The sequence below is a fragment of the Snodgrassella sp. ESL0304 genome (assembly GCF_013344995.1).
GTDB classification, from domain to species: domain Bacteria; phylum Pseudomonadota; class Gammaproteobacteria; order Burkholderiales; family Neisseriaceae; genus Snodgrassella; species Snodgrassella alvi.
The window spans coordinates 1-57671 of the sequence record NZ_JAAEDR010000017.1; the positions used below are offsets into that span (position 1 = coordinate 1).

Below are 57671 nucleotides of genomic sequence, written 5' to 3' on the forward strand. Positions count from 1 at the left end.
TATCCACCTCTTCTGCTTCCGGTATCACTTCTTTATCTACCGCTGTGAGCCGTGTCAGTGATATGGCCAATGTGAATGGTAATATCAGTACACTGAGCAGCTCTGTTGCTGATTTAAAATCTGATGCGCTGCAATGGAAAAAGAATACCGATGGTTCCGGTGCCTATGATGCCAGCCATGGTACCAATCAGGCGCAGAAGATTACCAATGTGGCAGACGGTCAGCTGATAAATGGTTCTACTGATGCGGTTAATGCCGGTCAGCTTTATCAGGTATCTACTTCTTCTGCTTCCGGTATCACTTCTTTATCTACCGCTGCTCTTAGCACTACCGGTAAACTGAATACGGTAAGCAGCAATGTTTCTGCTTTACAGTCTGATGCGCTGCAATGGAAAAACAATGCCGATGGCTCTGGTGCCTATGATGCCAGCCATGGTACTAATCAGGCGCAGAAGATTACTAATGTGGCTGCCGGTCAGCTGGCAGACAGTTCTACTGATGCAGTTAATGCCAGCCAGCTTTATCAGGTATCCACCTCTTCTGCTTCCGGTATCACTTCTTTATCTACCGCTGCTCTAAACACCACCGGTAAACTGAATACGGTAAGCAACAATGTTTCTGCTTTACAGTCTGATGCGCTGCAATGGAAAAAGAACATAGATGGTTCCGGTGCCTATGATGCCAGCCATGGTACCAATCAGGCGCAGAAAATTACCAATGTGGCTGCTGGTCAGCTGGAAAACGGTTCTACTGATGCGGTTAATGCCGGTCAGCTTTATCAGTTATCCACCTCTTCTTCTACCAGCTTTAACTCATTGTCTACCATTGTGAGCCGTGTCAGTGATATGACCAATGTAAATGGTAATATCAGCACACTGAGCAGCTCTGTTGCTGATTTACAGTCTGATGCGCTGCAATGGAAAAATAATGTCAATGGCTCTGGTGCCTATGATGCCAGCCATGGTACTAATCAGGCGCAGAAGATTACTAATGTGGCTGCCGGTCAGCTGGCAGACAATTCTACTGATGCAGTCAATGCCAGCCAGCTTTATCAGGTATCTACTTCTTCTGCTAGTGGTATCACTTCTTTATCCACTGTTGCTCTAAGCACTACCGGTAAACTGAATACGGTAAGCAACGATGTCTCAGCTTTAAAATCTGATGCATTGCAGTGGAAAAGTAATGTAGACGGTAGCGGAGCTTATGATGCCAGTCACGGAACTAATCGTGCGCAGAAAATCACCAATATTGCTGCCGGTCATATAGATGAATACTCTACTGAGGCAGTCAATGCTGCTCAGTTTTATCAGCTATCTACTTCTTCATCTACCGGACTGAGTACATTATCATCCACTTTAAATCGTGCTGGTGATCTGACGAATGTTAACAGTAATATCAGTACATTAACTACTAAAGTGAATGATTTGGTTATTGATGCTCTGCAATGGCATGGAAATGCAGATGGTTCTGGTTTTTACGATGCCAGTCACGGAACCAACCGTGCGCAGAGAATCACCAATATTGCCGCCGGTCAGGTTAATGAACATTCTACTGATGCGGTCAATGCTGCCCAGCTCTACAGCTTATCCACAACGACTTCAACCAGTCTGAGTAATCTGAATGAGGCGGTAGCCACTACTGGTAATATTGCCAATATCTCTCATAATGTCAATGTCTTAAATGACCATGTAAGCACTCTGCTCAGTGGCGCGCTGCAATGGAAAAGTAATGCTGATGGCTCAGGCTTTTATGATGCCAGCCACGCAACAAATAATCCGCAGAAAATCAGCAATGTAGCAGCCGGTGTACTGGATGAGCATTCTACTGATGCAGTCAATGCCGCTCAGCTCTACAGCTTGTCTACAATCACTTCGACCAGTCTGAGTAATCTGAATGAAGCAGTAGCTACTACTGGTAATATTTCTACTGTTGCCAGCAATGTTTATATCCTGAATAATCAAGTTAGTTCTCTGCTTAGTAATGCGTTGCAATGGCATGAAAATGCTGATGGTTCTGGTTTTTACGATGCCAGCCATGGAACATCCAGTCCTCAGAAAATCAGTAATTTAGCGGCCGGTGTACTGGATGAGCATTCTACTGATGCGGTTAATGCCGCTCAGCTCTACAGCTTGTCTACAACCACTTCAACCAGTCTGAGTAATCTGAACGCAGCGGTGGCCAATACAGGTAATGTTACCAACATCACTAACAATGTTACTCAGCTAATGGCTGATGCCCTGCAATGGAAAAAAAATACCGATGGCTCAGGTGTTTATGATGCCAGCCATGGCACCACTCAGGCGCAGAAGATTACTAATGTGGCTGCCGGTCAGCTGGAAGACGGCTCTACTGATGCGGTTAATGCCAGTCAGCTTTATCAGTTATCCACCTCTTCTGCTACCAGCTTCAGCTCACTGTCTACTGTTGTAAGCCGTGCCGGTGATCTGACCAATATCAATGGTAGTATCAGTACACTAAGCAGCTCTGTTGCTGATTTACAGTCTGATGCGCTGCAATGGAAAAAGAACACCGATGGTACTGGTGCCTATGATGCCAGCCATGGTACCACTCAGGCGCAGAAGATTACTAATGTGGCTGCCGGTCTGGTGGAAGACGGTTCTACTGATGCAGTTAATGCCAGCCAGCTTTATCAGGTATCCACCTCTTCTGCTTCCGGTATCACTTCTTTATCTACCGCTGCTCTAAACACCACCGGTAAACTGAATACGGTAAGCAGCAATGTTTCTGATTTACAGTCTGATGCGCTGCAATGGAAAAACAATACCAATGGCTCTGGTGCTTATGATGCCAGCCATGGTACTAATCAGGCGCAGAAGATTACTAATGTGGCTGCCGGTCAGCTAGAAAACGGCTCTACTGATGCAGTTAATGCCGGTCAGCTCTATCAGTTATCCACCTCTTCTGCTACCAGCTTCAGCTCACTGTCTACTGTTGTAAGCCGTGCCGGTGATCTGACCAATATCAATGGTAATATCAGTACAGCAAACAGCAATATCGCTGCTTTACAGTCTGATGCGCTGCAATGGAAAAAGAATGTCAATGGTAACGGCGGCTTTTACGATGCCAGCCATGGCACCAGTCAGGCGCAGAAAATTACCAATGTGGCTGCCGGTCAGCTGGAAAACGGTTCTACTGATGCAGTCAATGCCGATCAGCTCTATCAGTTATCCACCTCTTCTGCTACCAGCTTCAGCTCACTGTCTACTGTTGTAAGCCGTGCCGGTGATCTGACCAATATCAATGGTAATATCAGTACAGCAAACAGCAATATCACTGACTTACAGTCTGATGCGCTGCAATGGAAAAACAATACCGATGGCTCTGGTGCCTATGATGCCAGCCATGGTACCAGTCAGGCTCAGAAGATTACCAATGTAGCTAACGGTGATCTGACGTATAACTCTACCGATGCTGTAAATGGCAGCCAGTTATCTACTACTAATTCTAATCTGAGTATCGTTTCCAGCTCAGTACACAAAGTGAACGATACAGTAAACAAACTGGAAAAAGACAGCTTGCAATGGGTACAGGAAGAGAATGGCAACAGTTATTATGATGCCAGCCATGGTGTTACCAATGCCCGGTATCGAATTACCAATGTTGCAAACGGTTCACTGGCACCTGATTCATCAGATGTAGTGAATGGCAGCCAGCTATATACTACAAATTCTAGTATTAATGCTGTATCCACTTCGGTAAATTCAGTAACTGCTGCTGTAACCAGACTGCAGGACAATACTCTGCAATGGAATGGATCTGCCTACGATGCCGGCCATGGTTCTACTATGGCGCAGAAAATCACCCGCGTAGCCGAAGCTGATTTAGCCCCGGATTCTACTGATGCAGTCAATGGCAGTCAGCTAAATCAGACTAATTCGAGGGTAGGCAGCTTAAGCTCTACAGTGGCGAATCTGAATGATAGCCTGAATAAGACCAATACGCGGATTAACAGTATTGCTGAATCCACTTCCAGAATTTCCGATAATTTGTCTTCTGCTACAGATAGAATCAATACTCTGGATCAGAATGCCCTGCAAATAAATGGTGAAAATTATGATGCAAACTACAAAAAAATCACCAATATTACAGGCGGAAAAATTGAACTGGGTTCAAATGAGGCAGTAACAGGCGGTCAGCTGTTTACCACCAATGATAAACTCAACACCGTTTCCTCCTCTGTAGGTAATCTGACTGGCAGACTGAATGGTGCTATTGATCGTCTGGATACAGTTTCCGGCGCAACAGCTACGCTGTCGACCAGCTTAGCAGAGGTTAACACCAGCATCAGTGACCTGCGACGCGATGCACTGGGTTGGAATGGTAATGCTTATGATGCCAGCCATAGTTCCGGCACTGCCCAGAAGATTACCAATGTAGCAAACGGTACAGTGAGCAATAGTTCTACCGATGCCGTCAATGGCAGCCAGCTGTATAATCTGTCCACCTCGCTGAGCAACAGTCTTTCCACTGTGACTGCCGGTAACAATACCGGACTCTCTACTACCAACAGTAATGTCTCTACTTTGTCTAGTAGTCTGAGTTCTGCGGTGAATAACATCAGTAATCTGCAACGCGATGCGCTGCAATGGAATGGTAATGCTTATGATGCCAGCCATGGCTCCGGCGCTGCCCAGAAGATTACTAACGTGGCCAACGGTACACTTAGCAGTGGCTCTACCGATGCTGTTAACGGTGACCAGCTGTATAATCTGTCCACTTCACTGAGCAGCAGTCTCTCCACTGTGACTGCCGGTAACAATACCGGACTCTCCACTACCAACAGTAATGTCTCTACTTTGTCTAGTAGTCTGAGTTCTGCGGTGAATAACATCAGTAATCTGCAACGCGATGCGCTGCAATGGAATGGTAATGCTTATGATGCCAGCCATGGCTCCGGCGCTGCCCAGAAGATTACTAACGTGGCCAACGGTACACTTAGCAGTGGCTCTACCGATGCTGTTAACGGTGACCAGCTGTATAATCTGTCCACCTCACTGAGCAGCAATCTTTCCACTGTGACTGCCGGTAACAATACCGGACTCTCCACTACCAACAGTAATGTCTCTACTTTGTCTAGTAGTCTGAGTTCTGCGGTGAATAACATCAGTAATCTGCAACGCGACGCACTGCAATGGAATGGTAATGCTTATGACGCCAGCCATGGCTCCGGCGCTGCCCAGAAGATTACTAACGTAGCCAACGGTACACTTAGCAGTGGCTCTACCGATGCCGTTAACGGTGACCAGCTGTATAATCTGTCCACTTCACTGAGCAGCAGTCTCTCCACTGTGACTGCCGGTAACAATACCGGACTCTCTACTACCAACAGTAATGTCTCTACTTTGTCTAGTAGTCTGAGTTCTGCGGTGAATAACATCAGTAATCTGCAACGCGATGCGCTGCAATGGAATGGTAATGCTTATGATGCCAGCCATGGTTCCGGCGCTGCCCAGAAGATTACTAACGTAGCCAACGGTACACTTAGCAGTGGCTCTACCGATGCCGTTAACGGTGACCAGCTGTATAATCTGTCCACCTCACTGAGCAGTAGTCTTTCCACTGCGACTGCCGGTAACAATACCGGGCTCTCTACTACCAACAGTAATATCTCTACTTTGTCTAGTAGTCTGAGCTCGGCGGTCAATAACATCAGTAATCTGCAACGCGATGCGCTGCAATGGAATGGTAATGCTTATGATGCCAGTCATGGTTCCGGCGCTGCCCAGAAGATTACCAACGTGGCTGCCGGTCAGCTGGCAGACGGTTCTACTGATGCAGTCAATGCCGGACAGTTATACAGTATTTCGTCTTCCATCATTAGCAGTGTATCAAGCTCAGTTGATCAGGTAGTTACTGAGAGCAGGACAACGATAGAAACGATGAACAAAGATATCAAAGCTGCTCAGGATGATATTAAAACTGCTCAGGATGATATTAAGACCTCAAAACGTTTGATTGACGAATTGCAGAAGAACTCAGTGCATTTTGACGATGGTACAACAGCCTTCTCAAATCAGCTGACTCGTGAAGCAAGCAACGAAAGAACCATTAGTGGAGTTGCAGACGGACGAGTAGACGCAACGTCTAATCAGGCAGTAAATGGTCGTCAGCTCTATTCGCTGTCCACTTCCACCTCAACCAGTCTGTCCAGCCTGCAGGATCAGCTTCACCTTGCTTCCGGCACCATACCGGCAGGAATATCCACAACATTGAGCTCATTACAGCTTAATGCCCTGCAATGGAACGGTTCAGCTTACGATGCCAGCCATGGCTCCGGCACTGCCCAGAAAATTACCAATGTTGCTTCTGGTGATACAGGCCAGAATTCAACAGAGGCAGTGAATGGCAGCCAGCTGTGGCAAATGAAAAATGAATGGAAACAGGATTTACAAAGTCTTTCCAGCTCAGTGGATAGCAAGCTGGCACAAAACGGTGGCGGCGGTAATGCTTCTGCGATCAATGAAGCAACTGAAAAAGCCAACCAGGCTATTTCTGATACCCAGAAACTGTCTGCTTCAACAGCTGATGCCCTGTCTGCAGTAGCAGCCAGCCTGGGCGGTAATGCCAGCTACAACCCGCTCACCAGAGCCGGCACAGGTGGTTTCACTGCACCAAGCTATACAACCAGCAATGCTGATGGTACTGCGGTAACAGCCAATAATGTAGGCGATGCCATTAACAATCTGTATAACGGCGGCAGCAAATATGCAAAAGTTAATTCCACTCAGGCTGTGGCTTCAGCAAGCGGAAGTGATGCTATTGCTGTAGGCGGTGCAGCAGCTGCCAGTGGTAAGGCTGCTGTAGCTATTGGTTCACAAGCAGCAGCCAGTGCAGAAAACGGCGTAGCTATTGGTAATCATGCCAGCGTTACTCAGAATGGCGGAATTGCGCTGGGTGCCAACTCTGTGGCCAATACGGCAGCAGGTATTAATGGCTACATTCCGGTTAGTGCCACAGCACAACAGGCAAGAGCCATTCAGGCAACCACCAGCACTCAGGCCGCTGTGTCTGTGGGTGACGCCGCCAATGGTGTTTACCGTCAGATTACAGGTGTCGCTGCAGGTACTGCCGACACTGATGCAGTCAATGTGGCACAGCTGAAAGGTGTTAATGCCCGCATGGAAAATATCAACCGCTACGTCAATGATGTTAACGACCGCGTACATCGTGTAGAACGGCGTGCCTATTCCGGTACTGCTCTGGCCATGGCACTGTCTGGTGCTTATCTGCCGCAGTTAAATGCCGGTGAACAGACAGTAGGTGTAGGCATGGGTTCATATCATGGTTATGCTGCAGTTGGTATTAACTACAAAGCCACAAACAATACCGGTAAGTTCTCATGGGGTGCAGGTGTCTCCACTACCGGACGTGAAACCGGCTTTAATGCAGGTATAGGCTATAAGTGGTAATCATCAGATAAATAGCTTCAAAATCGGGCATACACTGGTATGCCCGATTTTTTTGCTGAAAATAACAAATTAAAGCACTGAGAAATTACATTATCCTGATACTGAAGACTGAATGATGAAATACCAGTTTTTTTAGTTATATCAATTCGCTTCTAATACCAATAAAACAACACTTTAAAAATAAAACTGTTAACCATTAAACAAAAAATATTGCAAATACACTAAATCGAAGAATATGCAGCCGGTTCCTGTATATTACCCATTTATATTATTCAATAGTCATCACAGCCTGTTCAGCGAATATGGCTACAGCTCAAGATATTCTGTCCTGTAAACAATAAGTAATTACATAATCGTCTGCTTAATCTCGCATTTATCATAAAAATATGCAAAATATATAATAGCCGGCAATACATGCCAAAAAAATAAAAACTGGCTTTTCAGTCATAAAACAGACTTAATAATCCGGATAAACAAACCATTTTTACCCGGAATGAAAATGCATATCAGATAACTCATACATATATATGAGTCAATAATTGACAGTTCCCTGCTTTAGCGGCAAGATAAAGACGTTACGTTCAATAGCGTAACCAGCTTTGACAGGCTGAACAAAGAGGCAGACTTTTTGCTACTTACAAAAAAGTAGCGTTGGTCTGTAAAAACCCATTGCCACCGCTTTTTTTCATGGTGGACAGTGGCAGGGAGGCTTTACGCCTACCGGTATACTCTTTGTCGGTCTGTCAACCCTGCCATTTGTCTGCCGCCATCTGTGTTTAACAGCACACTTGCGGTCTCATGATTAAAGAGAAGGGCAATGATATGAACATCTACAAAGCAAATCTCCCCTTTCAGAAACCACAATCTAACCTGTTTGCCCAAAAACTACTGACAATCAGGTGTCGTCCTGATACACAGATATACTACATACTTCATACAATTACTCATTCAGCATAAAATACAAAGGGAGAATAAACAATGAAACTTCTTGCGCCTGACAAGAATGCGCTATCCACAGCATTGCACGACAACCTACAACTGCAATACCCCTTTGCACTTTATTATATACAACAAACTACATCACTCGGCAGCCAATGGCATAACGAACCAGAGGAAATTACCGAATATACAGCCTATATCCTGTCACCCTATATCATCAAAGCCGACTCAGACTGGCAGGATAGCGGGTTGCTGGTTTTCAAGCCCTGTAACAGCATCATCAGTGCCGAAACCCTGGTATTTTCATTCTGCAAACAGCATAACTGGGAACCCCTGCTCTGGCAAGGGATAGAACCCATAGCACAACAAATATGGCAGGCAGTACACAGAACCTAATCATTTTCTGCTTATAGTAATTTCACCATAGGCGACTATTTTCGATAACTGTTTATTCATACCACCAAACCAGCCCGAACAGTTTTCTACTTCAAACTAACACATACCAATTAAAGTACTATCCGGAATCTGTTCCGGCTGATCATTTCCATAACCAGCGCTATCACAACCACAAGCTTAATTTAACATTACTTAACTTATATATCAATAGTTTGCCTACACCACAACAGCAAATAATTTAGAAATTCTTCCATCAGTTTTCCGGTTGGTAACGACCAGATTAAGATTGATAACGGCTGAAACCATTTCCAGCCGGCGTTTTCAGCTTTTTTAATCTATATATTTATTAATAAAGGATATATTCAATTGTCAATTTAGATTTGTTATTTATAAGACACTTTTACGGACAACCTCAAAAAATTACTGTTATTTGCACCACAATAAATAACAATAAACACCAGTAAAAAACATAATTTAATTATTTTCTAACATTGGTAAAAGGAGTATATTGATAATCCTTATCAATTGATATGCAGTCATATCTGATTCAATTTGTCTCAATATGAATAAAATAGGGAAATTATAAAATGCTGTTACAAAAAATTGCTATCGCCAGTGCCGCTCTTGTATCAATGGCAGCCTTTGCTCAGGAATACCCCATGGGCAAACCTATTATTAAAAACGGAATGGAAATTTCCGGTGTATATCTGCCGCCTATTACTATGGACACTGATGGCATGGATCACAGTAATATGCATTTGCCGGCCAGCAAATCCGACGTGCACATGGAAGCCGATATTCATGCAACAGAAGGTAATCCTAACGGCTTTGCCGAAGGAGACTGGATTCCCAATCTGAATATAGAATACTCCATTACCAAACTGACTAAAGGCAAATTCGAACATTCAGGTAAATTCATGTCTATGGTTGCCAATGATGGTCCCCACTATGGTGACAACATCAAACTGAATGGTCTGGGCAAATATCGTGTTACCTACCGTATCTCCCCACCAACAGCCAACCAGATGGCTCGCCATATTGACAAAGAAACCGGCGTAGCTCCATGGTTCAAACCATTTGAAGTCAGCTGGGATTTTGATTATGCCGGTGTAGGCCGCAAAGGCAGCTATTAATCGCATTTAGCTGGCTGTGATCAGGGATTATTCTAGCTTCAACTGGCTGAATAATCCCTTATTACATTATTACTGCCACAACACCTTTCACTGTAAGAATATCTGTTATGAAAAAATTTCTTCTTATCTTATTGGGTTTATGCAGTCTTATGTTTTCATTTTCAGCCATTGCTGACGATAAAGTCACCCTGGAACTGAAAATGAAAGATGGTGATCTGATTCCCCTGACCCTCAATGCACCGGCCAACAAAATTATTCGCATTAAGGTTACCAATATTGGCAAAGGTCCCGTCGAGTTTGAAAGTACCCAGCTGGTCAAAGAAAAAGTACTCGCCCCGGGTGCTTCATCAGTGGTCGTCATCGCCCCGAAAAAACCCGGTACCTATATCTTTTTCGATGACTTTCATCTGAATAAGCCCAAAGGGCAGTTAATAGTAAAATAAAAGCAGGAAATACAATGGGACAAACAATTTTTGTCGTCTGGCGTGAATGTTTCGAAGCATTACTGGTTGTCGGCATTATTTATGCATGGATTAAACGTAATCCTGACAATAGCCATGGTATGCGTTATTTGTTTGGCGGTGTCGGGCTTGGTGTACTGATTTCTGTCATACTGGCATTAATCATCAACGGTGTATTCAAAGCACTTACCGATGACCATCAAACCATGTTTATGATGGGCATGTCTGCTGTTGCCTGCATACTGATTGTGCAGATGGTGTACTGGATGAACAAACACGCCCGAAATATGAAATCATCCCTGGAACAGGAAATGGCACAACAGGTAGCCCGCAATTCATGGTGGGGAGCTCTGTTTATTATAGCCATTGCCATTGCCCGTGAAGGCAGTGAAATTGTCGTATTTCTGTCCGGCCAGATTATGCAGCTGAACAGTCAAAATTACTCCGGCTTCTGTCTCGCCGTACTTATCGGCATAGCAGTATCTGCCCTGACATTTTATGCTTTTATTCTAACCAGCCGCTTCATCCAATGGAAAAAGTTTTTTACCATAACCGGTATTGTCCTGTTATTTCTGGCCATTTCGTTATTGCTGAGAGCTGTTGAAGACGGTACCAATATGCTGCTGGAGCATGATGTATCAATTCCAGATTTCCTCATTAGCCCGGCATGGGATACATCACACTTTATTGACGATAGTGGTCTGATCGGCAGTTTTGCTTCCTCACTGTTTGCCTACCGCTCCCAGCCAATGTGGATTAGCGTCATTACTTTTGGTGTATTCTGGTTATTAATGGCTATATTGTTTTTAAGGAAAAAATCCAAATAAGGCAAAACCTGCTACATATCTGATTTACTTACTTTGGGCATGTGCCGGTTATTTCTTCAGCATATGATTTACCGGTACCATTCAATCATGATTTGATTGTTTTTATACAGCCTTATGCTTCTCTAGCATTACTGATAATTAGCTCAGGCTGAAAATCATGCCCCAGACATTTAACGCCCTTATCAACCATATCTGTTACTTGTTGCAATATGGTGAATACGAACAAAAGATATGTCACGTTTGTCCCCTGCTGTCACAATAAAAAGTAATCGGCGCAATGCTTCATCAGTTGCTACAATTGCACTGAAAAACCCTGTAACTATAAATTTCATCGGAACAGGTCTTTAAATCAATTAATTTTAAAATAAAACGAGATTTAGAATGGAACAAACCTTTTTTATTGTCTGGCGTGAATGCTTTGTAACACTGATTGTTGTCGGCGTTATTTACTCATGGATTAAGCATAATCCGGACAGCAAAAGCGGGATGCGCCATCTGTTTAGCGGCTTGATACTCGGTGTACTGTTTCTGGCAGCAATTATCGGTGGTGTGTTCAGATATATTCCCGAAAAAAATCAAAAAATGCTTATGATGAGCATATTGATATTGATTACTTTATTGACATTTTTAGTTGTATTTTTGATGTTTGAGTATATCCTGAGCATGGGATCAGCACAGGAACAGAAAAAAGCTCAACAGATGGCACGTTCATGGACAGCAGCCATGTTCATAGCAGCACTTACCATTGCCTGTGCAGGCAATGAAGTTATCTTATGGTTGTCCGGTCAGATCAGACAGCTGAATAATCCTGATTATACTAATTTATGCCTTACCGTAATTTCCGGCATTGCAGTATCTGCCCTGACATTTTATCCATTTGTTGTAATCAGCCGCCGCATGCAGTTGAAAAAATACCTTATCATAACCAGTATTATAATGTTAGTTCTGATTTTCCCCTCATATGTCAAAGCAGGTGTATATCTGTCGACACACAATGAACCCCTTCCTGATATTATGATGTGGCCGGCAGTGAAAATCTCACATTTTATTGACAATAGCTTTCTGTCCGACAGCTTTCCTGACTTAATTTCTGCCTATAATTCGCCGCCTGTATGGTTTAGCATCATTTCATTTGTTAGTTTCCTGCTATTAATCGCCATACAGCTCTTCTTAAGGAAAATTTTAAATGACACAGAATAAGTTCTGTACACTATTTATTATTTGCTCTTTACTGGTGCCTGCCATTGCTGTAGCACATGGTTTAAGGGCACCAATTATCAATGATTCTAATGCTGTAGTCGCAAAAGGGGATATTCCCACTCCGGAAAAATACCAGTCAGCAATTCGTAATTATCAGCAGGAAGTTGTACTGCAACTAAAAACCACTCAGCAATATCTTAATGCGATTGAGAATGCCTGCAAAAACGGACAGCTGCAACAGGCGCAACAAAATTATATCCGTGCCCATCAGAGTTACGAACAAGTACGGGTTATCGTTAAACTGTTTGGTAATGCCGACCAGAATATTAATTCGCGCGCTGATTATTATCTGCAAGGTACCGATGATCCGAATTTCAGCGGTTTTCACCGTTTAGAATATGATTTATTTAAACTCAAAGACCTACAGCAAGCACAGGCAGAAAACAGCAATCTGCAATATGAAATTATTGATTTACAAAAACGTGTAGCTGCCGATGATCTGGATATTGCCAAAATAGTTCAGTCAGCATCCGACTTTCTGGAAATGATTCTGCAAACCAAACTTGCCGGCAAAGAAAATCAGTATAGCCACAGTGATCTGGCCGATATCCATGCCAATGTAACCGGTTCAGCACAAATCATCCAGCATCTGCAGAGCTTTATTCCAGCAGAGCAGCGTAAAACACTGAATCATGGTTACCAGCAGATTTTTGCCATTCTGCAGCATTATCAACTGCCCCAGAACCAATTCCAAAGTTTCAGCCGGCTCAGCCAGACAGATCACGATATCCTGTACTCCTTACTAAGTACGCAGACAGCACGGCTGGCCCAGCTCAGGGCGCAACTAAATATACGTGTTTATTATAAATATCCTCATTAAGGTTCAAGTTATGTCTAAAAACACTTTCAGACATCAGCCTGTCTCAACTGCTTCGCCTGAAGACAATCCGGCCAGCACTACGCGACGCAATAGCATGAAAATGCTGCTGGCCGGAGGGCTGGGTTTCGCCAGTCTTAGCGCCGTCAAAGCAGCCAATGCGGCCGGCAACTGTACTCATGATTACAATCAGGCCGTTGATTACTGGGGTAGCCATCAGGCTGGCGTAATTACCCCCGACACCAAAGAAGCTATCTTTGTTGTCTTCAACGTTACTGTAAAAAACAAAAAAGAGCTGCAACAGTTATTCCAGCGGATTTCACAACGTATTGCCTATCTCACCAGACCACAAACACTCACAGCAGGTAAAAATGACCAGCTTCCTCCGGCAGAATCCGGGCTGCTGGGTCAAAATCTGTCTCCCGACTCACTGACAATTACCCTGGCCGTGGGTGCCAGCCTGTTTGACCAGCGTTTTGGTCTGTCTCAGCTCAAACCCAAAAAACTGATTCCTATGCCCCGCTTTCCCAACGACCGGCTGGAAAAAGCATGGTGCGGCGGAGATTTATCAATCCAGTTCTGCGCCAACAGCCGCGAAAGTGTCATTTATGCCCTGCGCGATCTGATTAGTCATTGTAATCAGTATATGGTGCCGGTATGGAAAATGGACGGATTTCTACCGGCCAGAGATATCGACAATCACACTACCGCTATTAATCTGTTTGGTTTTAAAGACGGTACCGGTAATGGCTCCATTAACGATAGCAAACTGATGGATGAACTGGTATGGGTAACTAAGAACAACCAGGAACCGGCATGGTGTCTGGGCGGCAGTTATCAGGCAATCCGTCTGATTCGCTTCAATCTCGAATTCTGGGACAGAACCCCGCTCGAAGATCAGGAAAATGATTTTGGCCGTTACAAAACCAGCGGAGCACCCATTGGTATGCAGCATGAAATGGATGACCCGAAAATGAACAGTGACCCTCATGGAGACCGCATTCTGTTTGATTCACACATGCGCCGTGCAGAACCACGTATTCCTGAACGGCACGTAGCCAAACTGCGCCGGCGCAGTTTCAGTTACTCGCTGGGTGTATTACCTAACGGGCAACTTGATATGGGTCTGATTTTTGTTGCCTATCAGAACGACCTGAAAAAAGGTTTTATTGATACCCAGAATCGCCTGAATGGCGAACCGATGGAACGTTATATCAAACCATTCGGCGGCGGATTTTTCTTTGTTTTACCGGGAATGGCCAAAGAAAATGACTATCTGGGCAGACTGCTGCTTGAGTAATAAATATAAATCTATATTCAAACTCTTGATTTATATTACCATATAGTCTGCATATTCAAATAACAACAAAATACTGAAAGCATTCTGCTGTTATTATTTTGTTAAGATTTTCTATAGTATAATTTACATAATTCCAGCTAAATACTGTTTCTTAATAAGAATACTTTATATTTAATCTTAATAATTTTAAACATCACCTTAAAATATAATGAAATTATTGATTTATAAAATACTCATTAGTATCTCATCTCAATTAATACTCAGTACAATCATTTTAATTGCATTGTCTTATCCAATAACATCAGTCAGTATTATTACCAGTTGCTGTGTCTTTTTATTTCTGCAACTGTTTTTCCCAAAAATCTGGAAAATTTACACCATTCTGACTTCAGTTATTATTTTTCTATATCATCCGACAGCCGTCAATTATGGAACACCCAACTTTGGTATAATTGCCTCATTGTTCAGTACAAATGAAAAAGAAACTCTTGAATATATAACCACTATTCATTGGACAACTTATCTGAATTCTCTGTTTCTGGCGACTGTACCGTTAATCTCAATCAAACTAAATTGCCGCCCCATTTTACCAAAACTGCCTGCCCGTTATTCAGTTATTCCAATAATAATTGTTCTTTTTATTACAGTAAGTTTAACAAAGAAAGAATATTATAAGGATGAAGAATATACCGGATTTCCCTTACATGCCCAGCCATTAGAGTTTTTAGTAGATACGGGTATCAATATTAATTATTATTTAAATGAATTAAATAAATTGCATGAAAATCTAAATCAGCCTGATAACTGGAAAATAAATAATATAAAACAAAATTACAAATATTATGTTCTAGTAATAGGTGAAAGTGTTCGTGCAGATTATCTGCATTTATACGGAATGAAATTTAATAATACTCCCTTCCTTGATAAAAATGCAAATTATATAATGGAAAATCTGTATTCTGCCGGACCCAATACGCAAATCTCTTTATCTCATAGTCTGGCGTTAAACAAAAATAATTATAAAGAAGTCAGTATCCGGGATAACGTACTGACCCTTGCTCAAAAAGCCAATATGGATACGATATGGCTATCGAATCAAGGCGCAATAGGTCGTTATGACACATTGGTTTCATCAATAGCAACACAAGCACAAAAAACCTTTTTTTTAAAAAGAGCAATGTATGATTTTGGCAAAAACACTTATGATGATGAATTAATTCAACCTTTTGAGAAATTTCTTTTACAACAGCAAAGCAAAAACAATAATACACTATTTGTTTTACATTTAATGGGTTCACATCCGGATATCTGTGCCCGACTCAGAAATGAACCTGCTCATTATATAAACAATCATACACTGAATTGCTATATAGATACTATTAAAGAAACTGATAAATTACTGCAACAGATTTATCTTGCTTTAGAAAAAACCAAGCAACCATTCACTATTTTATATTTTAGTGATCATGGATTATCACACAGTAAAAGTAACGATGCAGATATTACACTCAGACACGGTGCTTCATATTATGAAAACTATCATGTTCCTTTAGTTATAATAAACAGTGATCAAACCACTCAGCTACGAAACAGTGCTCAGCGAAGTGGACTGGAATTATTACAGGGTCTGGCAGAATGGCTGGGAATTTCAAGCACACAATTAACACATCTCCCCGAATTTTTCAGTTCTCAAAACAGCACAAATATTGAAGTACTGTCAGGCGGATCATTACTGCAATTTCTGAAAAATCTGGATCATGACCCATTACCACCGGAATTACGAAATGAAAAATTAAATTCAAATATTACTGAACACCATTAAGTAAAAATTGTTTTTTCATTTTGAAATAAATTATCTGGTATTGCTAAAAAATCGACAATACCAGATAACTTTTTTGAAATAATAAAATTAAATTTTTAGCCAAAAATTTTATCTACAATTTCACGGCTGTCTTTGGACAGCCCGTCATGTTTTTGAATCCGCTGTAACTGCTCGGCCATCAAGGCTTTGCGTTGCGGTTCCAGCCGGCCGTACAGATTAAATGCCTGTACCAGACGAGAAGCCACCTGCGGATTAAATCCATCAATATGCAATATATGCTCAGCAATAAAACGGTAACCACTGCCATCGGCTGCATGAAAGTGCTGAATATTACGGCTAAAGCTACCCAGTAAAGAACGTACCTTATTTGGATTTTCTAAGCTGAAAGCGTGGTTCTGCAATGCTGCCTGCACCTGTTGCAGAGTATCCGTACGCTGGCTGCTGCCTATCAGAGTAAAATACTTATCCATGACCAAATCATCATGAGCATGGCGCTGAGCAAACTGGTCTAATAACTCATTACGCTTTGTATCAGCCAAATGATTAATGGCCAGAAGCATTCCGAATTCATGAGTCATATTGGTAGCCCGCTGCGGATACTCGGCAGCAATGCTTTGCAATAATTCTGCTCTGGCCTGTACGCCCCATTGCAGTAAAGTATTGCGCAGGCTGCGAATACCGGCCAGATCAGGATGGTACTCCTGCGGAGCAGCATGTTTACTGTTCTGCTCCTGCTCATCAGCCCACTGACGCCAGTGTGTCAGCGTATCCTCCATACTGCATGCCAGATCCTGCAACAGTGCCTGACGTGCACGAACATACAGCTCGGGATTAATGCTCTGAGCATCTTCCCACAATTCTGCTTCAGCCGGCACTTGCAACAATACTGCCTTATACGCCGGATCAATATCAGCATTCAGTGCCGCCGTAATGGCCTGAGCCAGCGCTGCATGATGTGGTACAGGCTGACCGGCTTCAAGCGCAGCCAGATTTGCCGTAATGGCACGCCGGTACAGAGTTTGTGCTGCTTCCCAGCGGGCAAAAGAATCACTATCATGTGCCAGTAACAGCATTAAATCAGCATCACTATAGGGATACTCCAGTCTCACCGGAGCACTGAATCCGCGCAATAATGACGGTATTACTTCTTGTGTTACATCATTAAAGACAAAAGTCTGCTCAGCCTGATTAAATACCAGTACCGCTTCCTCAACCACAGATTCACTGTTATCCAGCCGGAACGAAACTGGTGTGCCATCTTTACCGATTAAACCGGCTTTTACCGGAATCACCATTGGCTGTTTTTCATTCATATCCGGTGTGGGCGGAATAGATTGCTGCAAATGCAGACTAAATGTACGTTTTTCCGCATCATATTCACCACGTGCTTTAACCTGCGGTGTACCGGCCTGACTGTACCACAACGCAAACTGTTCCAGATTAACACCATTGGCATCAGCCATAGCCGCACGAAAATCGTCACAGGTAACAGCCTGTCCGTCATGCCGCTGGAAATAAAGCTGCATTCCTTTCTGAAAACCGGCTTCACCGAGAAGAGTATGGTACATACGTACCACTTCGGCACCTTTTTCATACACAGTCAGCGTATAGAAATTATTCATTTCCTCGTATGAAGCCGGTCGTACCGGATGTGCCATCGGACCGGCATCTTCCGCAAACTGCATACTGCGCAATACTCTGACATTATGAATACGGCGAACAGCTCTGCTGGCCCGGTCGGCTGAAAATTCCTGATCACGAAAAACGGTCAGCCCCTCTTTCAGCGACAACTGAAACCAGTCCCGGCAAGTGACCCGGTTACCTGTCCAGTTGTGGAAATACTCATGCCCGATCACACCCTCTATTGCTTCAAAATCAGCATCTGTAGCTGTATCACTGCTGGCAAGCACATATTTGGTGTTGAAAATATTCAGACCCTTATTTTCCATGGCGCCCATATTAAAATCACCAACAGCCACCACCATAAAAATATTTAAATCATATTCCAGATTAAAGCGCTCCTCATCCCACTGCATGGCATGCTTCAGCGACTCCAGAGCAAAACCTGCCTTAGCACGGTCTTCCGGACGGGTATAAAATTTCAGCGCCACTTCTTTACCGCTACAGGTAGTAAAACTGCCTTCGAGCACCGCCAGCTTGCCTGCTACCAGAGCAAACAGATAGCTTGGCTTGGCAAACGGGTCACGCCAGCATACCCAGTGACGACCATTATCCAGCTCACCACTATCAATCAGATTACCGTTAGACAGCATAACCGGATACTGTTCTTTGTCACCAATAATGGTGGTGGTAAACTGGCTCATGACATCCGGACGGTCAAAGTAATAAGTAATTTTACGGAAGCCCTCCGGCTCATTCTGGGTATACAGATTATCACCGGATTCATATAAACCCATCAGCGTTTTATTTTGTGCCGGATACAGTCTGGTCGTGATTTCCAGTACAAACTGTCTTTCCGGTACCGTATGAATAATCAGCTTTTCATCTGCCACAGCATACTCATGCGGATATAAGGATTTACCATCTAAAACAATCTGCAATAGTTCCGCACTGCCATCAAGCACACAAGGTTTTTGCGTCTGCTTTGGTACAACAGTCATACGATTGATTACTGTGGTATAAGCTTCGTCCAGAGTAAAAGTCAGATTAATATCTGCCACCGCAAAATCCGGTGCCTGATAATCTTTAAGATAATGAACCACTTTTTCTTCACTCATCATTAACACTCTTTATTCAAATCTGTTTCGGTTATTGTACGACTGCCATCAATACAATCAACCTCATCATGCCCTGTCCGGCAACATAATTATCTTTAAATACGGCCATGTTCGCCGTTCTCAATTCCTGCCGGCTATTAATAGCAGAATTGGCAATTATTGTTCATATTTAACCTGATAACGACCACCGTTACCAGAACCACCATTTTTTTTCAGCATAGATAACAATAAAGAGGCAGCTGCTGATAATGCCATCCATACGGCAACAAAACAGATAACCGGAAAATAACTACCGCAATATACCCGCAGCAAACCACCAAGCCAGGCGGTTAATAAACCGCTAATCTGATGAATCAGAAAAAATGCACCAAAAATAAAGCCTTTATACCGATAACCAAAAATAGAACCGGCCAGACGGGATATAATAATGACGGTTCCCATATAAGTTATTCCGAAAAAAATCCCGAACAGCGGTACCATCATTGGTTCCGGCCACAGAGCCAGTGCCATGAGCGTTATACAACGCACGATATACAGCAGACACAGCAATAAAGGCAGAGATACTTTTTTAGCCACCAGATAACCAATCAGTACACTGCCCACGGCTTCTGCCAGCCCCAGCAGACTCAGTGAAGTACCGGTAAACAGATTGGCGGTTTCATTCTGGCTTAATATTTCCTGTATTGCCGGAACATAATGTACATCAATAAAAATCATTGACGTACCACAGCCGGAAAAAGCTAAGGCAGACAGCACAAACCGACGGTCCAGATACCAGTAACGGGGTAAAGGTGCGGTAATATTCGGGCTGACCGGCTTAGGCTTAGATGATATATTTGCTGACTGCACTGCTACTTTTTCAGGCACCCAGATACCTTCCATCCAGTTCAGCAATGCCGGAACAATAGCCAGACAGGCAAATACACCGGCCAGAATAGCACAAAGCATCGGCCATGAGATAAACCCGTCCAGATAAATCCACAGAGGAGACAATATCATCAGACCGGCAGCGATACCGTTAGTGGCCAGCACATACGCAAACTGGCGCCGCTCAGGTATCACATATCTGTCAATCAGAATACTGACCGGTACAAAAGTCAGGGCAGCAACCGCATATGCAGCCAGCAGCAGAAACCCCAGCACAAAAGTCATGAAATTATTATTAGAGGAAAACAGCAAAAATGCGCAGGCAGCTGCCAGCATTCCCGATAACAGAACATGACCAGCACCACAACGGTCACACAGCTTACCGACTAATGCTGAGTAAATACCTTGCGCAAGGCCAAAAAAACCACCAACCAGAGCCATTGTTTCAATACTCACAGCATAATGATCTACCAGACTGGTAAAATAAACCTGATAAACCCCTTTTATGGCTGTGCTGATAAACATCACAATAAAACCATAGCCCACCACTAATCCGGTCCGGATTGCGCGCATGGACAAGCTCTCCTTCCTTATTTATCTGTTATTATGTCTTTTTATACCGGTCTAAAACCGGTAACACCACTACCTTAATACAACAGCCTCTCATTCTCAACAACTATATTCAGATATTGCCGGCAACAACAATAAACTGTGATAAAGTATTACAAACTCGAACCGGTATGTACCGGTAAAATGCTTATATCAATAAATGTATATAAGCATAGTGATGAACCAGTCTGTGGTTAGCAGTATATATATTTATCATAATTAATTTTATATCAACGTATACACTTCTAAAAATAAAACCATGTTTTCTATTTTTGTTTTCCAGTCTGTAAAGGATACACCATGAGCCGACCACCTGAGTTAAAACGCACACTGAAAAACCGACATTTACAATTGATTGCTATTGGTGGTGCAATCGGCACCGGTCTGTTTATGGGTTCAGGCCGTACGATCAGCCTGGCCGGGCCATCTGTGTTGTTTACCTATGTCATCATCGGCGCATTTCTGTTTTTTGTGATGCGTGCCATGGGTGAATTACTACTGCACAATCTGCATTACAAATCTTTTGTCGATTTCACTACCGATATTCTGAATCCGACTGTAGGTTATTATGTAGGCTGGTCATACTGGTTTTGCTGGGTAGTGATTGGTATGGCAGATATCGTAGCGATTACCGGCTATACTCAGTTCTGGTGGCCGGAAGTGCCATTATGGCTGCCCGGCATTATCTGCATTGCCATCCTGCTGGCGCTGAATCTGTTATCGGTCAAACTCTTCGGCGAACTGGAATTCTGGTTTGCCCTGATTAAAATTCTGGCGATTCTCGCGCTTATCGGCTGTGGCGGCTATTTATTACTAACCGGCTTTACCAGCCCCAGCGGCATTCAGGCCAAAATCAGCAACTTATGGTCTTACGGCGGTTGGATGCCTCATGGCTGGTCAGGTTTTTTTGCCGCGTTTCAGATTGCTATCTTTGCTTTTGTCGGCATTGAGCTGGTTGGTACTGCTTCAGCCGAAACAGATGATCCAAATACCACTCTGCCGGCTGCCATTAATAAAATACCGGTACGTGTCATTATTTTCTACGTACTGGCACTAACCATTATTATGACGGTTACCCCGTGGAATATGGTCGCCCCCGACCGCAGCCCGTTTGTCAATATGTTTACCCTGATTGGCATCAGTGCTGCGGCCACTATTATTAATTTTGTTGTACTCACTTCTGCACTGTCTTCCGCCAACAGCGGTATGTATTCTACCGGCCGTATGCTGTACGGCCTGTCGAAAAACGGCGTTGGCCCGAAAGCTTTTGCACGGCTGTCCGCCAGCGGGGTACCGCAAAACGGTCTGTTATATTCTTGTGCTCTGCTGCTGATTGGTGTTGGTCTGCTTTATGCGGAAGGCGACGTGATGAAAGTATTCACGATTGTCACCACCGTATCCAGTATTTGCTTTATTTTTGTATGGGCAGTCATTCTGATTGCCTATCTGCGCTATCGCCGGCTTTATCCTGAAGCGCATGCGCGCTCAGTTTACAAAATGCCTCTGGGTATACCCATGTGTTATGCCTGCTTGATATTTTTCGTTTTTGTCCTGTACCTGTTCAGTCAGGATAAAGATACGCTTACCGGTCTGATCGCCACACCAGTGTGGTTTATTCTGCTGACTATGTTCCTGCCATTGTATCGTCAGCAACTGAAAAAACGCATTACCTATACCGATACAGACCATCTGAATCATTAATACCCAAAAATCTGTCCTGTTTAATTACTATCTACATCAATTAAACAGGATAGAATTAATAAAAGACCTAAAGCGTATATACGCTTTAGGTCTTTTATTGATTACTAATCTTAATCCGCTTGCTGCTCTTCAAATCTAAATGCTATTGGGAGAATTCTCCTTATCCGGCAGCTATTAAGCAATAACCGCTAAGCCATTTCACACATGCTCAGTATTCAGTGACAAATGAAAACATAGTTAAGCATAGTGCCAGAACGGCTGTCCGACCTGAGGTGTAGAGGCTTGTGCATTCTCTCGCGGTACTACCGGTTCCGCTTCATAAGCCATTCTTCCTGCATTAATAGCCAGTGCAAACGCTTCTGCCATCATCACCGGCAAGCCACTACGTGAAACTGCGGTATTCAGCAACACCCCGTCAAAACCCCACTCCATTACTTTTGCCGCATGCGAAGGTAAGCCTAGCCCTGCATCAACAAGCAAAGGAATATCCGGTAAGCGTTCACGCAGGACATGCAAAGCATATTCATGTACCGGTCCCAGACCGGTACCAATCGGTGCAGCCCATGGCATCAGTGCCTGACAACCGGCATCCAGCAACCGACGGCAGGCAATTAAATCTTCAGTACAATATGGCAGTACTTTGAAACCCTCTTTAATCAGGATTTCGGCTGCACGCACCAGCTGAAATACATCCGGCTGCAAGGTATCATCATCACCAATCAGTTCAAGCTTAATCCAGTCTGTCTCAAATACCTCGCGAGCCATCTGCGCAGTTGTTACCGCCTCATCTACACTCAGACAACCGGCAGTATTAGGAAGAATCGGTACAGCCAGCTCCTGCAACAATCCCCATAAACCCTGCCCATGCTCTGCCGAAGTTGCGCTCTGACGGCGTAAAGCAACCGTAATCATAGCCGGCTGCGCTTTCCTTACTGCCGTACGCAGTACTTCGAGTGTGGGATAAGCAGCAGTGCCTAACAACAAACGACTATTAAACTCTTCATCATAAAGTTGTAAAGCCATATTCACTTCCCCCGTTAACATAAAAAATAAAAATCTTCCAACTGCAAGCTATAAAAGGCAAACTGCACAAAGTATTTATACTTTATAACAAAAACAATAACTTTTCACTTATTTTCACCTAAAACGACATTTGTTATTATTACCCGGCGCATATACATCTAATTATCATAATTAACATTTTTATTTTAAATATCAAAGCACCGCACACATAGCTTTTATCATGATAGGAAACAAAAACCCTGTGTAATAAATGTCATGGTAAATATCAGTCCTAATAAATGAAAACGTTTGCAGCTTCTCTTTCTGCCGGCATGGTTACGACAATTCAATTTTATCCTAGCCATCAAGCAAAAAATTTCAGAAACATCCCAGAAAATAAATAAATTCTTAATTACTACAAACATCCGGAAAACAGCAACTACAGCCATTCATATCAATTTACTATAACAATACAATTCTGAAATTATTGACAATAATTTTCCTGGTCTATACTATAATTAATAAATAGTAAGGTCACTAACTAATTTATAGAAATAACCGTATGCAACTTGAAAACCGTTATTTATCCTTTTGTAACGTACTGGAAAAAGAAAGAATTGCAGATCTGGATAAAATTAAGACATGCTTTACTCTATTATCAGTTGCAAACACTATTGATATTGAATGCGCCAAACGTCTGCAGCAATTTCATTTATCTGAAAGCAGGCTGATTATTTTAGTATTGTTAAAAGAATACCCTGAGCTGTCATTACAAGAAATTGCTAAGTTATTAGGCATAACCAAAGCATCAACAACAACACTAATCAGCTCATTAGTTAATGAAAAACTGATTTCAAAAAGAACTGCCAGTCAGGATAAAAGAATTTCCCTCGTCTCATTAACTGATACCGGCACTAAACTGGTTAAAGAAATTCTGCATCAGCACAGCCAGTGGATAGAAAAAATAACCCAAAATTTATCTGCTGAAGAATTAACGATATTTAAAAAAATTCTGCAACAAATTCATCAAAACGTTTCACAACAGGAAAGTCATAATGAAAATAATTGAAGAGCTAAAATCAATACAGCAAGAAATGTTTACCCAGTTACCTGCAGAAGTATTGAATGTAATGGGAAATTCATTATCAGAAATGCTTACGCAGAATTTAGATTGCCATGCCATAAAAAGCGGAGATACCGCACCAGATTTTTCTCTGGTAGCGACAAATAATCAAAAAATCGAACTCTATAAATTGCTGGAGACAAAACCAGTCATTCTCAGTTTTTTCCGGGGCAGCTGGTGCCCGTTTTGTGTCAAAGAATTAGAACACTTTAACCAAAATCTGAAATTAATTCTCGATACTCAAGATGTTCACTTTATCGCTATTTCTCCGCAAAAACCTGATATCAGCGCTCAATTAATACAGGAACACAATATTAATCTGACTATTTTATCTGATACGGGTAATCAGATAGCCAAACAGTACGGTCTGGTATTTACCTTACCTGAGAATGTCAGAAATTTATACAAAAACTTAGGTGCAAATCTGCCGGATTTTAATGGCGATGACAGTTACCAGCTGCCCATACCAGCCACTTATATTATCGGCCAGGATAAAAAAGTTATCTTTTCCTATATCAATGTCAATTACATGGAAAGAGCTGACACTTCGGAACTAATCAAAGCACTGAAAAAAGATTAAGCCTGCCATCATCATGATTTCATCCATCACAAAGCACCAAAGCCAGCAGGCTGAAGTGCTTAACATAATGCCCGTGCATGTCTGTATCATCAGGAATAGCGGCTAAATAATATTTTCCCGATTGTTACAGATATACACGGGCATCGTATCCGGTCTTAAGCATATAAGCCGGTACATCATGCATAAATCAGATGAGTTTTACTGAAACTCCGGATCCGGTTTTTCGGTCAGGCGGTTACGCAGATCGCGGCGGAAGATTTCAATTGTCCACATCCATAATAGCGTACCAACAAGTTCAGAAAACAATTCATCAAACGGCAGATTCCATGGTGCCAGAGATAAATTCAGCACCGGCAGCATAATACCGTGAAACAGAATGGTTACACCAATACCAAAAGCCAGACCCTGCCATAATTTAACTTTAGGAAAAATTTCAGCAGCCATACAGTAAATAATAGCCCATACAATTGAAAACAGAATATGTATGGTACTACCACCCCAGTTCACTACCTGATCTGAATAGATGTAAACCATGCTGTGAATATCAATACCCATATCCTGAATCATCTGAATGGGCGGTGCTATACGATCCGGGGTTCGTGGCGGCATTATTCCTTCCGTACCTGATTTCACAAATGCAGAAACCAGACCGCCCATAATACCGGCAAAAAAGGCTACACCGTAATTGCGACTGGATGGTTGTGTGCGAGTAAACAGATTAGACATAATTATTTCCTCTTAATGTAATAATGATTACTTTTTTTTCTATTAATTAACCCAAAATTGGGGTCGCAAGTGTAAATGCATATTTAATGCTAAATCAAGTAAATTTACCCTCCGAATATCTCTCCAGCAGAGCATAAATAACTGTTTAAAAATCTGAATGGCTGTTTAATCAGCAATATACTGATTTTGTATACCGGAAAATCCATATACCCCTCATCGAATTTTCACTGCTCAAATCACCAATTCATTTACAGATAAACAAAGTAAATTATTCTTCCCAGCAGGTATAAACCGGCTGTTGCCTGATAAGCAAAAACCCTGTATCAAACAGGGTTTTCAAAATAAAACATAACTACCAGCGGGTATTACCCGCCCACTACCGGTCTGACAATATCCACTTTATCCTGCGGCTGCAACTGATAAACAGAATATTGTTTTTTAGATATAAAACAAGTATTTACAGAAACCGCAAATGGTGATTCCGGCATCAGCTGCTCCAATAGATCAGCCACAGTATTACCATTAAAATCAATTACATCATCATTAACACTAATATCCATTAATCTGTTTCTCCATTGTCATTTTCCGGTAAAACATCAATATGATAGCGTGCCGGCGCATCCGGAATGGATTGCTGCTGCATTAAGGCCTGTAATACCCGTACTGTTGCAATACTTACTGCCGGCGAAATCATAAAACCGTGCCGGAACAGACCATTTACAGCCACTACATGATTTTGCTTATCATAACGTATTTCCGGGCTTTCGTGATTAAGTGTCGGGCGCAGTTCAGCCATACTTTCCAGAATCCTCGCCTCACCGAATGCCGAATGAACAGTATGCAAAGCAGACATCAGCTCCAAACCGCTGCGCACACTCAGATTACTGTCATCTTCACTTTCAATCTGTGTAGCACCGATAACAAACAACTTATTCTGTTTGGGTGCAATATAAATAGGATAGCGCGGATGCAATATCCGTACCGGACGATTAAGCTCAATATCAGGCGCATAAACCCGCAGCACCTCTCCCCGTACCCCGCGCAGACGGCTATGACCATGGCTATTCCAGTTACTTTTGCCGCCATAGCCGCGGCAATCCAGCGTCCAGTGAGCCAGACCGGCACATTCAGCCAGATCACTGCTCTGCTCCCAGTGACAGCTAACCTGCTTTTGCTCGAGCACATCGGCCAGAGCCAGTAATGTCTGGCGATTATCCAGCTGCCCCTCGGTCGGTAAAAACAATCCCTGCTTAAAACGACCGGCCAGCTGTGGTTCATGCTCACTGATTGCCTGTTTATCCCACATCTGCCAGACGCTGTTATCCTGATGGGCACGCTGCAAGTGATTAGTAAATTGCTTTGCTAAGGCACGATCCTGCGGATGCCATACAATCAATGAACCATTTTGCTGCATAAATACCGGTGTCGGAAACGAATCCACCCACTGGCGCCAGACGGGCAGACTGGTATAACCCAGTTGTACCACAAGCGGCGTTGCTTCTACTGCTTCAGCTGTAGGTGCCAGCATAGCTGCCGCTGCAAAAGCAGCAGCACCTTCACCATTACGTTTACCGGCATTAAATAATATTACTTTACAACCCTGCTCTACCAATAACCAGGCAGTCAGACGTCCCAATAAACCGCCTCCCAGCACTGCAACATCATATTGTTTCATCGTGCACCCATTTTTGTTGACTAGAATCTGTATTCAATTTCAGTCTGCATCCGGTACCATCAGCACCTCATCCAGACAAAATATTACACGGTTTTCATTTAACCGTTCCTTGAATAAAACTATCTCAGCAGGTATAACTTCATATTAATCGTCACAAGTATGCATCATCATGGCCAAGGTTTTTCCGTTACATCCGAAACATCCCGAACGAATCTGCTGGGGTTGTGATAAATATTGTCGTGCTGATGATTTGCAATGTGGTAATGGCTGTATCCGTATTCCGCATCCCTGCGAAGATTTCGGCGAGCAATGGTATCTGGACGGAGACTGGTCTGGTTTGCTTTCAGAAGCACAGCGCGAACAGATTGCCGCCGCCGGTAAACCCTCTTTACCAGAAGAGAAACCACATAAACCGCATATCAAACTGGCGTTAAAAAAGTAAGCTGTCCTTAATGTAACAGCAAATACACTTACCTGTCAGAACCCATGTCGCAAAAAAAACAATTTCTTTAATCCAGCTCATAAATTTGAAACACAGCAGCATGTGGTGCACATCATGCTAAGTTAATTCAGCATGAACCGGACTGACCATTAAACTAAATTTATGATTAAAAATCATATTGATATATTTGAAAACCAGATAAAAGATTGAAAACAGACCGGAAAAATTACCACGCTATCCATATTACAGAAAATAGTGGCTGTGCAATACACAATAGAAATGATTCCGAATGACGATATTACAGTATAAAAACTGTATTCTGGTAAAATTCCAAACCTGTATATATTATATTTATTTAAAATAGTAGATTCTTTCAGATAAACCAATACCTGAAACAATATTGCAAATAGTGACCAGCAGCAGACAGCAACCAAGCCGGCATGTGCGCACAGAAATGGTTCTTAGTTCAAAATAACAGCAGATAAAAATAAAACGCCTGCAAATATCTGCAGGCGAGTATTTAATACCGTAATATTTCCTCTATCTTTAAATTATGCCTCTGTATTCTTGGCTTTTTTCAGATCATCGTCTGTGTAATAGACTGTAATTTATGAATTCAATTTTGACAATAGTTTGTAAATATATAGCACCAAAAGACAACAATCTACCTTTTTATAACTAAAATTAGAAATAATATTTCTCAAAAGAATAGATTTATTAAAAGTTATTACCAAAAATTAAAAACAGACAAATGATATTACTATCATCTGTCTGCTGTATAACAAAATTACAATGCCTGCGGGCTTGTAATATCTTGCCTAGTTCATCTGTACTGCCTGAATTGCCGTCAGTGCAATGGTATACACAATATCTTCAATCAGGGCACCGCGTGACAAATCATTTACCGGTTTATTCAGCCCCTGCAACATCGGACCGACACTCAGCACATGTGCACTGCGCTGTACTGCTTTGTATGTAGTGTTACCCGTATTCAGATCTGGGAATACAAATACAGTTGCCTGACCGGCTACCTTGCTGTCCGGTGCTTTCTGTTTGCCCACACTTGGTACGCTGGCAGCATCATATTGTAAAGGACCGTCAATATGTAAATCAGGACGTTTTTGCTGTGCCAGTTTGGTTGCTGCGGTAACAGTTTCAACATCAGGACCACTGCCGGACGAGCCAGTAGAATATGAAATCATCGCTACTTTGGGTTCAATACCGAATGCTTTAGCAGAATCGGCAGACTGAATAGCAATATCAGCCAGCTGTTCGGCTGTAGGATTCGGATTAACAGCACAGTCACCATATACCAGCACCTGATCCGGCATCAGCATAAAGAATACACTGGATACCAGACTGGCCCCCGGCGCAGTTTTAATCAGCTGCAAAGCCGGACGAATAGTATTGGCCGTTGTATGTACAGCACCGGATACCAGACCATCTACATCACCGGTAGCCAGCATCATTGTGCCCAGAACTACCGTATCCTGTAACTGTTCAGCAGCCTGTTCCGGAGTCAGACCCTTGCTCTTTCTCAGTTCGACCATCGGAGCAATATAACGTTCACGGATACTGTCAGGATCAATAATTTCCAGAGATGCAGGCAAAGTAATGCCTTTAGCCTGAGCCACTGCTTCCACTTCTGCTTTTTTGGCCAGCAGAACACAACGGGCGATACCTTTATTTTCACAAATTGCAGCCGCAGCAATGGTACGCGGTTCATTGCCTTCAGGCAGAACAATGCGTTTATTCGCCGCACGGGCACGTGCCATCATCTGATAGCGAAACGCTGCCGGTGCCAGATGTGTTGCTACAGGTTTCGCCAGTTCGCTACCCAGCACATCTGCATTTAATTGTGCCGCTACTGCTTTAGCAGCTTCCTGTGCCTGTGCAACCTGTACATCTGCCGGTACAGTAACCAGACCGATACATTCCAGCTGCTTACCATGTTTAGCCAGTTCAGCCTGAACATCCGCCGCAAAACCGGCAGATGGTACATTCTGTGCATCAGCAGTTAAAATAAATCCACTGATTTCAGTATGTCCGTGTGCATAATCATGCAAAGTCAGTTGTAATTGCGCAGCCACCGCCGCTGCTGTCTGACCGGCCACTGCTGCGACCAGAATTACCCGGGCATTCAGTGCAGCCGCAATTTTCACATTCTGTGCCGGCAGATATGTACGGCCTGCTTCAGGTATTGCACCTTCAATAACAACAACATCATGTTTAATTTCGTCCATCTCGTGGAAAGCAGCAACAAATTCTTCTACTACATCATCTGCTTGTCCCTGATATACACGTTCATCCAGATTACTCAGCGACTGCGGTACCGGTAATTTCTGATTCAATACAACCTGTACAAGTTCAGATGTATTATCCTTAGCCACATCTTCAGCAATTGGTTTAAAGTACAAAGGCACATGACCTGTTTGTACAAATACCTGCGCCACGCCCAAACCTACAGCAGTTATATTTGTCTGAGTTCCTGTCGGCACCAGCAAAAATTGTGACATAAACATCCCTTTCATTTAAATTACACTAGCAGCAAATACTGCACTTATCTTATCGTTAACGATTATAATTTACTTCGCTGCGCTATATTATAAGTTACATCAACTTTTGCATGAAAAAACATAAGCCGGCCGGATATTGCAACCACTAACCAAGTCATAAGTCATTATCTGCTCAATTATTTCCTGCCTGAATCAGGCAGCAGCACCAGCACAGCATTACTAATTTTTACTCAAAAATCATTATAAAAAACATTAGTTTGAACTAATAAAATCATCCAAATCTGTCAAATAACTGTATATGTTTATTTTTGCTATTGCTGAGTTTCGCCTTTGATATTTATTTTATATCGCTAATTTCGTATTTCTGTATTTTCTGTTTTTTATATACGCTTTTGATAGGCTTTATTCATGCATTATTTGGACATTTAAATTTTAGAGAATGATGATGGCAAATTATGAATCATTTATTTCTGACTCTTGCCCAGAAAATAGCTATACCGGCTTTCGCTTTAAGTAAGCCATAGCATTGCAGAAAAAAAAGCTAAGCAATTTTTGCTTAGTAAGCTTAAGCATGAATAATGGCCATTAGTAATTTCTCAGCTATTCTGAGTGTTATGGTGTTCACATTTCTTTAGCTTTTAGCGGGTACTCATGATGAAAAAACTCTCCTTATATACCATTGTTTTTGCTTGTCTTGCTTTATGTACTTTATATTTATACGGAAGGAGCAATATGGTCAGCTCAACAACCGGAGCAACTGCATCCAATACGTCAGCAAATAATACTACCAGAGCAGCTGCATCCAAAACATCAGCAGATAATACTGCCGGATTAACCACCGTAGCAGCTTCTTTTGATGCGCCCACAGGCATTGCTTTTGATAGCTCAGATGCCATGTATGTTACCAACTGGTCTGGCAATTCAATCACTAAAATAACCGCCAACGGTGAGCGTAAAACTATTTATTCCAATATTTCCTCTCCTGCCGGTATTGTAATTGATGCAAAAGATAATATTTACGTATCATCATACAGCGATGATTATATTCTCAAAATAACTGCTGACGGCAAAGCTGAAAAAATTTCTGATGGCTACCATACCCCGACAGGTATTGCTTTTTCCAATTCGGGAAAATTACTGATTACCAACCGTTCCACCGGAGAAATTGTGGCTCTTGATTTAAATAACGGTCGCAAAGAAATTATTGCACGCGGCCTATCCACACCCGTTGGAGTAACACAGTTACCCGATAACAGTCTGGTAGTTTCCCAGTATAGCGGCCGCCTGACCTTAATCAGCCCGGATGGTCAGCAAACAGAGCTGGGTAAAGATTTCACCCGGCCGGGAGTAGGTATTGTCACCGTTTCGCCGAATATGGTTGCCGTGATTGATAATGGCGCTGATATGGTTCGCACAGTTGATATTAAAACCCGCACAGTACGTAAATTAGTTACCTCTTTACCTGGAGCAGTAGCATTGGCTTTACATCATAATCGCTATTACATAGGTACATGGCAGGATGGTACTGTTTATGCTTTTAATCCTAAATAGTTCAAACTAGACATTAGTTTCAATAAACTGTTCAAACCAGTTTCTAAAACAAAACCTGAATGGCTTTCATTCAGGTTTTGTTTTTACATAAGCATCTTTTAATCATCAGATACCGATCCGGAAATTTCCTGATCACAGAATTGTTACATATGTATTTCCGGCTATCTGACAAATAAAATAGTTTTTAAACAACTATAGATTTGCCAGTGCTCTGCTTATTTCAGCAATGTCTCCGCGCATATGAGACCAAAGATTAGTACGTGCCTCATCTAACTGCTCATCACGACTAAGCAATGTACCTTTTGTATATGCCGTATATTTTCTGGGAACATGTCCGTCAAACCAGTAATAGGTTTGTGATGAAGTACTTTTCCCACTGTAGCTGCGGTTTAATTCATACAATCCGCTTGTGTGCACCTCAGCATTCATCACCGCTTCATTAATTGTCTTCACACTATATTGTTTGAAATAAAAATCTTCATAAATAGACTGATCAACCATATTGCCATTTTCATCAGCAACTTTTTTCGTGCCCACTTTCAGATTTTCATATTTATCATCCGTCTCAATATTTTCCTTATACTGCTGAAAATGATTGCGGGTCATACTTACATCAATCACCAGATTAGCCGCGCTCGGGCTGGTTACAAAGCTGACATAGCTTTTTTGCAGCACTACACTTATCTGGTAAGTCAGAAATTCATTCCCGTAGATATATATCTGTACCTGTCCTTTACGTTCATATACACCAGCCTGTCTGGTAGAATCTTTATAGGTGTTACCATAAGGACTGTACACATCACTGGCTGCACGGAACAAAGCCGCTGCCTGCCGGTATTCACTCAGAAGTCTTGCTTTGCGCACAATACCCTGCGCTTCCTGATAGTGACTTTCCGCTTCAGCAGTACGCCATTTTTTTTCATAAATAGCAGCTAATTTGGCACTGTCCTTATAGTTGCCCAAAGGCTGATAAACATCATGAGCTTTGCGGAAATTATCCGCTGCCTGTTTATAATTTTTGTCTCTGACATTAGCCTGTGCTTCGGTGTAATATTCCTGAGCAGCAGTTTTATAATACATGTTCTGATTATCATCAGCGCGCTTTTTAATATCTTTGTAATTAAAATACTCATAGCCCTGCCGGTATAATTTAGCCTTGCGCAAATAATCTGCACTGTTTGCAGCAACAATTTCATTAGCCTGCTGATAAAACTGTATAGCCAGAGATTCTTTCAGACCATCTACTGTATACAGACTTAAATATTTTTCAATATAAGTGCTGTAACTTTTATCTGCCAGCTCAGTTTTCATCGCCAGTAACAGCTGATAGCTTTTAATCCGTAAGTCATAATCAGAAACGGCAGCCTGTTTAATATTTTTTTGCGCCATTTCCACTAAACCGCTAACAGTAACCTGCAAATACAGAATATCCTTGTCCTTCCATGGCTTATTCTTTTGCTCAAGCTTCTTAGCCTTAGTGTTGAAATTATTAGCCAGAACTTTCACTCCGCCTACATAATCACCGGTTTTGAACTTGTCCTCCGGCTTAACCGGTAATGTACAGCTTGCCAGCAACAGACATAAAAAGACCAGTAAAATTTTTTTCATTTATCGATCTCCAGAGGCGCGAAAACAGGCGCATGATTAAATACAAAAGGCGCATATTAACACTCGTTAACAAAACAGACAAATGCCTTTACTTTTATCCTGATTTCATTCTGTGCATAACATCATCCCACCGTCGCAATTTCAGTATACCTACCTGAATGATTTATAATTAAGTTAAAATAGAACCTGCAAACAGCATTAAAACATTTAAACTGATAATATATTGCCGTAGCTGTATCAGCTAAAGACAACAGATAATGCTATTTAAGAAAAGAAACCCATATTACAATCCGGCCAAAAGTCACCATACACCTTACGGTTTCTGCAATCTGGAACCTATAGTCATCAAACCCCTGGAAGTCTGTCGCTGGAACTGGGAAAGGCATATCCATCATCTGCCTAAACCACCGCAAAACGGATATGAGCATTTTGCACGCGACTGGTATCAGAAACCGGACTTTACACTGAGCGGCAACCGGCTGTGGTGGATCAGCCATGCCACACTGCTCATACGTTTACAGCAATGTACCATTATTACCGATCCGGTATTTTCACAGCGGGTATCACCAGTAACATTTGCCGGCCCCAAACGCCGTACTCAGCCTGCAGCCAGTATTTCCCAACTGCCTTCAGTGGATGTTATCGCACTGTCACACAACCATTACGATCATCTGGATAAGGCAAGTATCCGCCAGTTAGCCGAACGTTTTCCGTCCATCACTGCCGTTGTTCCCCTAGGTTTGAAAAATAAACTGGAACATATGGGCGTACGTAATGTCATTGAACTGGACTGGTGGGAACAGGTGACGATTAAAGATATCCGGTTTCATGCTGTACCGGCACATCACTGGAGCCAGCGCGGCATTTTCGACCGCAATCGTACTCTGTGGTGTGGCTGGATAATGCAGACAGCCGCGGGAAGTACTACCTATTTCAGCGGAGATACAGGTTTCAGCGAGATTATGTTCCGGCAGATTGCCGGGCGATTTGCCCCGATAGACATGGCTGCAATCCAGACAGGAGCTTATGCGCCCCGCTGGTTTATGCATAATCAGCACATAGATCCTTATCAGGCAGTAACAATTTTTCAAATACTACAATGCCGTCAGGCCGTTGGCATGCACTGGGGTGCATTTGAACTGGCAGATGAACCCATAGATGAACCACCACAGCTACTAGCTCAGGCCTGTGAACAACAGCAGCTGGACAACAGTCGTTTTGAAAGTATCAAAATGGGAGCTAGCCGTCCCATTCCTGATTAAATTAAACAATAATAAAAAATTTCATACCCGGCATATCGTTCCGAATGGAACTCACAGATTGCAAAATAAAAAATATTATCTTTAATTTTATTTAAATTTCAGTCTGCTACATCTGAAATACGGACTGACCAATTGATTGCCGTATTAATCAGTGCAAATTTATAAATATGCGTGCAGAAATAGTATAGTTTCTTAACTTGAGCAAATGAAATACTGATAAAAAATATCGCATTAAAAATTCTGTTTAAGCTAAACCACTTTTATTTATTTTTATTTTCACACCTGATTACGCAAATCATTCATCATGCGACTGAATTCTTCCCGGTAGGCAGGGGTAACATAAGGTCGTAACAGAGTCAGAGTCTGGTGGGTACCACGAAATTTAGAAGCTTCAGTCAGTTTGCGTTCATATAAGGCACTGTCATAATCACACCAGTATTTGGTTATCAGCCAGATATTCACTGCCATTTCCTTGCGGGCAACTTCGTCTGTTTGTATAAAACCAATATCAGTCAGTTGCTGCAAGAGATTTTGCAGTAGTGGTGATACACGAACCCGGGTGAAATTATTGTGTTCACCCAATAATTCGGCACTGCGTGAAAGCATTGCATTTAAATCACTGAATAAAAAACGGTATTGCCACATTACATCATAAACACCAAGCATATAGTTCTTAATCGCTTCTGTGTCCTGTGGCGGACTGACCTGCTGCAGATAACACAGCAATTTCTCACTGTAGCGCTTGAATAACTGCATAATAATTTCATCTTTATTACGAAAATGATAATAAAGATTGCCCGGACTGATGCCCAGAAAAGAAGCAATATGATTAGTGCTGATGTTGCGTTCACCCTCTTCATTAAACAGTTTCAGACTGGCATCAATAATGCGGTTATACGTATTGGGGCGTGATTCTTTCACCATATTAATTTCTTTCTGATTATGCAGTTTATCACCGGGCAAAGCATACAGATATTCTCTTAACCAGCCGCATGCGGCAAAACTTCCGGCAGCCAGACCGGTTCCGGTTCGAGCAATACCTGAAAATGCTGTGCTACACAGTTACGAACATATTCAGCCAGAGCAACTACATCGGCTGCGCTGGCCTGTTTTTTATTAACCAGTACCAAAGCCTGCTTCTCATGAACTGCCGCACCGCCAAGCTGATAGCCTTTCAGGCCGCACTGGTCTATCATCCAGCCTGCTGCCAGCTTTACCTGCCCGTCAGGCTGTGGATAATGCGGCAAAGTCGGATATTGTTTTAATAGGCTTTCTGCCAGTTCAGCCGCCACAACAGGATTTTTAAAAAAACTACCGGCACTGCCAAGCACTCGCGGATCAGGCAGCTTCTGCCGGCGGATACGGCACACTGCCTGTGCAACGATACTGGCGGTTAAAGGCTGCCCCTGTGCCAGCTCTGTGGCCACCTGAGCTAAATCACCATAATGCAGTTGCGGTGTAAAACTGCGGGATAATACAAACCGTACCGCCACAATGACATAACGTCCTTGCTGGCCATGCTTAAATACACTGTCCCGGTAAGCAAAGCTGCATTCATTCCGGCTGAGCCAGCACAGTTGCTGACTTTCAAGATCAAAACATTGTACAGCCTCAATACAGGATTGTACTTCAACACCATAAGCGCCGATATTCTGTACAGGTGCCGCCCCTACTGTACCCGGAATCAGACTCAGATTTTCCAGGCCGCACCAGCCCTGTTCCAGCGTATACTGAACAAATTCATGCCAGTTTTCACCGGCCGCAGCTTCTACGATAACCTGTACACCATCATCCGCCACCAGCCTGATACCACGATTGGCCATACGCACCACCAGTGCCGGATAATCCGTACAAAACAGAATATTACTCCCGCCACCCAGCCACAGCACACTTTGCCGTTCAAACTGAGGCAGTGCCAAAATATCCGGCAACTGTTCAGTATTCGTTAATGTGACCAGCCAGCGTGCCCGTACCGGCAGAGCAAAAGTATTTAGCGGCTGTAAATCTGCATGTTCAATCACACTTATCATGATTTGCCTTCTGCATCTGTCAGCATAAATTTTTCACTTTTCCGGTGCAGATACCACACCAGTGCCACAGCTGCACCTGTCAATGCCAGCACCAGAGCCAGCCAGAAACCATAAAGTGCCATACCGAAATACAAACCAAACAGACAGCCGAAACCCAGACCCAGACCCCAGAAACTGAACGCATGAATCACCATCGGAATCTTAGTCAGCTTATAGCCGCGCAAGGCATAAGAAGCAATTGTCTGTGTTGCATCAGACAACTGGAAAACTGCTGCAAAAATCAACAGCGTACCGCCCAGTAAAATCACTTCCTGATCAGCTGTATATAAGCCTACCCAGAAATGCCGGAACAACAGCAGCATGATCCCGGTAAAGCAGGCACCAAGCAGACCCATACACAACCCTACTCCGGAAACAAAGCGGGCACGCTGCCAGTTACGTGCTCCGACTGCCTGACCCACACATACAGCCAGCGCAATGCCCACACTTTGCGGCAACATATAAATTAAAGAAGTAATACTGATTACCACCTGTTGCGCTGCCACCTGAGTGACCCCGAAACGGGCAATCAGCAAACTAATAAAAGTAAACAGACTCACTTCCAGAAAGAATGACATTCCGATCGGAATACCCAGACGCAACAAAGAAGCCTGTGTACGCCAGCGCGGCCACTCAAAGCGCGCAAACAGAGCAAAAGGTGCAAAATACCGCTGCCGTATAATATATATGCCCAGTGCAATGGCATTCAGCCAGAAACAGATAGCTGAGGCCAGACCACAGCCGGCGCCTCCCATCTGCGGCATCCCGAATTTTCCGTAGACAAAAATATAATTAAGCGGAATATTCAGCAATAGTGCAATCAGACTCACCACCATAATAGGTTTGGGGCGGTTTAAAGAAGAGGCAAAAGCATAAAATGCCCGGTGAATCATCGCTGCCGGCATACCCAGTGCAATATAGAATACAAACTGACCAAATACTGCATCCACATATGCACCCATATTCAGCCAGTGCTGCATTGGTATAATCATTGCCCACAGCAACAGCATACCCAGAACACCGAGAAACAGTCCGAACCATATTCCCTGCCGTCCCTGCTCTCCGATTTCCGTTGTTTTACCGGCACCGTATAACTGTGCCAGTATTGGCTGTAATGCCGTCATCACTCCCAGAAAAGTAATATACAGCGTAATAAATACATTCGAACCCAGAGCCACACCGGCCAGGTCGTTGGCACTGGCATGACCGGCCATTACAGTATCGACTACGCCTACACCTACCTGCGCTACCTGTGCAATAAGAATCGGCAACGCCAGCCGCAGCAATCTGCGACATTCAGCCAGCAACTCGCCCCGGCCGTGCTGATTCAGTTCAAACAACATGTTTCACCTACAAAATTAAACAATACAAACAACAAAATACCGTAGATCATCACATTCATCAGGCAGTTTACTGCTGCGATGCCAACAATAAAACAGGCTGCCTGAAATCATTCAGACAGCCTGCCAGCAAGAAAATCAGTTAAGCGCGTTTACGGAATTCAAAAGTACGTGAATCAATTTCCACTTTATCGCCATTTTCAATATAAGCAGCTACCTGAATCTCGGCACCACCTACCAAACGTGCATTTTTCATTACTTTGCCAGAAGTGTCACCTTTTACTGCCGGTTCAGTATATTCCACTTCACGCACGATAATAGTAGGCAGTTCTACAGAAATAGCGCGGCCGTCATAGAAAGTTACTTCGCATTTTTCTTCCATGCCGTCTACAATAAACTTGATGGCATCGCCGATGTTTTCTGCTTCCACTTCATACTGATTGAATTCATCATCCATGAAAACATACATCGGATCAGCAAAATAGCTGTAAGTGCACTGTTTGCGATCCAGCACTACCACATCAAATTTTTCATCGGCTTTATAAACCGTTTCTGTAGCAGCACCAGTCAGCAGGTTTTTCAATTTCATTTTTACCACGGCAGCATTACGACCGGATTTATTGTATTCGGACTTCTGCACCACCATCGGATCATTGCCCACCATAAATACATTACCCGGGCGCAATTCTTGTGCGGTTTTCATCTTTAATCTAACTTCCAAAAATGTTCAGCAAATAATAAGTATATTATTTTAGCGGAAGATGGCTGAATCTGGCTAGTTTTTCCAGCGCATTGTCCTGCCTATGCAGCATTTCTGACCACGCAGCGGCTGATTTTACCCAACTTTGCCAATGCGCGCACAAATACTGCCAAGCCTGTTCACGTTTTAACGAACTCACAGCCCCTGCACCGTTCAGATCATCCGACAAAACAGTAAACGCCTGTCTGAGCTCTGCCGGCCAGCCTTGCATCGCCTTAAACCAGAATGAATGCAGCTTTTGCAGATGGACATCATCATCCTGACGGTAAATATGCCAGAAAAACGGTAATCCTGCCCATAATGCCCGGACAAAACTGTCTTCACCGCGCACAATAGCCGCATCTGCCAGCCACAGCAAACGGTCAAAGGCCGCCTGTGGTACAAACGGAATACGTACCAGCGTCACATTCCCCAGCTCACAGCTATCCCCTTCCTGCTGCAGCTCCTCCGGTGCAATTAATTTTGCCGCACGTAAACTTTCAATGACCTGTCCGCCGGCGAGCCACAACGTTACCGGCGTATCCGCCTGCTGCCACATAGCCATCCATTGTGCCCACTGACCGGAAGTATAAGCAAATACCAGCCATAACTGCCCTGTATACTGTAACGGCAAACCATATTCCAGCCTGAATGCCTGCTGAAGTTGCGGCTGTTGTCTGAATTTTTCCCGCTCAGCCAGATAATCCGGTTCCCGTAACAAACCGCCACTGTCCGCATCAATACCCATAAACCAGAAATACTTTTCCAGACCATTAGGCTGCAACGATGACATAGCATGTAAACCGACCGCCCAGTCTTCGGCGGTCAGATACTCCCAGTTCAGCCATAATGGCCGGCACTGCCCCATTCTTTCCAATACCTGGGGCGGAAGCTCACAACCAAACGTTTCTATTACCAGTACCGGATCGGCAGCAGCAGACAGCTGTTGCTGCATCATGGCATCGCCCTGCCATGCTTCGATAGTAATCCGTGCCTGTTTTTCCGGTGCCGGCACTAGCTTATTAAGTGCATCAGTATCATCAATCCACAAACGCACATGCATGTGCAGATATTCAGCCAGCAGACAGCTTAGCCGCCAGCCTACGCCCGCATCACCATAATTATCAATTACCCGTACAAATACCCATGCCTCTGCCATAGACTCATCCGACAGCATAGTTTCAGGTAAATTTAAAACATGCATTAAAATTTCCTTACACACAGCACAACTTACTCACACATTCTCACTCTTTATCCTTTTGTCAACCATAAAACAGACTTGACAAACTGATTTTATCCACATGAATTAAGCAATGCATACTGAACCCTATAAAAAGCAAAAATAGCTGCGCACATGCATTTTATTTTTATAAATAATTGTTTTTAAACAATTTTATTTTAAGGCTTATTTTTTAAGCAAGCACATGCAAGTCTTGATTTATAGGCAATTATGCCTGCTCATCTTTCATTTTCCACAGATTTATCCACAAATATTGTGGGCATATCTTTAACCCCTTTAACAACAAGGTTTTTTATGCCAGATCATCTGCGTCATGAAAAATAATCAGAAACTAATCACCATTATGGTAAAATAAACCATGCTCTCTAAAGTAGTAAAGCCATTATGTCTGATGCACTTTTTGCCAAAGAAACCATAGCAGTATCACTTGAAGATGAAATGCGCAGTTCCTATCTGGATTACGCCATGAGCGTGATTGTAGGACGAGCCCTTCCTGATGTACGCGATGGGCTGAAACCGGTTCATCGTCGTGTGCTGTATGCAATGAACGAAGCGAATAACGACTGGAACCGGCCTTACAAAAAATCTGCGCGCATTGTCGGCGATGTTATTGGTAAATACCATCCGCACGGCGATACAGCAGTTTACGATACTATCGTACGTCTGGCGCAGGATTTTTCCATGCGTTATCTGCTGGTCGACGGACAGGGTAATTTCGGTTCCGTGGATGGCGACAGTGCAGCTGCTATGCGGTATACCGAAATCCGCATGACAAGAATTGCGCATGAGCTAATGGCTGATATCGAACAGGAAACTGTTGACTTTGTCCCGAATTATGACGGCAAAGAACAAGAGCCGGCGGTATTGCCGACACGTATTCCGACATTACTGATTAATGGTTCTTCCGGTATTGCCGTCGGTATGGCTACCAACATTCCGCCGCACAATATTAACGAAGTAATAGGCGGTGCCAAAGCTCTGCTGGCTAATGAAAACCTCAGTATTGACGAGCTTATCGATCTGATTCCTGCCCCGGATTTTCCGACTGGCGGTATTATTTACGGACTTTCAGGCGTGCGTGAAGGTTATCGTACCGGTCGCGGTCGCGTCATTATTCGTGGTAAAACCCATATCGAACCTGTCGGGCATCATGATGAACGCGAAGCAATCATCATTGATGAAATTCCGTATCAGGTAAACAAAGCCAGACTAGTCGAAAAAATCGGCGAACTAGTACGCAATAAAATTCTCGAAGGTATTTCAGACCTGCGCGACGAGTCGGACAGATCCGGCATGCGTGTGGTTATTGAGCTCAAACGCAATGAAAATAGCGAAGTTGTTCTTAATCAGCTGTATAAATTAACTCAGCTTCAGGACAGTTTCGGCATCAATATGGTGGCTCTGGTAGACGGTCAGCCGCGCCTGCTGAACCTGAAACAGATTCTGAATGAATTTCTGCGTCACCGGCGCGAAGTTGTTACCCGGCGTACCATGTTTAATCTGCGTAAAGCACGTGAACGCGGTCACCTGCTCGAAGGTCTGGCAGTAGCTCTGTCTAATGTCGATGAAATCATTGCCCTGATTAAATCATCTCCTACCCCTTCAGAAGCCAAAATCGCTTTAACCTCACGGGCATGGCGTCCTGATCTGGTTAAAAACATGCTCGTACGCAGCGATATTGATGCAAAATTGATCAAGCCTCAGAATTTACCGGAAAATACCGGTCTGAGTGCTGACGGCTATTTCCTTTCCGACGCGCAGGCACAGGCCATTCTCGAAATGCGTCTGCAACGTCTTACCGGTTTGGAACAGGATAAAATTGTCGATGAATACAAAACTATCCTTGATAATATTGTCGACTTACTTGATATTCTTGCCAAACCGGCTCGTATCAACCAGATTATTCATGATGAGCTGACCGCCATCCAGCAACAATTCGGAGATGAACGTCGCAGCGAAATCAACACTTTTGGTGGCGACATTGCCGATGAAGACCTGATACCGAAACGTGACATGGTGGTTACATTGACTCACGGCGGCTATATCAAAACCCAGCAGGCAGATGACTATCAGGCACAACGGCGTGGCGGTCGTGGTAAACAGGCTACTGCCACCAAAGATGAAGACTTTATTGAAACTCTGTTTATCGCCAATACACACGACTACCTGCTGTGTTTCACCAGCCTGGGTAAATGCCACTGGATTAAAGTATACAAACTGCCTGAAGGCGGCCGCAACAGCCGTGGGCGGCCGGTTAACAACCTGATTCAGCTTGAAGAAGGTGAAAAAATTAACACCATTCTGCCGGTACGTGAATTCAGCGAAAATGAATACGTCTTTATGTGTACCGAACAGGGTATCGTTAAGAAAACCTCACTAATCGATTTTTCACGTCCGCGCTCAGCCGGCATTATCGCCCTCGGACTGGATGAAGGTGACCATCTGATTGGTGCGGTTAAAACTGCCGGTAAACACGACATCATGCTGTTTTCCAATGGTGGTAAAGCAGTCCGTTTCAGTGAAGACAATGTTCGTCCGATGGGACGCAGTGCCCGCGGTGTACGCGGCATGAAACTGGCTGAAAATAACCAGGTAATCAGCCTGCTGGCCTATGATGCTGAAGAAGATAGCGACAAACTGGTACTGACCGCCACAGCCAACGGCTTTGGTAAACGCACTGCTGTTGATGACTACCGTCGTTCCGGCCGTGGTACTCAGGGCGTAATTGCCATCGATACCGGTGAACGTAATGGTGACCTGGTAGCCGCTACACTCGTAGCCGATAGCGACGACCTGATGCTGATTACCAGTGGCGGTGTACTGATTCGTACCAAAGTCGATCAGATCCGTTCCACTGGGCGTGCTGCTGCCGGTGTTAAACTGATTAACCTGGATGAAGGCGAAAAACTGGTCAGTCTGGAACGTATTGCTGAAGCAGAAGAAAACAGCGATAACGAAGTAGATATACTGGATACACCAGAAGCTTAATTCCGACATTTAAAAGCATAAAGCCGACTTTCCCAGTCGGCTTTATTTTTACCGGTATAAACATAATCAGCTTTCAGACAGCATAAATCCACTACTTGATAATAATAATGAAATCCACTATCATCTTTACCTACAAAAGAAACCAAACACACACAAAGGACAAAACATGTACGTTTGTCTGTGCAATGCCATTACCGATCGCCAGATAAAAGAAACTGTTGCTGCCGGCGCCTCAAGTCTCACTGATTTACAGGCTCAGCTTGGTGTAGCCACTTGTTGTGGCTGCTGTGCTGATTTAGCCAGCTCATTCCTGTCCTGCCATCAGGATCGTCAGATTAATTGCACCAAAGCGGATAACACATAAAAATTTGATACTCATACGAATAATTAACCGTTATTTTCTTTACTGCATTCTTTATTTATCAAACATTTCATATTTTTATCTTTTAACTAAATATAGATAACTTATTTATAATTAGTTGCGCTACCCGAATCAACAAAACCATATATTTTACATAAATCAACAAACAGGCATATAAGAACACATAAGCCTTTTGGTTTGTTTATTATGTTCAATGTTTTGTTTTTTACTTAAAGGGAGCAATAAATGAAAAAGAATAATCTGATAAAACACTATTTTCTTACATCAAGCTTAGCAATATTAATTACATTAGCATTACCTGCTACTGCAAAAACCACTACCAGAGTTAATAAAGCTGAAGTTGATCGTTTATCGAATTATTTTGTAGCTCAGGATAAATCAGTCAGCAGCAAAATAGATTTTGATGGTTACATGAAATTAGCCGAAGAAGTAAAACGATACAGAGCTAAAAGACTTCTTCCTTTAAACCAATTTTTGGCCAAATCCAAAAATTCAAAAACCATTATTTTGGACTCCAGATCCAAAGAAATGTATGACAGAAAGCATTTGAAAGGAGCCATTCATCTGAATTTCTCCGACTATAACCAGATTAGCCTATACAGATTAATTCCAGATAAAAATACAACCATTCTCATTTATTGCAATAATAATTTTATAGATGACCAGGAAAACTTTGCCAGTAAAATGGCAGTAACACCAACAGACCTGAACGGACTGCCATCTTATCGTGATAAGATCAGTTTAGCCCTTAATATACCTACCTTTATCAATCTATACGGATATGGTTATCGTAATGTTTACGAATTAGGAGATCTCGTTTCTGTTAACGACAAAAGATTAAAATTTGAAGGTAGCGAAGTTAAATAAATCATTTACCCGCACAAATCATTAAACCCATCTATTCTGACTATTCACATAAATAGTCAGAATAGATGGCCGTACTTACTTTTTTTCTCTGTTGATTGAAACCATACTAAGTTATTAACTTGCAGGCAAATACCAATATTACCTTCAGGAGCAAAACAGGAATCCGCCATCATAGCCCTGCACTTATTTTGTGATTATCGGCCAAACCTGCCTGTCCGGCACCCGGCACCCGGCACCCGGCACGACCAAAGAATAATCAATAGCAACGAATTGTATTTACTATCCTAACGGTTTCTTTAAAACCCATGCAGATGTATGAGCAGTAAAACCGATATGACCATAATAGTCGACAGCCTGTGGAGCAGCAATTAAAACAATTCCGGCATTCTCTCCAGTATTTTTCTGAATTTCCCGAATCAACTGCTTACCAATACCCTGCTTTTGATAGCGCTCATCAACAGCCAAATCAGCCAGATAAGTAATATAAACAAAATCAGTTAAACAGCGCGCAATACCTACCAGCTTCTGTCCGTCCCATGCTGTAATAATTAAATTTGCATTATTCAGCATAGACTGAAAACGGGATTTATCCGTAATCGGACGCCGTTCCCCCAGACTGCAGTTTCGGTAAAGATTCAGCGTTTCTTCGAGTTCGGGTTTGATATTACAACGGTAAGCAATATTATTCATACATAATACCTCCAGTAAACGAACAAAGTATTAACTTCACATACAGATACAGCAAAAAACTAATTTGTACAGATGAAACCAACTAATAACCCTGTTCAAGGTTCAGCATACTTTAAAATGTGTTTAGAAACTTAATATAATCAGCAGCACTTTGATTGATTGCCTGCGGGGTATTTGTTACTAATGAAACATCTGTATTAGCGCCAAACAAAGAAAATGCACCCTGATAATCTGCTTTAACATAATGTAAAGTCATTTCAAACGGACGCAGAACTGCTGTTAAATCATTAGGTGCCCGATAATCCTGTTCCGAACTTCCCATAGAAACAGCCAGACCGATTTCTCGATCTTTAAGCTGAGTCCCGCGGGAACCATATGCCCATCCGTAGGTTAAAACATCATCAAACCACTGTTTCATTAGTGGCGGGCAGTTAAACCAGTAAACCGGAAATTGCCAGATCAGACTACCATGTGCCTCTACCAAAGCCTGCTCTTTCTCCACATTAATCTTACCGTCCGGATAAGACTGATACAGCTCATGCACCGGAAATTTTTTTACTTCTTCAATCCAGCGTTTATTGACTAAAGAATGTTCAATATCAGAATGCGCTACAATAATCAGTATTTTTTCATTTTATTCCCCTTGGTTGTTTGATTACTAAATATAAATAAAAATTAGCTTATACGAACATATCAGAACTTAAGTTTACAGTACAGCCTGCACTTTAACCAGACAGAGCACAGCATTACAGACTATGGCCGTTGCTGGTTAAATATTCAGCAAAACTCACCTGTTCAGATAAAAGACCCTGCTGCCGTCGCTGATACCATTCAATCTTGTCATTCAAAATCTGCAGATGTTTTTGCAGTTTTGCCTGCTGTTGCAAAAAATCATCACGGGTCTGTAACAACAACTCCAGCCGCTCAGCAATAGTTACATCACCCTGACTGCGCAGCAACACATACTGCTGAAGCTGTTCCATACTCATACCGGTATTTTTCAGATGCAAAATAAAACGCATCCAATCAACGTCCTTTTCGGTATAGAAACGACGCTGATTGACAGAGCGCTGCGGAGAAATCAGCCCAAGACTTTCATAATACCGGACAGTTGCCGGCGTTAATCCGAATATATCCGCAAAAGCACGGATACTGTATTGTTGTGACTCTGTCATACTTATTCCCATCACTAAAATAAAGCTCAAACAACTTAAAATATTATTTCATATTAAAAACTAAGTAATAGCAAATCAGGCAAAACCAATTTAATGCGTAAAATAAAGAATCAATCTGTATAAAAATAGTAATAAAACTTTGATAATGAATAAAAAATATAATTGAAAATAGATATTCAGATAATAATACAGGAAAGCATATGCTTAATATATTGCTAAGGTATAATCAAACCACCACAGCAAAATCAGATAGTACTGGTAACCGTACTTAATTTTTACCAGAGATTAACACCATACATAAAACTCTAAAATATTAAGAATCTGAAATATAATGGAATACCTGAATAATATTAATTGCCAACACTTTCCATTGGTATGGGATAACCATAAAACCAGTATTTATCAGTTTTTACTCCCTTATCAAAACGCGGATAAACTTCCCGAAACGGCCAAAATTCTGCCTGATCACTCCTTAGATAGTCGAAAAATAAAACGGATAGCAGGAATGAGGGATGGAATTACAAATTATCATAGTGCCTCTGCAGAACAAAGTTGTGTAGAAAAAATTTTGGCATTACTCATCAAAATAACAGCGCAACCTAATCAATCCGATATTGAAACACTTTACACCCTGGTCCAAACAGAACGAACCTTAAGTTATATTGAAGATTTAACAGAGGAAATACCTAAACTCATTATTGATTTTGATAAATTATACGAATTTATTTATTGGCTAGCACTTAATAGTCCGGATCGTGAAATCATTAAATTCAGTATTGCCATATTAGGATGTTTTATTACCGAACAAACAGAATTATTTTTGTTATTTGGTATGCATGAAGAATTTTCATTATATTCTGCTGGCGCATTACAAAATACACTATCATCTGAAACCGATATTGAAAATGCCTTGCTGACATTAGCAAAAAAAATTGATGGTTGGGGACGTATTCATATCATTTATCGCTTAGTAACATATCCGTTATCATCATCAACAAAAGACTGGTTGCTAAGATCCGGCTATCGAAATAGTTTGATGAATGAATATCTTGCTTACACCTGTGCAATGTCAGGTGAATTAGATAAAGCTTTAGCGCATGAAACCATTGATAGTGAATTAATCAGCTCCACAAGTGAAATTATTGAAGCGCTGATAAACGGCGGACCCACCCAGGATATGCATAACTATGCTGCTGGTGCTAAAGTCTGTCTAAATTATTTAACTCATTTACTCAATCTACCAAATTTAACGGATCTGAAAATATTACGAACCGTTTGGTTATTACACGATTTTGTGGTTAATAAAGTAAATGATTATTATCCTAACTGGGATACGCAAATCAAAAATCAAATAATCAACAAAGCAAATGAGGTTATTAAGCAAGATAAATGGTTAGACTTGATTAAAAATACTTTGACAACTAATGATACGGAACAATTTCAGCTAGCTGCAAACCTTTATACACAATATGGCTTTGATGCATGGGAAGCACATTTTGAACATCAAAAAAATTATCATAGCGATCAGTGGCCTTATTTACTACTAAGTGATTCATTACCGAGAATAAAGCAAGTTATTCAATTAGCTAATCAACAATATGATTTTGCTAAAATCGCAACAGGCCCTGCATTAATCTATGAATATGAAACAGAAATTGACACACATAATTTATTAGATTTGATTTTACAAGAACTCAATCATTTTCCCGGTATTGGAGAAGACTTAATATTAATCGGCTTGAATAGCCCGGTAATACAAAACCGAAATATAGCATTAAATACTATAGAAGCTTGGGATCGATCATCTTGGTCAGAAAGAATTAAAACCGCAATTCAAGAACTGGCAATTATTGAACCTGATGAAAAAACTAAACACAGAATCATCACGTTATTAACTTAACACAATGATTGATAGCCTTATTATTAAAACAATCTTTATAAAATTAATTAACAGAGATGTTATTACATAGGCAAAACCGTATTAAACAGAACTGACTGCATTAGAGCAGTAAAATAATATCAAAATTATTTTGCTGCGAATCTGGCAGCCGCACTTAGGGATTTCCTTCACCAAGTAGTGATTATGATGTAAGTTTTATATATGTTCATCCGTTTGCTAAATACTTATTAATTGATAATCCGGCATCTCATTTGACTCTTCCATTTAATAATAAGCGGAATCGGAAGCCAACCCAACCAGACTACTAAAACTTTTCGATATGCTGGCAGAAAGTAATAATACAAAGAATAAGAAATTCGTGGTATCAAATATATTTAAAAAGCATATTTTTCGTCATATCTAAGATGAAGACAGATATTCTTGAAACAACTGCTAAACTCCTAAAACTGAATCTACAATCTTATAACTTTAATCTTTGCATAATTAAAACTATATCTAAAGTTGATGGTTCTGGTTCAATACAAAATAACTCTTGAGTTAAAGTTAACTTTAAGTTTTATACTCAAATACTGATAACAACAGGAGTAAGCCATGTCTACAGCATTAAAACAGATCTTTCCGCAAGGCAAGATTAATATTAATTATGCACAATATTTTATCGGCCAAAGCTATTTATGTAACTTAGCCGCTATCGATGAACAAATAGATGTCGATGTTAGCAATGTTACTTTTGAGCCGGGCTGCCATAATCACTGGCATAAACATCTGCATGGCTATCAGATTCTGCTTGTTACAGCAGGACAAGGCTGGTATCAGGAAGCAGATAAACCAGCGCGACTGCTAAATCCAGGGGATTCGGTAATCATTCATGCCGGAGTCAAACACTGGCATGGTGCCACTAAAGACAGCTGGTTCAGCCATATAGCCATTACTAAAGGTCAAAGTGAATGGCTGGAACCGGTAGACAGCAGTGATTACAACAATCTTTAACTGATTTTTTTAATCTATAGGAGAAAACCATGAAAAAACAGACAGCAGGCCATGATTTATTAGGTAATTTTGCCCCCTTGTTTGCACATTTTAATGATGAAGTACTTTTTGGAGAGGTGTGGTCTCGCGAACAGCAATTACCGGCACATCAGCGCAGCATGATTACTATTGCCGCACTGATCAGTGCCGGTAACTTTGAGCAGTTACGGGCGCATTTAAACATCGGACGACAAAACGGTATTACTGAAACTGAAATCGTTGAGATTATCACTCATCTGGCTTTTTATGTTGGCTGGCCCAAAGCATGGTCAGCATTTAATCTGGCTAAAGAAATATATCACGATACTAAAAAGTAATCTGTGCAATAATCATCATATCAAACAAATTAATTGTCAGATTATAGACTTATTTGCAAACTATTCTGATTTGTTTGAAGACAGTAAATGCCGGTTTATTAAATTTTCTGCCGGTAATGTTCAATTTTACAATCTGCAAAGGAATAAATATGAGTGTTCAGAATAAGGTTGTTATTATTACCGGTGCATCATCCGGTATTGGTGCGGCAACAGCCCGCTTACTGGCTCGGAACGGAGCTAAAGTTGTTCTGGCAGCACGCCGTGAACAGCAACTGCAATTATTGCAACAGGAAATTACTCAATCTGGCGGTCAGGCAGTTTATCAGGTTACAGATGTGCGCCAACCGGAACAACTGCAGACACTGGTCGAACTGGCACAAAAACATTTTCAGGGCGTTGATGTGATATTCAATAACGCCGGAATCATGCCTAACTCACCAATCAGTGCCGTTCAAACTCAACAGTGGAATGACATGATTGATATTAATCTGAAAGGTGTGCTAAACGGTATAGCTGCAGTGATGCCGATTTTTACTAAACAAAAATCGGGACATATTATTACCACCTCTTCTATAGCCGGTATCAAAAGCTTTATGGGTTGTGGTGTTTATGGAGCCACCAAATTTGCTGTACGCAATCTGATGGAAGTGATCCGGCAGGAAAGTGCAACCGAACAAACCAATATTCGCACCACTACCCTATATCCGGCTGCAATCAATACCGAGCTTTTACAAAGCATTACCGATACTGCTGTTTTACAAAGTATGACTGAACTCTATAAACAGGTAGGCATCAGCCCTGACGCCATTGCGCGCGTAGTAAATTTTGCTATTGAACAACCTGAAGATACCAATATTAGTGAATTAACTATTTATCCGACTAAACAAGCATAGAAGTTAAATGTGATTTACCAACAAGAGTGTAATATTCATCTGTTTGAGCCGATATTACACTCTTATTACGTGAGCTGATACGGAGTGAATCACGATCATTTATATTTTTTCTTCATATATTATAGCACAGTTGCCTGTATGCAATAAAATATTCAGCATAATCAGATACCATTAAACAACTAAATGATGTATATCTAATGAATTCATTGTTGATAACATTCGATTGAATCTGTGCAGATATAAAAAGCCCAGACAAATTGTCCGGGCTTTTCAACATCTCAGTCAGGCAATCAGATAGTTATAGATTGATTGCCATCAAAGTTGTTTATTTTCGATGCGTGCGCAAATAGTCCAGCGTTTTCAGTTGGGCAATTGCCGCAGCTAAAGCCACATGTGCTTTTACCAGAGAAACATCATCTTTGGCTTCATGTATACCTGATTCTGCTGCTTTTTTAGCCTCTTCGGCACGCTGCTGATCCATTTCTTCACTGCGAACGGCCACGTCCGCCAACAGCGTAAGCTTATCCGGCTGTACTTCCAGGACACCACCTGATACGGCTACCAGAATTTCTTCTTTCTGGCCAGGCACTGTCAAACGCAGGGCACCAGGACGCACCAGGCTCATAATGGGTTCATGGCGAGGAAAAATACCAAGCTCACCTTCCAGAGTAGGCACGACTACAAAACTCGCTTCTCCGGAGTAGATGCTTTCTTCATTGCTCACCACTTCCACTTGCATGGTACTCATCAAGTGCTCCTTAGTTTAGGGTTTTCGCTTTTTCAGCAGCTTCTTCGATATTGCCTACCATGTAGAAAGCCTGTTCCGGCAAGTGATCATATTCACCGCTCAGAATAGCCTTAAAGCCGGCAATAGTATCACGCAGAGATACATATTTACCCGGCGCACCGGTAAATACTTCCGCTACGTGGAAAGGCTGTGACAAAAAGCGCTGAATTTTACGCGCACGGTTTACAGTCAGCTTGTCTTCATCAGACAATTCATCCATACCCAGAATTGCAATAATATCGTTTAATTCTTTGTATTTTTGCAGAGTAGTCTGTACACCGCGTGCAACATCATAATGTTCCTGACCGATTACAGCAGGATCAAGCTGACGGGAAGTGGAATCCAGCGGATCTACAGCAGGATAAATACCTAAAGAGGCAATATCACGGCTCAGCACGACTGTAGCATCCAAGTGGGCAAAAGTAGTAGCCGGAGACGGGTCAGTCAAGTCATCCGCAGGTACATATACGGCCTGAATAGACGTGATAGAACCAGTTTTAGTGGAAGCAATACGCTCCTGTAAGCGTCCCATCTCTTCAGCCAGTGTCGGCTGATAACCCACAGCAGACGGCATACGTCCTAATAATGCAGATACTTCAGTACCGGCCAGTGTGTAACGGTAAATGTTATCGATGAACAGCAATACATCGCGACCTTTACCATTTTCATCTTTTTCATCACGGAAATATTCCGCCATGGTCAGCCCGGTTAATGCCACACGCAGACGGTTACCTGGTGGCTCATTCATCTGACCATACACCATCGCTACTTTATCCAGTACGTTGGAATCTTTCATCTCGTGATAAAAGTCGTTACCTTCACGGGTACGTTCACCAACGCCGGCAAACACAGACAAACCACTGTGTGCTTTAGCAATATTATTAATCAGTTCCATCATGTTTACGGTTTTACCCACACCGGCACCACCGAACAGACCAACTTTACCGCCTTTAGCAAACGGGCACAGCAAATCAATCACCTTGATGCCGGTTTCCAGCAATTCAGTAGAGCTGGAAAGTTCATCAAATTTCGGTGCCTGCTGATGAATAGAACGGGTAGTATCGGTTTTGATTTCACCTGCCTCATCTACCGGGTGACCCAAAACGTCCATAATCCGGCCCAGAGTAGCTGTGCCTACCGGTACGGTAATCGGAGCACCGGTATTGATTACGGCCATACCGCGTTTCAGACCATCGGAAGTACCCATCGGAATGGTACGTACAATACCATCACCCAGTAACTGTTCAACTTCCAGAGTTAAATCAGTATCAACCAGTTTAAGAGCGTCATACACATTGGGGATAGTATCATGCGGAAATTCAACGTCCACTACCGCACCAATGATTTGTACGATTTTGCCTTGGCTCATTATCGCATCCTAAGTTTATTTGACCTGTTCTGCTTAAACAGCAGCAGCACCGGCCACAATTTCTGACAACTCTGTGGTAATCGCTGCCTGACGCGATTTGTTATATATCAGACGCAATTCTTTAATGGCATTACTTGCATTATCAGTAGCAGCTTTCATCGCTACCATACGTGCAGCCTGTTCGGCAGCCATATTTTCAGATAAGGCCTGATAAACCACAGACTCTAAATAACGGCGGACTAAAAATTCCAGCACCTGCTGTGGTGATGGTTCGTATACATATTCCCAGCCGAACTCTTTGCTTTCAGATACTTCATCCAGAACATTCTGACCAATCGGCAACAGGGTTTCCAGACGTGCTTCCTGACGCATAGTATTGATAAAACCGGCATAAACCAGATAAATAGCATCCAGTTTACCTTCGGCATAGCGCTGGAAAATTTCCGTTAACGGACCTAATAATGTAGCTACTTTGGGTGTATCACCCAAACCCACAGCACTGGCAATGACATTCAGACCCACACGGTTACAGGCTGCCAGCCCTTTACCGCCCAGACACACAATCTCTGCATCCAGACCATTCTGCTCACATTCCTGCACCTTATGAAAGAATGCTTTTAAAATATTTGCATTCAATCCGCCGCACAAGCCTTTATCTGTGGTAATAACAATAAAGCCAACACGCTTGCTGTCATTATTACTGCGCAATAAAGGTACATTATGAGTAGAATGGGTTTGTGCCAGATGGCTCATCACCAGACGAATTTTATCGGCATACGGACGCGCCTGACGCATCCGTTCCTGAGTCTTCCGCATTTTAGAGGTTGACACCATCTGCATCGCTTTAGTGATCTTTTGAGTATTCTGAACACTGCGAATTCTGGTGAGAATCTCTTTTCCTACTGCCATTTCAGACTCCTTTCAATAACACGCTTACGCAAAGCTGTAAGACGATTTGAAGGTCTTCATGGCGTTGTCCAATGCTTTGGCATTATCATCGCTCAAAGCGCCGGTTGTATCAATGTCCTGTAACACATTCGGACACTGGGTACGCACATAGCTTAAAAATTCTGCTTCAAAGGCCAATGCTTTTGATACCGGCACATCATCATAAGAGCCGTTATTAATTGCCCACAGTGTCAGCGCCATTTCACCTGTGCTTAGTGTACTGAACTGCTTCTGTTTCATCAGTTCCGTCACAACTTCACCATGACGCAGCTGTTTACGGGTAGCTTCATCCAGATCAGAAGCAAACTGCGAGAATGCAGCCAGTTCACGGTACTGTGCCAGTGCCAGACGAATACCGCCGCCCAGCTTTTTAATGACTTTAGTCTGTGCTGCACCACCTACACGGGATACTGAAATACCGGCATTGATAGCAGGACGAATACCAGAGTTAAACAGGTCTGTTTCCAGGAATATCTGACCGTCTGTAATCGAAATTACATTAGTAGGTACGAATGCAGATACGTCACCGGCCTGAGTTTCAATAATTGGCAAAGCAGTCAGAGAACCGGTTTTACCTTTAACGGCACCTTTGGTCAGTTCTTCTACCTCATGTGCATTAATGCGGGAAGCGCGTTCCAGCAAGCGTGAATGCAGATAGAATACATCACCCGGATAAGCCTCACGGCCTGGCGGACGACGCAAAAGCAGGGAAATCTGACGATACGCCACAGCCTGTTTAGACAGGTCATCGTATACAATCAGCGCATCTTCGCCGTTATCACGGAAATATTCACCCATACTGCAACCGGCATATGGCGCAATATATTGCAGTGCAGCTGCTTCTGATGCAGTAGCAGCAATAATGATGGTGTGATCCATGGCACCATGTTCTTCCAGTTTACGTACTACACTGGCAATGGAAGAAGCTTTCTGACCGATAGCAACATAGATACAGATAACACCGGTATCTTTCTGATTAACAATGGCATCAAGTGCCACGGCTGTTTTACCAGTCTGACGGTCACCAATAATCAGCTCACGCTGACCACGACCAATCGGTACCATTGAGTCAATGGCTTTCAAACCGGTTTGCATTGGCTGATCTACAGACTGACGCGCAATCACCCCGGGAGCAATTTTTTCTACCGGAGCGGTGTGTGTAGTATTAATCGGACCTTTGCCATCGATCGGGCGGCCAAGTGCATCAACTACGCGACCAATCAGTTCACGGCCAACCGGTACTTCCAGAATTCGGCCGGTACAGGTAACTTCGTCACCTTCCTTAATATGTTCTGATTCACCCAGAATCACGGCACCTACAGAATCGCGCTCCAGGTTCATGGCGAGACCAAATGTATTGCCGGGAAACTCGAGCATTTCACCTTGCATCACGTCTGATAAGCCGTGAACGCGCACAATCCCGTCAGTTACAGACATTACAGTACCGCGGGTACGTAATTCTGAATCAACGTTCAGGTTTGCGATTTTAGCTTTAATCAAATCGCTAATTTCAGCAGGATTAAGCTGCATGAAAACTCTCCTAATTCATCAATGCCGTATGCAGGCTGTTTAATCTGCCTTGCACCGACAAATCCAATACTTGGTCACCAACTTCTACTTTTACGCCACCAATCAATTCCGGGGCAACCACCTGACGCGCTTTCAACCGGCTTTTGAAATGGGCTTCCATATCTAAAACGACTTGTGTAAATTGTTGTTCGTCAATGGGATAAGCCGTATATACAGTGGCCTCTTTTATGTCGTTTAGGGACAAAGCATAGTCTTGGAATAACGTATAAATTTCTGGCAAAACTGTTAAGCGTTTGTTCTGCGCTAACAGAAAGATGAAATTTTTTAATTCATCAGCCGGCGTAAAATCCACTAATGACAGGATTTGTTTTGCCTTTTCTGTGTATTCGCTTTCCGGCTCGTCAATCAGTAACTGCACTTTGGGTTGCAGAATAATTTCAGCCAGTGTTTTCAGTTCGTCCAACCAAGACTCAATTTGATTCTGTTCTTGTGCCAGACTGAATAATGCCTTTGCATATGGTCTGGCTATGGTTGCGAACTCAGCCATGGGATTACAGCTCCTGTTTCAGGTTCGCCAGTAAATCAGCGTGACGTGAAGGATTAACTTCGCTGCGCAGGATAGATTCGGCACCTTTAACAACCAAATCAGCTACCTGCTGACGCAATGCTTCACGGGCTCTGTTGGCTTCCTGCTCAACATCAGCTTTTGCCTGAGCCATGATACGGGCAGCTTCTTCTGATGCCTGCGTTTTGGCATCTTCAACAATCTGCGCGGCACGCTTTTCCGCATTGGCCACCATTTCGGAGACCTGACTGCGACCCTCGGCTAAGATATCAGCAACACGTTTTTCCGCCTGAGCAAAATCGTTTTTCCCGCGTTCGGCAGCAGCCAAACCTTCGGCAATTTTGTCGGCACGGGCATCAAGCACTTTGACAATGGGCGGCCATACGAATTTCATCGTAAATAGCACAAACATGACAAAAACGAGTACTTGTGCAATTAGGGTTGCATTGATATTCACGATTAAACCTTTAGAATTTGTGTTTATTAATTAAAACAGTTAACAACCAGCAAATCCAAGTTTATCAGCCGCCAATTTTGGCAAAGTATAAGAATGATACGCCCAGGGAGATAATGAACGCAGCATCAATCATACCCATGATAATGAAGAATTTACCCAGCAATGAGTTCATTAATTCAGGCTGACGGGCAGAAGATTCCATGTATTTTGCACCCAGCATACCAATACCGATAGAGGCACCCATTGCAGAAATACCAATCATCAGACCACAAGCGATAGCGATTAAACCACCCATTTACTTAACTCCTTAAATATAAAGAAAAGAGAATACTACAACAAACAAACTGACCCTTAATGGGAATCGTGAGCCTGACCCAGATAAACAAAAGTCAGTACCATAAAGAGATAGGCCTGCAGGGCGATTACCAGAATATGGAATATAGCCCATGCCAGACCTGCAATTATCTGCAGGATAAACAGCACAACATCACTGACACCGGCGGCACCGGACATACCCCATGCACCACCCATTAAGGCAATAACCATAAACAGAATTTCACCGGCATACATATTACCGAACAGTCGCATACCATGTGAAAGGGTTTTGGAGAAAAACTCAATAATATTCATCAGAAAGTTTGGGATAAACAACCAAACTTTGTTACCGAACGGCGCACTGAATAATTCATGAATCCAGCCGCCCAGCCCCTTGATTTTAATATTATAAACAATACATAAAAACAAGACTGAAATCGCCATGGCCATGGTGGTATTCAGATCGGCGGTAGGTACTACACGCAGATAAGCATGATGATCACCGGTAGCATGCTGCCATGCCCATGGCAGTAAATCCACCGGCAATAAATCCATGATATTCATGAAGAGAATCCACATGAATACAGTCAGCCCCAGAGGAGCAATAATCTTACGAGATTTCTCGTTATGAATCATATCTTTGCAGATACCACTAACGAATTCAATTAGCAGTTCAATTGCAGCCTGAAAACGGGTTGGCACATCTGCTTTCATACGTCTGGCTGCTATAAACAAGATAGCAGAAGCGATTACACCGGTCAGAATGGAAAAGAATAGTGTATCCAGATTGAGAAATGAGAAATCAACCATATTTGTCTGATAATCTGGTGATTTCTGGGTGTAATTAATTAAGTGATGGCTAATATATTCGCCCGGAGTCATCTCTGTGCCGCTCATAATAACAATCTTTTTCTAAATGTGAACAATCCAGCCTGACTGACCAGTATTAGTCCTGTCAGGAAAGCAAACCAGTTAACAGCGGAATAGCATACATACACCAATAACATCATCAGGCATATCATCAGAATTTTGCTAATCTCGGCCATTATCAGTGTTGCAGGTAATAGCGCCGGTAATTTTTTTGCAGCAATAATAGTTAATATCGCCAGTAATGTAGGTATCAGGTAACTCAGCCCACCTAATACTGCTGACCAGATAGCAGAATAATTCCACAACCATGCGGACACGCAAACTGCGGCAAACAACATGACTGTTTGCCAAAACATGATCCACTTCATTCTGTTACCCTGAAAAACACTTCGGTAAGCTGCAATAATATAATCAAC

The 57671-nt window shown here is 42.6% G+C and carries 48 protein-coding genes and 1 pseudogene; 23 read left to right on the forward strand and 26 right to left on the reverse strand.

What is annotated here, in order from left to right:
* Nucleotides 1-62: 62 nt before the first annotated feature.
* From GYX91_RS09615 to GYX91_RS09635, 5 genes are all read left to right on the forward strand, one after another.
* Nucleotides 63-7430, forward strand: coding sequence for a YadA-like family protein (locus GYX91_RS09615; RefSeq protein WP_238791337.1), 7368 nt, complete (start codon nt 63-65; stop codon nt 7428-7430).
* Between the two features lie 978 nt (nt 7431-8408).
* Nucleotides 8409-8765 carry a hypothetical protein gene (locus GYX91_RS09620; protein WP_025331585.1) on the forward strand — a complete coding sequence of 119 codons (357 nt, stop codon included), beginning with the start codon at nt 8409-8411 and terminating at the stop codon, nt 8763-8765.
* 587 nt (nt 8766-9352) lie between these two features.
* On the forward strand, nt 9353-9898 hold the full coding sequence (locus GYX91_RS09625) for an iron transporter (protein WP_025331586.1): 546 nt from the start codon (nt 9353-9355) through the stop codon (nt 9896-9898).
* A gap of 107 nt (nt 9899-10005) precedes the next feature.
* Complete coding sequence (locus tag GYX91_RS09630; RefSeq protein ID WP_025331587.1) at nt 10006-10341, forward strand: cupredoxin domain-containing protein; 336 nt, start codon at nt 10006-10008, stop codon at nt 10339-10341.
* Nucleotides 10342-10355: 14 nt separating this feature from the next.
* Entirely contained in the window at nt 10356-11186 is an 831-nt protein-coding gene (locus GYX91_RS09635) for an FTR1 family protein (protein WP_084554700.1), read from the forward strand.
* Between the two features lie 112 nt (nt 11187-11298).
* Here the strand turns inward: GYX91_RS09635 and GYX91_RS11150 are convergent, their stop codons facing one another.
* On the reverse strand, nt 11299-11424 hold the full coding sequence (locus tag GYX91_RS11150; RefSeq protein WP_255454444.1) for a hypothetical protein: 126 nt from the start codon (nt 11422-11424) through the stop codon (nt 11299-11301).
* Between the two features lie 143 nt (nt 11425-11567).
* On the opposite strand from GYX91_RS11150, the gene GYX91_RS09640 reads away from it, so the two are divergent.
* The 4 genes from GYX91_RS09640 (at nt 11568) to GYX91_RS09655 (ending at nt 16385) form a co-directional block, all read left to right on the forward strand.
* On the forward strand, nt 11568-12386 hold the full coding sequence (locus tag GYX91_RS09640) for an FTR1 family protein (RefSeq protein ID WP_084565282.1): 819 nt from the start codon (nt 11568-11570) through the stop codon (nt 12384-12386).
* Nucleotides 12373-13266, forward strand: a complete 894-nt coding sequence (locus GYX91_RS09645; RefSeq protein WP_025331590.1) for an EfeM/EfeO family lipoprotein — start codon at nt 12373-12375, stop codon at nt 13264-13266. Before GYX91_RS09640 ends, GYX91_RS09645 begins: the two co-directional genes overlap by 14 nt.
* Nucleotides 13267-13276: 10 nt before the next feature.
* The gene (efeB, locus tag GYX91_RS09650; RefSeq protein ID WP_174830700.1) at nt 13277-14563 is read left to right on the forward strand and encodes an iron uptake transporter deferrochelatase/peroxidase subunit; all 1287 of its coding nucleotides are present in this window, start codon (nt 13277-13279) and stop codon (nt 14561-14563) included.
* 208 nt (nt 14564-14771) lie between these two features.
* Entirely contained in the window at nt 14772-16385 is a 1614-nt protein-coding gene (locus GYX91_RS09655) for a phosphoethanolamine transferase (protein WP_174830701.1), read from the forward strand.
* A 95-nt stretch (nt 16386-16480) separates the two neighbouring features.
* On the opposite strand, the gene pepN is transcribed toward GYX91_RS09655, so the two are convergent.
* Complete coding sequence (gene pepN, locus GYX91_RS09660; RefSeq protein ID WP_174830777.1) at nt 16481-19123, reverse strand: aminopeptidase N; 2643 nt, start codon at nt 19121-19123, stop codon at nt 16481-16483.
* 156 nt (nt 19124-19279) lie between these two features.
* The gene (locus GYX91_RS09665; protein ID WP_174830702.1) at nt 19280-20563 is read right to left on the reverse strand and encodes an MFS transporter; all 1284 of its coding nucleotides are present in this window, start codon (nt 20561-20563) and stop codon (nt 19280-19282) included.
* A 336-nt stretch (nt 20564-20899) separates the two neighbouring features.
* Here GYX91_RS09665 and GYX91_RS09670 point away from each other — a divergent pair, with 336 nt between their 5' ends.
* Complete coding sequence (locus tag GYX91_RS09670) at nt 20900-22300, forward strand: amino acid permease (protein WP_174830703.1); 1401 nt, start codon at nt 20900-20902, stop codon at nt 22298-22300.
* A gap of 237 nt (nt 22301-22537) precedes the next feature.
* On the opposite strand, the gene GYX91_RS09675 is transcribed toward GYX91_RS09670, so the two are convergent.
* Complete coding sequence (locus tag GYX91_RS09675) at nt 22538-23323, reverse strand: thiazole synthase (protein ID WP_174830704.1); 786 nt, start codon at nt 23321-23323, stop codon at nt 22538-22540.
* 541 nt (nt 23324-23864) lie between these two features.
* Between GYX91_RS09675 and GYX91_RS09680 the strand changes: the two genes are divergently transcribed.
* Together GYX91_RS09680 and GYX91_RS09685 are read left to right on the forward strand one after the other, a co-directional pair.
* Nucleotides 23865-24371, forward strand: a complete 507-nt coding sequence (locus GYX91_RS09680) for a MarR family winged helix-turn-helix transcriptional regulator (RefSeq protein ID WP_174830705.1) — start codon at nt 23865-23867, stop codon at nt 24369-24371.
* Nucleotides 24358-25005 (forward strand): peroxiredoxin-like family protein, encoded by a 648-nt coding sequence (locus tag GYX91_RS09685; protein WP_174830706.1) that lies wholly within the window; start codon nt 24358-24360, stop codon nt 25003-25005. Before GYX91_RS09680 ends, GYX91_RS09685 begins: the two co-directional genes overlap by 14 nt.
* Before the next feature lie 198 nt (nt 25006-25203).
* Here GYX91_RS09685 and GYX91_RS09690 read toward each other — a convergent pair whose 3' ends face one another.
* The 3 genes from GYX91_RS09690 to GYX91_RS09700 form a co-directional block, all read right to left on the reverse strand.
* Nucleotides 25204-25731: a DUF1440 domain-containing protein gene (locus tag GYX91_RS09690; RefSeq protein WP_174830707.1), complete on the reverse strand. Its 528-nt coding sequence runs from the start codon at nt 25729-25731 to the stop codon at nt 25204-25206.
* A gap of 365 nt (nt 25732-26096) precedes the next feature.
* Complete coding sequence (gene thiS, locus GYX91_RS09695; protein WP_025331599.1) at nt 26097-26291, reverse strand: sulfur carrier protein ThiS; 195 nt, start codon at nt 26289-26291, stop codon at nt 26097-26099.
* Nucleotides 26291-27406, reverse strand: coding sequence for an FAD-dependent oxidoreductase (locus tag GYX91_RS09700; protein WP_174830708.1), 1116 nt, complete (start codon nt 27404-27406; stop codon nt 26291-26293). The genes thiS and GYX91_RS09700 overlap by 1 nt, the downstream gene beginning before the upstream one ends.
* Before the next feature lie 169 nt (nt 27407-27575).
* Here GYX91_RS09700 and GYX91_RS09705 point away from each other — a divergent pair, with 169 nt between their 5' ends.
* On the forward strand, nt 27576-27848 hold the full coding sequence (locus GYX91_RS09705; protein ID WP_084548210.1) for a DUF3079 domain-containing protein: 273 nt from the start codon (nt 27576-27578) through the stop codon (nt 27846-27848).
* 818 nt (nt 27849-28666) lie between these two features.
* Here GYX91_RS09705 and pta read toward each other — a convergent pair.
* On the reverse strand, nt 28667-30379 hold the full coding sequence (gene pta, locus GYX91_RS09710; RefSeq protein ID WP_306181182.1) for a phosphate acetyltransferase: 1713 nt from the start codon (nt 30377-30379) through the stop codon (nt 28667-28669).
* Between the two features lie 717 nt (nt 30380-31096).
* On the opposite strand from pta, the gene GYX91_RS09715 reads away from it, so the two are divergent.
* Nucleotides 31097-31915: a serine/threonine protein kinase gene (locus GYX91_RS09715; protein WP_174830709.1), complete on the forward strand. Its 819-nt coding sequence runs from the start codon at nt 31097-31099 to the stop codon at nt 31913-31915.
* Nucleotides 31916-32107: 192 nt separating this feature from the next.
* On the opposite strand, the gene GYX91_RS09720 is transcribed toward GYX91_RS09715, so the two are convergent.
* Nucleotides 32108-33523, reverse strand: a complete 1416-nt coding sequence (locus GYX91_RS09720) for a hypothetical protein (RefSeq protein WP_174830710.1) — start codon at nt 33521-33523, stop codon at nt 32108-32110.
* 257 nt (nt 33524-33780) lie between these two features.
* Between GYX91_RS09720 and GYX91_RS09725 the strand changes: the two genes are divergently transcribed.
* Nucleotides 33781-34785, forward strand: a complete 1005-nt coding sequence (locus tag GYX91_RS09725; RefSeq protein WP_174830711.1) for an MBL fold metallo-hydrolase — start codon at nt 33781-33783, stop codon at nt 34783-34785.
* Nucleotides 34786-35061: 276 nt separating this feature from the next.
* Here GYX91_RS09725 and GYX91_RS09730 read toward each other — a convergent pair whose 3' ends face one another.
* From GYX91_RS09730 to earP, 5 genes are all read right to left on the reverse strand, one after another.
* Nucleotides 35062-35715, reverse strand: a complete 654-nt coding sequence (locus GYX91_RS09730) for a TetR/AcrR family transcriptional regulator (protein ID WP_100126139.1) — start codon at nt 35713-35715, stop codon at nt 35062-35064.
* Nucleotides 35716-35765: 50 nt separating this feature from the next.
* Entirely contained in the window at nt 35766-36815 is a 1050-nt protein-coding gene (gene murB, locus GYX91_RS09735) for a UDP-N-acetylmuramate dehydrogenase (RefSeq protein WP_174830712.1), read from the reverse strand.
* A complete protein-coding gene (locus GYX91_RS09740) occupies nt 36812-38197 on the reverse strand; it encodes an MATE family efflux transporter (protein WP_025331609.1) in 1386 nt (461 codons plus the stop codon). The genes murB and GYX91_RS09740 overlap by 4 nt, the downstream gene beginning before the upstream one ends.
* A gap of 139 nt (nt 38198-38336) precedes the next feature.
* Entirely contained in the window at nt 38337-38897 is a 561-nt protein-coding gene (efp, locus tag GYX91_RS09745; RefSeq protein WP_025331610.1) for an elongation factor P, read from the reverse strand.
* Nucleotides 38898-38940: 43 nt separating this feature from the next.
* Entirely contained in the window at nt 38941-40137 is a 1197-nt protein-coding gene (gene earP / locus GYX91_RS09750) for an elongation factor P maturation arginine rhamnosyltransferase EarP (protein ID WP_232339941.1), read from the reverse strand.
* A 420-nt stretch (nt 40138-40557) separates the two neighbouring features.
* Here earP and gyrA point away from each other — a divergent pair, with 420 nt between their 5' ends.
* From gyrA to GYX91_RS09765, 3 genes are all read left to right on the forward strand, one after another.
* The gene (gene gyrA, locus GYX91_RS09755) at nt 40558-43161 is read left to right on the forward strand and encodes a DNA gyrase subunit A (protein WP_084587411.1); all 2604 of its coding nucleotides are present in this window, start codon (nt 40558-40560) and stop codon (nt 43159-43161) included.
* 166 nt (nt 43162-43327) lie between these two features.
* Complete coding sequence (locus GYX91_RS09760; RefSeq protein WP_078475503.1) at nt 43328-43525, forward strand: (2Fe-2S)-binding protein; 198 nt, start codon at nt 43328-43330, stop codon at nt 43523-43525.
* 243 nt (nt 43526-43768) lie between these two features.
* Nucleotides 43769-44410: a rhodanese-like domain-containing protein gene (locus GYX91_RS09765; RefSeq protein WP_174830713.1), complete on the forward strand. Its 642-nt coding sequence runs from the start codon at nt 43769-43771 to the stop codon at nt 44408-44410.
* A 279-nt stretch (nt 44411-44689) separates the two neighbouring features.
* Here the strand turns inward: GYX91_RS09765 and GYX91_RS09770 are convergent, their stop codons facing one another.
* The 3 genes from GYX91_RS09770 to GYX91_RS09780 all read right to left on the reverse strand — a co-directional run bounded on the left by GYX91_RS09770 (nt 44690) and on the right by GYX91_RS09780 (nt 46275).
* Nucleotides 44690-45100: a GNAT family N-acetyltransferase gene (locus tag GYX91_RS09770; protein WP_174830714.1), complete on the reverse strand. Its 411-nt coding sequence runs from the start codon at nt 45098-45100 to the stop codon at nt 44690-44692.
* 112 nt (nt 45101-45212) lie between these two features.
* Nucleotides 45213-45725, reverse strand: coding sequence for an NAD(P)H-dependent oxidoreductase (locus GYX91_RS09775; RefSeq protein WP_174830779.1), 513 nt, complete (start codon nt 45723-45725; stop codon nt 45213-45215).
* A gap of 121 nt (nt 45726-45846) precedes the next feature.
* Entirely contained in the window at nt 45847-46275 is a 429-nt protein-coding gene (locus tag GYX91_RS09780) for a MerR family transcriptional regulator (protein ID WP_174830715.1), read from the reverse strand.
* 331 nt (nt 46276-46606) lie between these two features.
* Here GYX91_RS09780 and GYX91_RS09785 point away from each other — a divergent pair, with 331 nt between their 5' ends.
* The 5 genes and pseudogenes from GYX91_RS09785 to GYX91_RS09805 all read left to right on the forward strand — a co-directional run bounded on the left by GYX91_RS09785 (nt 46607) and on the right by GYX91_RS09805 (nt 50414).
* The gene (locus GYX91_RS09785; protein WP_174830716.1) at nt 46607-48175 is read left to right on the forward strand and encodes a hypothetical protein; all 1569 of its coding nucleotides are present in this window, start codon (nt 46607-46609) and stop codon (nt 48173-48175) included.
* 170 nt (nt 48176-48345) lie between these two features.
* Nucleotides 48346-48483, forward strand: a pseudogene (locus tag GYX91_RS11180) (hypothetical protein); the annotation flags it as partial.
* 283 nt (nt 48484-48766) lie between these two features.
* The gene (locus GYX91_RS09795; protein WP_174830717.1) at nt 48767-49165 is read left to right on the forward strand and encodes a cupin domain-containing protein; all 399 of its coding nucleotides are present in this window, start codon (nt 48767-48769) and stop codon (nt 49163-49165) included.
* Nucleotides 49166-49194: 29 nt separating this feature from the next.
* Nucleotides 49195-49521, forward strand: a complete 327-nt coding sequence (locus GYX91_RS09800; RefSeq protein ID WP_174830718.1) for a carboxymuconolactone decarboxylase family protein — start codon at nt 49195-49197, stop codon at nt 49519-49521.
* A 149-nt stretch (nt 49522-49670) separates the two neighbouring features.
* Complete coding sequence (locus GYX91_RS09805; protein WP_084565262.1) at nt 49671-50414, forward strand: SDR family oxidoreductase; 744 nt, start codon at nt 49671-49673, stop codon at nt 50412-50414.
* A 325-nt stretch (nt 50415-50739) separates the two neighbouring features.
* Here GYX91_RS09805 and GYX91_RS09810 read toward each other — a convergent pair whose 3' ends face one another.
* The 9 genes from GYX91_RS09810 to GYX91_RS09850 form a co-directional block, all read right to left on the reverse strand.
* Nucleotides 50740-51162: a F0F1 ATP synthase subunit epsilon gene (locus GYX91_RS09810; protein ID WP_025331621.1), complete on the reverse strand. Its 423-nt coding sequence runs from the start codon at nt 51160-51162 to the stop codon at nt 50740-50742.
* A 10-nt stretch (nt 51163-51172) separates the two neighbouring features.
* Nucleotides 51173-52570, reverse strand: coding sequence for a F0F1 ATP synthase subunit beta (gene atpD / locus GYX91_RS09815; RefSeq protein ID WP_025331622.1), 1398 nt, complete (start codon nt 52568-52570; stop codon nt 51173-51175).
* A gap of 33 nt (nt 52571-52603) precedes the next feature.
* Nucleotides 52604-53479 carry a F0F1 ATP synthase subunit gamma gene (gene atpG / locus GYX91_RS09820; protein WP_025331623.1) on the reverse strand — a complete coding sequence of 292 codons (876 nt, stop codon included), beginning with the start codon at nt 53477-53479 and terminating at the stop codon, nt 52604-52606.
* Between the two features lie 24 nt (nt 53480-53503).
* On the reverse strand, nt 53504-55048 hold the full coding sequence (gene atpA / locus GYX91_RS09825) for a F0F1 ATP synthase subunit alpha (RefSeq protein WP_025331624.1): 1545 nt from the start codon (nt 55046-55048) through the stop codon (nt 53504-53506).
* 10 nt (nt 55049-55058) lie between these two features.
* Nucleotides 55059-55595, reverse strand: a complete 537-nt coding sequence (locus tag GYX91_RS09830; protein ID WP_025331625.1) for a F0F1 ATP synthase subunit delta — start codon at nt 55593-55595, stop codon at nt 55059-55061.
* Between the two features lie 4 nt (nt 55596-55599).
* A complete protein-coding gene (locus tag GYX91_RS09835; RefSeq protein ID WP_025331626.1) occupies nt 55600-56070 on the reverse strand; it encodes a F0F1 ATP synthase subunit B in 471 nt (156 codons plus the stop codon).
* A gap of 64 nt (nt 56071-56134) precedes the next feature.
* A complete protein-coding gene (gene atpE / locus GYX91_RS09840; RefSeq protein ID WP_025331627.1) occupies nt 56135-56365 on the reverse strand; it encodes a F0F1 ATP synthase subunit C in 231 nt (76 codons plus the stop codon).
* A gap of 56 nt (nt 56366-56421) precedes the next feature.
* Nucleotides 56422-57282 (reverse strand): F0F1 ATP synthase subunit A, encoded by an 861-nt coding sequence (gene atpB / locus GYX91_RS09845; protein ID WP_025331628.1) that lies wholly within the window; start codon nt 57280-57282, stop codon nt 56422-56424.
* Nucleotides 57279-57611 (reverse strand): ATP synthase subunit I, encoded by a 333-nt coding sequence (locus tag GYX91_RS09850; protein ID WP_174830719.1) that lies wholly within the window; start codon nt 57609-57611, stop codon nt 57279-57281. The genes atpB and GYX91_RS09850 overlap by 4 nt, the downstream gene beginning before the upstream one ends.
* Nucleotides 57612-57671 lie beyond the last annotated feature (60 nt).

Coding starts and splice junctions, on each gene's coding strand:
- GYX91_RS09830 (WP_025331625.1), bottom strand. CDS start 55,595: ATGGCTGAGTTCGCAACCATAGCCAGACCATATGCAAAGGCATTATTC.
- GYX91_RS09690 (WP_174830707.1), bottom strand. CDS start 25,731: ATGTCTAATCTGTTTACTCGCACACAACCATCCAGTCGCAATTACGGT.
- GYX91_RS09785 (WP_174830716.1), top strand. CDS start 46,607: ATGGAATACCTGAATAATATTAATTGCCAACACTTTCCATTGGTATGG.
- efp (WP_025331610.1), bottom strand. CDS start 38,897: ATGAAAACCGCACAAGAATTGCGCCCGGGTAATGTATTTATGGTGGGC.
- GYX91_RS09700 (WP_174830708.1), bottom strand. CDS start 27,406: ATGAAACAATATGATGTTGCAGTGCTGGGAGGCGGTTTATTGGGACGT.
- GYX91_RS09685 (WP_174830706.1), top strand. CDS start 24,358: ATGAAAATAATTGAAGAGCTAAAATCAATACAGCAAGAAATGTTTACC.
- GYX91_RS09725 (WP_174830711.1), top strand. CDS start 33,781: ATGCTATTTAAGAAAAGAAACCCATATTACAATCCGGCCAAAAGTCAC.
- GYX91_RS09620 (WP_025331585.1), top strand. CDS start 8,409: ATGAAACTTCTTGCGCCTGACAAGAATGCGCTATCCACAGCATTGCAC.
- GYX91_RS09640 (WP_084565282.1), top strand. CDS start 11,568: ATGGAACAAACCTTTTTTATTGTCTGGCGTGAATGCTTTGTAACACTG.
- atpA (WP_025331624.1), bottom strand. CDS start 55,048: ATGCAGCTTAATCCTGCTGAAATTAGCGATTTGATTAAAGCTAAAATC.
- GYX91_RS09680 (WP_174830705.1), top strand. CDS start 23,865: ATGCAACTTGAAAACCGTTATTTATCCTTTTGTAACGTACTGGAAAAA.
- atpG (WP_025331623.1), bottom strand. CDS start 53,479: ATGGCAGTAGGAAAAGAGATTCTCACCAGAATTCGCAGTGTTCAGAAT.
- pta (WP_306181182.1), bottom strand. CDS start 30,379: ATGAAAGGGATGTTTATGTCACAATTTTTGCTGGTGCCGACAGGAACT.
- GYX91_RS09765 (WP_174830713.1), top strand. CDS start 43,769: ATGAAAAAGAATAATCTGATAAAACACTATTTTCTTACATCAAGCTTA.
- GYX91_RS09850 (WP_174830719.1), bottom strand. CDS start 57,611: ATGTTTTGGCAAACAGTCATGTTGTTTGCCGCAGTTTGCGTGTCCGCA.
- GYX91_RS09800 (WP_174830718.1), top strand. CDS start 49,195: ATGAAAAAACAGACAGCAGGCCATGATTTATTAGGTAATTTTGCCCCC.
- GYX91_RS09675 (WP_174830704.1), bottom strand. CDS start 23,323: ATGGCTTTACAACTTTATGATGAAGAGTTTAATAGTCGTTTGTTGTTA.
- GYX91_RS09780 (WP_174830715.1), bottom strand. CDS start 46,275: ATGACAGAGTCACAACAATACAGTATCCGTGCTTTTGCGGATATATTC.
- gyrA (WP_084587411.1), top strand. CDS start 40,558: ATGTCTGATGCACTTTTTGCCAAAGAAACCATAGCAGTATCACTTGAA.
- GYX91_RS09630 (WP_025331587.1), top strand. CDS start 10,006: ATGAAAAAATTTCTTCTTATCTTATTGGGTTTATGCAGTCTTATGTTT.
- GYX91_RS09760 (WP_078475503.1), top strand. CDS start 43,328: ATGTACGTTTGTCTGTGCAATGCCATTACCGATCGCCAGATAAAAGAA.
- pepN (WP_174830777.1), bottom strand. CDS start 19,123: ATGAGTGAAGAAAAAGTGGTTCATTATCTTAAAGATTATCAGGCACCG.
- atpD (WP_025331622.1), bottom strand. CDS start 52,570: ATGAGCCAAGGCAAAATCGTACAAATCATTGGTGCGGTAGTGGACGTT.
- GYX91_RS09740 (WP_025331609.1), bottom strand. CDS start 38,197: ATGTTGTTTGAACTGAATCAGCACGGCCGGGGCGAGTTGCTGGCTGAA.
- GYX91_RS09625 (WP_025331586.1), top strand. CDS start 9,353: ATGCTGTTACAAAAAATTGCTATCGCCAGTGCCGCTCTTGTATCAATG.
- GYX91_RS09665 (WP_174830702.1), bottom strand. CDS start 20,563: ATGCGCGCAATCCGGACCGGATTAGTGGTGGGCTATGGTTTTATTGTG.
- earP (WP_232339941.1), bottom strand. CDS start 40,137: ATGCATGTTTTAAATTTACCTGAAACTATGCTGTCGGATGAGTCTATG.
- GYX91_RS09715 (WP_174830709.1), top strand. CDS start 31,097: ATGGTCAGCTCAACAACCGGAGCAACTGCATCCAATACGTCAGCAAAT.
- efeB (WP_174830700.1), top strand. CDS start 13,277: ATGTCTAAAAACACTTTCAGACATCAGCCTGTCTCAACTGCTTCGCCT.
- thiS (WP_025331599.1), bottom strand. CDS start 26,291: ATGGATATTAGTGTTAATGATGATGTAATTGATTTTAATGGTAATACT.
- GYX91_RS09805 (WP_084565262.1), top strand. CDS start 49,671: ATGAGTGTTCAGAATAAGGTTGTTATTATTACCGGTGCATCATCCGGT.
- GYX91_RS09720 (WP_174830710.1), bottom strand. CDS start 33,523: ATGAAAAAAATTTTACTGGTCTTTTTATGTCTGTTGCTGGCAAGCTGT.
- GYX91_RS09670 (WP_174830703.1), top strand. CDS start 20,900: ATGAGCCGACCACCTGAGTTAAAACGCACACTGAAAAACCGACATTTA.
- GYX91_RS09810 (WP_025331621.1), bottom strand. CDS start 51,162: ATGAGTACCATGCAAGTGGAAGTGGTGAGCAATGAAGAAAGCATCTAC.
- GYX91_RS09635 (WP_084554700.1), top strand. CDS start 10,356: ATGGGACAAACAATTTTTGTCGTCTGGCGTGAATGTTTCGAAGCATTA.
- atpE (WP_025331627.1), bottom strand. CDS start 56,365: ATGGGTGGTTTAATCGCTATCGCTTGTGGTCTGATGATTGGTATTTCT.
- GYX91_RS09795 (WP_174830717.1), top strand. CDS start 48,767: ATGTCTACAGCATTAAAACAGATCTTTCCGCAAGGCAAGATTAATATT.
- GYX91_RS09645 (WP_025331590.1), top strand. CDS start 12,373: ATGACACAGAATAAGTTCTGTACACTATTTATTATTTGCTCTTTACTG.
- GYX91_RS09770 (WP_174830714.1), bottom strand. CDS start 45,100: ATGAATAATATTGCTTACCGTTGTAATATCAAACCCGAACTCGAAGAA.
- GYX91_RS09615 (WP_238791337.1), top strand. CDS start 63: ATGGCCAATGTGAATGGTAATATCAGTACACTGAGCAGCTCTGTTGCT.
- atpB (WP_025331628.1), bottom strand. CDS start 57,282: ATGAGCGGCACAGAGATGACTCCGGGCGAATATATTAGCCATCACTTA.
- GYX91_RS09655 (WP_174830701.1), top strand. CDS start 14,772: ATGAAATTATTGATTTATAAAATACTCATTAGTATCTCATCTCAATTA.
- murB (WP_174830712.1), bottom strand. CDS start 36,815: ATGATAAGTGTGATTGAACATGCAGATTTACAGCCGCTAAATACTTTT.
- GYX91_RS09705 (WP_084548210.1), top strand. CDS start 27,576: ATGGCCAAGGTTTTTCCGTTACATCCGAAACATCCCGAACGAATCTGC.